Origin of the sequence: Synechococcus sp. MU1651 (genome assembly GCF_023630635.1) — a bacterium.
In the GTDB taxonomy this organism is placed as follows: Bacteria; Cyanobacteriota; Cyanobacteriia; order PCC-6307; family Cyanobiaceae; genus Parasynechococcus.
On the sequence record NZ_JAKUHJ010000002.1, the window covers coordinates 1 to 53,945 of the forward strand.

59 protein-coding genes, 1 tRNA gene and 1 pseudogene (1 of these 61 running past the window's edge) are annotated in these 53,945 nt (G+C 63.2%); 27 read left to right on the top strand and 34 right to left on the bottom strand.

Annotation, left to right across the window (positions count from 1 at the left end; all coding sequences use genetic code 11):
- Positions 1-149 (top strand): annotated as a pseudogene (locus tag NCN05_RS02890) (RNA recognition motif domain-containing protein); the annotation flags it as partial.
- Positions 150-162: 13 nt separating this feature from the next.
- Here NCN05_RS02890 and dusA read toward each other — a convergent pair.
- Positions 163-1,158, bottom strand: a complete 996-nt coding sequence (gene dusA / locus NCN05_RS02895) for a tRNA dihydrouridine(20/20a) synthase DusA (RefSeq protein ID WP_250396915.1) — start codon at positions 1,156-1,158, stop codon at positions 163-165.
- A 40-nt stretch (positions 1,159-1,198) separates the two neighbouring features.
- Here dusA and msrB point away from each other — a divergent pair, with 40 nt between their 5' ends.
- Positions 1,199-1,702, top strand: coding sequence for a peptide-methionine (R)-S-oxide reductase MsrB (gene msrB / locus NCN05_RS02900; RefSeq protein ID WP_115131434.1), 504 nt, complete (start codon positions 1,199-1,201; stop codon positions 1,700-1,702).
- Complete coding sequence (locus NCN05_RS02905; protein ID WP_250396916.1) at positions 1,674-2,942, top strand: BaiN/RdsA family NAD(P)/FAD-dependent oxidoreductase; 1,269 nt, start codon at positions 1,674-1,676, stop codon at positions 2,940-2,942. Before msrB ends, NCN05_RS02905 begins: the two co-directional genes overlap by 29 nt.
- On the opposite strand, the gene NCN05_RS02910 is transcribed toward NCN05_RS02905, so the two are convergent.
- Genes NCN05_RS02910 through NCN05_RS02920 form a run of 3 tightly spaced genes read right to left on the bottom strand, consistent with a single transcriptional unit; the run spans position 2,917 to position 7,129 of the window.
- Positions 2,917-4,176 carry a type II secretion system F family protein gene (locus tag NCN05_RS02910; protein ID WP_250396917.1) on the bottom strand — a complete coding sequence of 420 codons (1,260 nt, stop codon included), beginning with the start codon at positions 4,174-4,176 and terminating at the stop codon, positions 2,917-2,919. The genes NCN05_RS02905 and NCN05_RS02910 overlap by 26 nt on opposite strands.
- A gap of 18 nt (positions 4,177-4,194) precedes the next feature.
- A complete protein-coding gene (locus NCN05_RS02915; protein ID WP_250396918.1) occupies positions 4,195-5,271 on the bottom strand; it encodes a type IV pilus twitching motility protein PilT in 1,077 nt (358 codons plus the stop codon).
- A gap of 10 nt (positions 5,272-5,281) precedes the next feature.
- The gene (locus NCN05_RS02920; protein WP_250396919.1) at positions 5,282-7,129 is read right to left on the bottom strand and encodes a GspE/PulE family protein; all 1,848 of its coding nucleotides are present in this window, start codon (positions 7,127-7,129) and stop codon (positions 5,282-5,284) included.
- A gap of 90 nt (positions 7,130-7,219) precedes the next feature.
- On the opposite strand from NCN05_RS02920, the gene grpE reads away from it, so the two are divergent.
- From grpE to rsgA, 4 genes are read left to right on the top strand one after another with little or no spacing between them, the layout of a single operon-like run.
- Positions 7,220-7,897 (top strand): nucleotide exchange factor GrpE, encoded by a 678-nt coding sequence (grpE, locus tag NCN05_RS02925; protein ID WP_250396920.1) that lies wholly within the window; start codon positions 7,220-7,222, stop codon positions 7,895-7,897.
- A complete protein-coding gene (dnaJ, locus tag NCN05_RS02930) occupies positions 7,897-9,033 on the top strand; it encodes a molecular chaperone DnaJ (RefSeq protein WP_250396921.1) in 1,137 nt (378 codons plus the stop codon). Before grpE ends, dnaJ begins: the two co-directional genes overlap by 1 nt.
- The gene (locus tag NCN05_RS02935; RefSeq protein WP_115131438.1) at positions 9,030-9,257 is read left to right on the top strand and encodes a sulfurtransferase TusA family protein; all 228 of its coding nucleotides are present in this window, start codon (positions 9,030-9,032) and stop codon (positions 9,255-9,257) included. Before dnaJ ends, NCN05_RS02935 begins: the two co-directional genes overlap by 4 nt.
- Positions 9,258-9,282: 25 nt before the next feature.
- Positions 9,283-10,164 (top strand): ribosome small subunit-dependent GTPase A, encoded by an 882-nt coding sequence (gene rsgA, locus NCN05_RS02940; protein WP_250397097.1) that lies wholly within the window; start codon positions 9,283-9,285, stop codon positions 10,162-10,164.
- Here rsgA and NCN05_RS02945 read toward each other — a convergent pair.
- Genes NCN05_RS02945 through NCN05_RS02960 form a run of 4 tightly spaced genes read right to left on the bottom strand, consistent with a single transcriptional unit; the run spans position 10,139 to position 12,975 of the window.
- Positions 10,139-10,480, bottom strand: coding sequence for a YbaB/EbfC family nucleoid-associated protein (locus NCN05_RS02945; protein WP_250396922.1), 342 nt, complete (start codon positions 10,478-10,480; stop codon positions 10,139-10,141). The two genes, rsgA and NCN05_RS02945, sit on opposite strands and share 26 nt — an antisense overlap.
- A gap of 24 nt (positions 10,481-10,504) precedes the next feature.
- A complete protein-coding gene (murB, locus tag NCN05_RS02950; protein WP_250396923.1) occupies positions 10,505-11,407 on the bottom strand; it encodes a UDP-N-acetylmuramate dehydrogenase in 903 nt (300 codons plus the stop codon).
- A complete protein-coding gene (gene murC / locus NCN05_RS02955; RefSeq protein WP_250396924.1) occupies positions 11,404-12,813 on the bottom strand; it encodes a UDP-N-acetylmuramate--L-alanine ligase in 1,410 nt (469 codons plus the stop codon). The genes murB and murC overlap by 4 nt, the downstream gene beginning before the upstream one ends.
- A gap of 9 nt (positions 12,814-12,822) precedes the next feature.
- A complete protein-coding gene (locus tag NCN05_RS02960) occupies positions 12,823-12,975 on the bottom strand; it encodes a hypothetical protein (protein WP_250396925.1) in 153 nt (50 codons plus the stop codon).
- Here NCN05_RS02960 and gap point away from each other — a divergent pair.
- Complete coding sequence (gap, locus tag NCN05_RS02965) at positions 12,974-13,999, top strand: type I glyceraldehyde-3-phosphate dehydrogenase (RefSeq protein ID WP_038556735.1); 1,026 nt, start codon at positions 12,974-12,976, stop codon at positions 13,997-13,999. The two genes, NCN05_RS02960 and gap, sit on opposite strands and share 2 nt — an antisense overlap.
- A 90-nt stretch (positions 14,000-14,089) precedes the next feature.
- Here gap and thiL read toward each other — a convergent pair whose 3' ends face one another.
- Together thiL and NCN05_RS02975 are read right to left on the bottom strand one after the other, a co-directional pair.
- On the bottom strand, positions 14,090-15,076 hold the full coding sequence (gene thiL / locus NCN05_RS02970) for a thiamine-phosphate kinase (protein WP_250396926.1): 987 nt from the start codon (positions 15,074-15,076) through the stop codon (positions 14,090-14,092).
- On the bottom strand, positions 15,073-16,149 hold the full coding sequence (locus NCN05_RS02975) for a peptidylprolyl isomerase (RefSeq protein ID WP_250396927.1): 1,077 nt from the start codon (positions 16,147-16,149) through the stop codon (positions 15,073-15,075). Before NCN05_RS02975 ends, thiL begins: the two co-directional genes overlap by 4 nt.
- Before the next feature lie 65 nt (positions 16,150-16,214).
- On the opposite strand from NCN05_RS02975, the gene efp reads away from it, so the two are divergent.
- Both efp and accB read left to right on the top strand, forming a co-directional pair.
- Positions 16,215-16,778: an elongation factor P gene (efp, locus tag NCN05_RS02980; RefSeq protein WP_011363074.1), complete on the top strand. Its 564-nt coding sequence runs from the start codon at positions 16,215-16,217 to the stop codon at positions 16,776-16,778.
- Positions 16,775-17,251, top strand: a complete 477-nt coding sequence (gene accB, locus NCN05_RS02985) for an acetyl-CoA carboxylase biotin carboxyl carrier protein (protein WP_250396928.1) — start codon at positions 16,775-16,777, stop codon at positions 17,249-17,251. Before efp ends, accB begins: the two co-directional genes overlap by 4 nt.
- A gap of 1 nt (position 17,252) precedes the next feature.
- Here the strand turns inward: accB and pdxA are convergent, their stop codons facing one another.
- The gene (pdxA, locus tag NCN05_RS02990; RefSeq protein ID WP_250396929.1) at positions 17,253-18,269 is read right to left on the bottom strand and encodes a 4-hydroxythreonine-4-phosphate dehydrogenase PdxA; all 1,017 of its coding nucleotides are present in this window, start codon (positions 18,267-18,269) and stop codon (positions 17,253-17,255) included.
- Here pdxA and NCN05_RS02995 point away from each other — a divergent pair.
- On the top strand, positions 18,250-18,459 hold the full coding sequence (locus NCN05_RS02995) for a hypothetical protein (protein WP_250396930.1): 210 nt from the start codon (positions 18,250-18,252) through the stop codon (positions 18,457-18,459). The genes pdxA and NCN05_RS02995 overlap by 20 nt on opposite strands.
- Here the strand turns inward: NCN05_RS02995 and NCN05_RS03000 are convergent.
- Positions 18,413-19,366: an SDR family oxidoreductase gene (locus NCN05_RS03000; RefSeq protein WP_250396931.1), complete on the bottom strand. Its 954-nt coding sequence runs from the start codon at positions 19,364-19,366 to the stop codon at positions 18,413-18,415. The two genes, NCN05_RS02995 and NCN05_RS03000, sit on opposite strands and share 47 nt — an antisense overlap.
- 32 nt (positions 19,367-19,398) lie before the next feature.
- On the opposite strand from NCN05_RS03000, the gene NCN05_RS03005 reads away from it, so the two are divergent.
- On the top strand, positions 19,399-19,566 hold the full coding sequence (locus tag NCN05_RS03005) for a serine protease inhibitor (RefSeq protein ID WP_250396932.1): 168 nt from the start codon (positions 19,399-19,401) through the stop codon (positions 19,564-19,566).
- Positions 19,567-19,569: 3 nt separating this feature from the next.
- Here NCN05_RS03005 and NCN05_RS03010 read toward each other — a convergent pair whose 3' ends face one another.
- Complete coding sequence (locus NCN05_RS03010) at positions 19,570-19,965, bottom strand: HNH endonuclease (protein ID WP_115081405.1); 396 nt, start codon at positions 19,963-19,965, stop codon at positions 19,570-19,572.
- A 215-nt stretch (positions 19,966-20,180) separates the two neighbouring features.
- Between NCN05_RS03010 and NCN05_RS03015 the strand changes: the two genes are divergently transcribed.
- Positions 20,181-21,731 (top strand): SNF2-related protein, encoded by a 1,551-nt coding sequence (locus NCN05_RS03015; RefSeq protein ID WP_250397098.1) that lies wholly within the window; start codon positions 20,181-20,183, stop codon positions 21,729-21,731.
- Here NCN05_RS03015 and NCN05_RS03020 read toward each other — a convergent pair.
- From NCN05_RS03020 to NCN05_RS03030, 3 genes are read right to left on the bottom strand one after another with little or no spacing between them, the layout of a single operon-like run.
- The gene (locus tag NCN05_RS03020; RefSeq protein WP_250396933.1) at positions 21,686-22,024 is read right to left on the bottom strand and encodes a hypothetical protein; all 339 of its coding nucleotides are present in this window, start codon (positions 22,022-22,024) and stop codon (positions 21,686-21,688) included. The genes NCN05_RS03015 and NCN05_RS03020 overlap by 46 nt on opposite strands.
- 43 nt (positions 22,025-22,067) lie before the next feature.
- Complete coding sequence (locus tag NCN05_RS03025; RefSeq protein ID WP_250396934.1) at positions 22,068-22,478, bottom strand: DUF6554 family protein; 411 nt, start codon at positions 22,476-22,478, stop codon at positions 22,068-22,070.
- A gap of 33 nt (positions 22,479-22,511) precedes the next feature.
- Positions 22,512-23,024: an AbrB family transcriptional regulator gene (locus NCN05_RS03030; protein ID WP_114988843.1), complete on the bottom strand. Its 513-nt coding sequence runs from the start codon at positions 23,022-23,024 to the stop codon at positions 22,512-22,514.
- A gap of 83 nt (positions 23,025-23,107) precedes the next feature.
- Between NCN05_RS03030 and NCN05_RS03035 the strand changes: the two genes are divergently transcribed.
- Together NCN05_RS03035 and NCN05_RS03040 are read left to right on the top strand one after the other, a co-directional pair.
- Positions 23,108-23,431 (top strand): chemotaxis protein, encoded by a 324-nt coding sequence (locus NCN05_RS03035; protein WP_250396935.1) that lies wholly within the window; start codon positions 23,108-23,110, stop codon positions 23,429-23,431.
- 38 nt (positions 23,432-23,469) lie between these two features.
- Entirely contained in the window at positions 23,470-23,688 is a 219-nt protein-coding gene (locus tag NCN05_RS03040) for a DUF8683 family protein (protein ID WP_038551887.1), read from the top strand.
- A gap of 351 nt (positions 23,689-24,039) precedes the next feature.
- On the opposite strand, the gene NCN05_RS03050 is transcribed toward NCN05_RS03040, so the two are convergent.
- Together NCN05_RS03050 and NCN05_RS03055 are read right to left on the bottom strand one after the other, a co-directional pair.
- A tRNA-Gly gene (locus NCN05_RS03050) sits at positions 24,040-24,111 on the bottom strand.
- A gap of 32 nt (positions 24,112-24,143) precedes the next feature.
- Positions 24,144-25,292: a pyridoxal-phosphate-dependent aminotransferase family protein gene (locus tag NCN05_RS03055; protein ID WP_250396936.1), complete on the bottom strand. Its 1,149-nt coding sequence runs from the start codon at positions 25,290-25,292 to the stop codon at positions 24,144-24,146.
- 38 nt (positions 25,293-25,330) lie between these two features.
- Here NCN05_RS03055 and cbiD point away from each other — a divergent pair, with 38 nt between their 5' ends.
- From cbiD to mrdA, 5 genes are all read left to right on the top strand, one after another.
- Positions 25,331-26,437: a cobalt-precorrin-5B (C(1))-methyltransferase CbiD gene (gene cbiD / locus NCN05_RS03060; RefSeq protein WP_250396937.1), complete on the top strand. Its 1,107-nt coding sequence runs from the start codon at positions 25,331-25,333 to the stop codon at positions 26,435-26,437.
- A 32-nt stretch (positions 26,438-26,469) separates the two neighbouring features.
- The gene (guaA, locus tag NCN05_RS03065) at positions 26,470-28,056 is read left to right on the top strand and encodes a glutamine-hydrolyzing GMP synthase (RefSeq protein ID WP_115009697.1); all 1,587 of its coding nucleotides are present in this window, start codon (positions 26,470-26,472) and stop codon (positions 28,054-28,056) included.
- Between the two features lie 78 nt (positions 28,057-28,134).
- Positions 28,135-28,746 carry a DUF8672 family protein gene (locus NCN05_RS03070; RefSeq protein WP_250396938.1) on the top strand — a complete coding sequence of 204 codons (612 nt, stop codon included), beginning with the start codon at positions 28,135-28,137 and terminating at the stop codon, positions 28,744-28,746.
- Between the two features lie 9 nt (positions 28,747-28,755).
- Positions 28,756-29,139: a hypothetical protein gene (locus NCN05_RS03075; protein ID WP_250396939.1), complete on the top strand. Its 384-nt coding sequence runs from the start codon at positions 28,756-28,758 to the stop codon at positions 29,137-29,139.
- Positions 29,136-30,923, top strand: a complete 1,788-nt coding sequence (gene mrdA / locus NCN05_RS03080) for a penicillin-binding protein 2 (RefSeq protein WP_250396940.1) — start codon at positions 29,136-29,138, stop codon at positions 30,921-30,923. The genes NCN05_RS03075 and mrdA overlap by 4 nt, the downstream gene beginning before the upstream one ends.
- On the opposite strand, the gene NCN05_RS03085 is transcribed toward mrdA, so the two are convergent.
- From NCN05_RS03085 to NCN05_RS03100, 4 genes are all read right to left on the bottom strand, one after another.
- Positions 30,920-32,065, bottom strand: coding sequence for a glycosyltransferase family 4 protein (locus NCN05_RS03085; protein ID WP_250396941.1), 1,146 nt, complete (start codon positions 32,063-32,065; stop codon positions 30,920-30,922). The two genes, mrdA and NCN05_RS03085, sit on opposite strands and share 4 nt — an antisense overlap.
- 13 nt (positions 32,066-32,078) lie before the next feature.
- Positions 32,079-33,275 (bottom strand): NAD-dependent epimerase/dehydratase family protein, encoded by a 1,197-nt coding sequence (locus tag NCN05_RS03090; protein WP_250396942.1) that lies wholly within the window; start codon positions 33,273-33,275, stop codon positions 32,079-32,081.
- Between the two features lie 74 nt (positions 33,276-33,349).
- Complete coding sequence (psb34, locus tag NCN05_RS03095) at positions 33,350-33,523, bottom strand: photosystem II assembly protein Psb34 (RefSeq protein ID WP_250396943.1); 174 nt, start codon at positions 33,521-33,523, stop codon at positions 33,350-33,352.
- Positions 33,524-33,615: 92 nt separating this feature from the next.
- On the bottom strand, positions 33,616-34,434 hold the full coding sequence (locus NCN05_RS03100) for a thiazole synthase (protein WP_250396944.1): 819 nt from the start codon (positions 34,432-34,434) through the stop codon (positions 33,616-33,618).
- 51 nt (positions 34,435-34,485) lie between these two features.
- Between NCN05_RS03100 and NCN05_RS03105 the strand changes: the two genes are divergently transcribed.
- Positions 34,486-35,031 carry a hypothetical protein gene (locus NCN05_RS03105; protein WP_250396945.1) on the top strand — a complete coding sequence of 182 codons (546 nt, stop codon included), beginning with the start codon at positions 34,486-34,488 and terminating at the stop codon, positions 35,029-35,031.
- Positions 35,032-35,069: 38 nt separating this feature from the next.
- On the opposite strand, the gene NCN05_RS03110 is transcribed toward NCN05_RS03105, so the two are convergent.
- From NCN05_RS03110 to rpmI, 3 genes are read right to left on the bottom strand one after another with little or no spacing between them, the layout of a single operon-like run.
- Positions 35,070-35,588 (bottom strand): hypothetical protein, encoded by a 519-nt coding sequence (locus tag NCN05_RS03110; protein ID WP_250396946.1) that lies wholly within the window; start codon positions 35,586-35,588, stop codon positions 35,070-35,072.
- Positions 35,589-35,599: 11 nt separating this feature from the next.
- Positions 35,600-35,947, bottom strand: coding sequence for a 50S ribosomal protein L20 (gene rplT, locus NCN05_RS03115; protein ID WP_011363098.1), 348 nt, complete (start codon positions 35,945-35,947; stop codon positions 35,600-35,602).
- Between the two features lie 56 nt (positions 35,948-36,003).
- A complete protein-coding gene (rpmI, locus tag NCN05_RS03120) occupies positions 36,004-36,201 on the bottom strand; it encodes a 50S ribosomal protein L35 (RefSeq protein WP_250396947.1) in 198 nt (65 codons plus the stop codon).
- Between the two features lie 58 nt (positions 36,202-36,259).
- Between rpmI and NCN05_RS03125 the strand changes: the two genes are divergently transcribed.
- Both NCN05_RS03125 and NCN05_RS03130 read left to right on the top strand, forming a co-directional pair.
- A complete protein-coding gene (locus tag NCN05_RS03125; protein WP_250396948.1) occupies positions 36,260-37,819 on the top strand; it encodes a SpoIID/LytB domain-containing protein in 1,560 nt (519 codons plus the stop codon).
- A 24-nt stretch (positions 37,820-37,843) separates the two neighbouring features.
- Complete coding sequence (locus NCN05_RS03130) at positions 37,844-39,163, top strand: glycosyltransferase family 2 protein (protein ID WP_250396949.1); 1,320 nt, start codon at positions 37,844-37,846, stop codon at positions 39,161-39,163.
- A 56-nt stretch (positions 39,164-39,219) separates the two neighbouring features.
- Here NCN05_RS03130 and NCN05_RS03135 read toward each other — a convergent pair whose 3' ends face one another.
- From NCN05_RS03135 to tig, 5 genes are all read right to left on the bottom strand, one after another.
- The gene (locus tag NCN05_RS03135) at positions 39,220-41,145 is read right to left on the bottom strand and encodes a DNA polymerase III subunit gamma/tau (protein ID WP_250396950.1); all 1,926 of its coding nucleotides are present in this window, start codon (positions 41,143-41,145) and stop codon (positions 39,220-39,222) included.
- A 23-nt stretch (positions 41,146-41,168) separates the two neighbouring features.
- On the bottom strand, positions 41,169-41,807 hold the full coding sequence (locus NCN05_RS03140) for a lecithin retinol acyltransferase family protein (RefSeq protein WP_250396951.1): 639 nt from the start codon (positions 41,805-41,807) through the stop codon (positions 41,169-41,171).
- 4 nt (positions 41,808-41,811) lie between these two features.
- Entirely contained in the window at positions 41,812-43,161 is a 1,350-nt protein-coding gene (gene clpX / locus NCN05_RS03145) for an ATP-dependent protease ATP-binding subunit ClpX (protein WP_114988861.1), read from the bottom strand.
- A gap of 90 nt (positions 43,162-43,251) precedes the next feature.
- Positions 43,252-43,926 carry an ATP-dependent Clp endopeptidase proteolytic subunit ClpP gene (gene clpP / locus NCN05_RS03150; RefSeq protein WP_186494226.1) on the bottom strand — a complete coding sequence of 225 codons (675 nt, stop codon included), beginning with the start codon at positions 43,924-43,926 and terminating at the stop codon, positions 43,252-43,254.
- A gap of 43 nt (positions 43,927-43,969) precedes the next feature.
- A complete protein-coding gene (tig, locus tag NCN05_RS03155) occupies positions 43,970-45,379 on the bottom strand; it encodes a trigger factor (RefSeq protein WP_250396952.1) in 1,410 nt (469 codons plus the stop codon).
- Between the two features lie 157 nt (positions 45,380-45,536).
- On the opposite strand from tig, the gene NCN05_RS03160 reads away from it, so the two are divergent.
- Genes NCN05_RS03160 through NCN05_RS03170 form a run of 3 tightly spaced genes read left to right on the top strand, consistent with a single transcriptional unit; the run spans position 45,537 to position 49,561 of the window.
- Entirely contained in the window at positions 45,537-46,559 is a 1,023-nt protein-coding gene (locus tag NCN05_RS03160) for an aspartate-semialdehyde dehydrogenase (RefSeq protein WP_250396953.1), read from the top strand.
- Positions 46,559-47,467, top strand: coding sequence for a 4-hydroxy-tetrahydrodipicolinate synthase (gene dapA / locus NCN05_RS03165; protein ID WP_250396954.1), 909 nt, complete (start codon positions 46,559-46,561; stop codon positions 47,465-47,467). Before NCN05_RS03160 ends, dapA begins: the two co-directional genes overlap by 1 nt.
- Before the next feature lie 51 nt (positions 47,468-47,518).
- Entirely contained in the window at positions 47,519-49,561 is a 2,043-nt protein-coding gene (locus NCN05_RS03170; RefSeq protein ID WP_250396955.1) for a ribonuclease J, read from the top strand.
- On the opposite strand, the gene NCN05_RS03175 is transcribed toward NCN05_RS03170, so the two are convergent.
- The 3 genes from NCN05_RS03175 to holA are packed head-to-tail and all read right to left on the bottom strand — an operon-like array spanning position 49,547 to position 53,165.
- Positions 49,547-50,332, bottom strand: a complete 786-nt coding sequence (locus NCN05_RS03175; RefSeq protein ID WP_250396956.1) for a hypothetical protein — start codon at positions 50,330-50,332, stop codon at positions 49,547-49,549. The two genes, NCN05_RS03170 and NCN05_RS03175, sit on opposite strands and share 15 nt — an antisense overlap.
- 14 nt (positions 50,333-50,346) lie before the next feature.
- Entirely contained in the window at positions 50,347-52,152 is a 1,806-nt protein-coding gene (locus NCN05_RS03180) for an aspartate kinase (RefSeq protein WP_250396957.1), read from the bottom strand.
- 47 nt (positions 52,153-52,199) lie between these two features.
- Positions 52,200-53,165 (bottom strand): DNA polymerase III subunit delta, encoded by a 966-nt coding sequence (gene holA, locus NCN05_RS03185; RefSeq protein ID WP_250396958.1) that lies wholly within the window; start codon positions 53,163-53,165, stop codon positions 52,200-52,202.
- Between the two features lie 9 nt (positions 53,166-53,174).
- On the opposite strand from holA, the gene NCN05_RS03190 reads away from it, so the two are divergent.
- Entirely contained in the window at positions 53,175-53,822 is a 648-nt protein-coding gene (locus NCN05_RS03190) for a precorrin-8X methylmutase (protein ID WP_250397100.1), read from the top strand.
- Here NCN05_RS03190 and tilS read toward each other — a convergent pair.
- Positions 53,770-53,945: the final stretch of a tRNA lysidine(34) synthetase TilS gene (gene tilS / locus NCN05_RS03195; RefSeq protein WP_250396959.1), read on the bottom strand. The gene runs 829 nt beyond the window's last position; the window shows 176 of its 1,005 coding nt (coding positions 830-1,005); its start codon lies beyond the right edge, outside the window; it ends in the stop codon at positions 53,770-53,772. The genes NCN05_RS03190 and tilS overlap by 53 nt on opposite strands.

Below are 53,945 nucleotides of genomic sequence, written 5' to 3' on the forward strand. Positions count from 1 at the left end.
GTGCACGGGGCTGGGAAGACCGCAGCTATGGCGCCCGCGATAACGCTGGTGAGGGCAATGCCTACGACGAAGGTCGCAGCCGTCGTCGCCGTGGATCGTCCAGTGGCGGTAGCGATGACTATTCCGGTTACGGCGGGGCTGAGGGCTGACCTCAGCCGTTGATCAGAGGCCTGCGTCCTTGAGCTGCTGCCCGGCATTGCGCAGCACATCCAGATCGGCCCCTGGGCGCTGGGCTTTCTCTCCCAGCTCCCGGCGCCAGTGCCGCGCACCACGAACGCCTTCCACCAGTTGCACCAGGTGACGGCAGAGGTCCCAGATTCGTCCTCCTCGCTCCAGATGGGCGGCCGCATGGGGAAGCAGCCCGTTCACAACGTCTGACGCCAGGATCTGGCGTGATTCCTCCCCGAAAATGAGGGCATCGACGCTGGTCCAGCGCAGGGGATGGCTGTAGGCCGCTCGGCCCACCATGGCGCCATCGCACCCTTCCAGTGCCTGAAGGCAGTCTTCAGGGGATTCCAGCCCCCCGTTGATTTCAATCACCAGGTTGGGGCGGCGTTGCTTAAGCGCTACCACGCGCTCATGTTGCAGCGGAGGAATCGTCCGGTTCTGCTTGGGATCGAGGCCCTCCAGCCAGGCCTTACGGGCATGAACAGCGAAGCGGCTGGCCCCCGCCAGCGCCACCCGATCCACGAAGTTCGTCAGCAGCGCATCGCTGTCGAGATCGTCAATGCCGATCCGATGCTTCACGGTCACGGGGATTCCCCCTGCGTCCACCATGGCTTCCACGCAGCGGGCGACCAGATCCGGTTCCGCCATCAGGCAAGCTCCGAAATTTCCTGCCTGCACCTTCTGGCTGGGGCAACCCACATTGAGGTTGATCTCGTCGTAGCCCCAGTCCTGCGCCAGTCGTGCCGCTTCGGCCAGCAGGGCTGGGTCGTCCCCCCCCACCTGCAGGGCGATGGGATGCTCCACAGGATCGAAGTCCAGCAGCTTGTTGCGTCGCTTGCTGTGGTGCAGCGCCTGGGCCACCACCATTTCGCTGTAGAGCAGGGCCCTGCGGCTGATCTGCCGCATCAGCACCCGGAAGTGGCGGTCGGTGCAATCCAGCATCGGGGCCACACTGAAGCGGTAGGCAGCGGTGGATCCGGAGGCAGTCATCAATCCATTAGAACCGCCCGAGATTCCCGCTTCAGCACCGATGAGCTTGAGTGTCGCCGTTCTGTCCCGTCGATCGTTGCTGTTGGCGGCAATGGCAGGGGTGTTTGGCAGTCTCTGGAGACCTCAGCCTGTGCTGGCCGCATCCAAAGCTGGCGATCCCTCGTGGGATCTCAAGGCTGACCAGTGGCGTGAGCGGTTGTCTCCCCAGGCCTACGACGTGTTGCGCAATGAGGGAACGGAGCGCCCTTTCACCAGTCCTCTCAATGGGGAGAAGCGTTCCGGCACGTATCACTGCGCTGGTTGTGATGCAGCTTTGTTTTCGTCGGAGGCCAAATTCGACAGCGGCACCGGCTGGCCCAGCTTCTGGCAGCCCCTGGATGGAGCCATCGCCACGAAAGTAGATTTCAAATTGATCCTGCCGCGCACGGAATACCACTGCAGCCGTTGTGGTGGGCACCAGGGCCACGTGTTCAATGACGGACCGCGACCCACCGGCAAGCGCTACTGCAACAACGGTGTCGCCCTCCGCTTCCAGCCCGCTTGATCTGATCGTTGTTGGCGGTGGTCCTGCCGGGTATATGGCGGCGATCACTGCAGCTGAGCAGGGGGTTCGGCGGGTGCTGGTGCTGGAAGGCACCCCTGAGCCTCTCCAGAAGGTGCGCATCAGCGGTGGCGGTCGCTGCAATGTGACCCATGCCTGCTGGGACCCCCGTGAACTGGCGACCCATTACCCCCGTGGCAGTCGACCCCTGCGGGGGCCCTTCAGTCGCTTCGCCTGCGGCGATGCGATCGCCTGGTTTGACGAGCATGGGCTCACGCTGGTGGAGGAACCCGATGGACGGATGTTTCCGCAGCAGAACCGTTCTGAGGCCGTGATTCAGTGCCTGCAGAAGGCGGCAAGGGCGTCGGGTGTCCAGCTGCGCACGAAGGCGATGGTCCAGCAGGTGCGCGTTCACCCCGAGGGGGGGTTTGTGCTCGAGGGCCGCGGCCTCGAGCCTTTGCGTGGAGGCTGCTTGATGCTGGCCACGGGGGGGCATCCCAGTGGCCGAAACCTGGCTGCAGCCCTCGGCCATCAGGTGGTGCCGCCGGTGCCATCGCTGTTCAGCCTTGCCCTGCAGGCACCGGCCCTGTCGGCCTGCAGTGGTATCGCCATCGACGATGTGGGCCTTGATCTCAAGCTGGGCGATCAGCGCTTCCGCCAGACCGGGCGGGTGTTGATCACCCATCGCGGTCTGAGTGGACCCGCCACGTTGCGCCTCTCAGCCTTTGCCGCCAGGGCCCTTCATCAGAACCGCTACAGGGGTGAGCTGAAGTTGGATTGGAGCGCTGGCTTGGGGCGGTCGGGGCTGACCGAGCGGTTTCAGCAATGGCGACAGGAGCAGGCCCGGCGAACCCTTGCAGCAGCGAAGCCCTTCGACCATCTGCCTCGGCGGTTGTGGCAAGCCTTTTTGACCATGGCTGGGGTGGAGCCAGAGCGCCGTTGGGCGGATCTGCCGATCAAGGCGGAGCGTCGATTGGTGGAGCTGCTCTGTGCGCAGAGTGTGCCGATTCAGGGTCGTGGGCCGTTCGGGGAGGAGTTTGTCACTGCTGGCGGTGTTGCCTTGGGGGAGGTCAACCTGGCCACGATGGAGAGCCGCCGCTGCCCCGGTCTTTACCTGGCGGGTGAACTGCTGGATGTGGATGGGGTGACCGGCGGTTTTAACTTTCAGGCTTGCTGGAGCGGCGGTTGGCTCGCGGGCCTGGCCATCGCTGCAGTGCTCACTGGATCTGATCAAACACGCTGAACATCGGTAGATACATCGCCAGCAGGATGGATCCCACGATTCCGCCCACCACCACGATCATCGCGGGCTCGAGCATCGAGGTGAGCGCCTTGACCATGGCGCCGACTTCGTCTTCGTAGAAGTCAGCCACTTTGCTGAGCATTTTGTCCATCTCACCGGTTTCCTCGCCGATGGCCAGCATGTTCAGGGCCATGTTGGGCAGCACCTTCTGACGGATCAGCGCATTGCTCAAAAGCACGCCTTCCTGAACCATGCCCCGCGAGGCAAGGATGGCATCAGAAATGATGGCGTTTCCGGCGGTTTCGCTCGAGATCTCCATCGACATCAGGATCGGCACACCGGCCCGCGTGAGCGAACTGAAAATCCGGCAGAACTGAGCTGTCGCTGTCATCAGGATCAGTTCTCCGAAGAGTGGCAGCTTCAGCATCAGGCGGTCGATTGTTCGACGACCGTTGTGGGTTGCGTAGAACCGGCCGAGCAGCCAAGTGCAAATCAGAATGGCTACAACCCCATAGAGCGCCACAGGCGATCGCAGTAGTTCACTCAAGTCAACAAGCATTCGACTGAAGGCCGGCAGCTCGGTACCCAGGTCTTCGAAGATCCCCGCGAAAGTCGGAATCAGAAAGATGGTCATTCCCAGGAACACCAGGATGGCGATCACAAGCACGGCGACGGGATAGCCCAAGGCTCCCTTGATCTGGTTCTGAAGTTTGGCGTTGTCTTCCAGCAATTTGGCCAGTCGCTTCAGGGCTTCATCCAGTACACCGCCGGCTTCCCCCGCTTCCACCATGGCGATGCTGAGCTGATCAAACACCTTCGGCCACTGACGCAGGGCTGTTGCCAGGGCAATGCCCTCGTTGACGTCGAGGCTCACTTTGGTGAGCGCACGTTTGAACATCGGCAGCTTCTGCTGCGTCGCCATCAGATCGAGGCTGCGCACGATCGGCACGCCGGCATCGACCAGGGCCGCCAGCTTGCTGGCGAACACGGCTTTCTCTTTGACGCCCGGGGTTTTCTCAAACATGCGGTTGAGATCGATCGACTTGAAACCTGCCGTGTCGGCCCTGTCAGCTTTCCCGTCCTGGGTGCTTCCAGGGCTGACGGGCCGCAGCTCTTCGGCGCGAATGCCCCGACGCCGCAGCAGCTTTTTGGCTTCAGCCAGGTTGGCTGCCTTTATCTTTACTGTCCGCGGCTGTCCGGTGGGACCGGTGTATGAGGCAATAAAGGGGGGCATTAATGCTTATCTCTCCGTTCAGATTTCACCGATCAAGCGCTGCAATTCGCTCGGTTTGCTGGCTTTGCCCATCGCTTCGGCGCGGGACACATCCCCATTGAGCACAAGGTTGGCCAAGGCTTTTTCCAGGGTCTGCATGCCCTGTTCTCCCCCCGTTTGGATTTGGGAATAGAGCTGGGCTGTTTTGCCCTCGCGGATCAGGTTGGCGGTGGCGGGTGTGTTGATCAGGATCTCCTGCGCCATTACCCGACCGAACTGCCCCTCTGCCGGGTTCTGACGTCGGCAAAGGGTCTGGGAAAACACAGCCACCAAGCTGCCTGAGAGCTGCACACGGATCTGCGTCTGTTGTTCCGGTGGGAAGACGTCGACCATGCGGTCCACGGTCTGGGCGGCGGAGCTGGTGTGCAGGGTTCCGAAGACCAGATGTCCGGTTTCGGCAGCACTCACCGCCAGCTGAATGGTTTCCAGATCGCGCATCTCACCCACCAGGATCACGTCCGGGTCCTCCCGAAGGGCGGCGCGCAGGGCATTGGCGAAGCTGCGGGTGTCTTCGTTCAGCTGGCGTTGGTGCACCAGGCTTTTGTCGCTCTGGTAAACGAATTCGATCGGGTCTTCGATCGTGAGGATGTGTTCACTGCGGGTGTGATTGATGTGATCCAGTAGCGCCGCCAGGGTGGTGGTCTTGCCGGATCCGGTCGGACCGGTCACCAGCACAAGCCCTCGGGGCCGCGTGCTGGTCTCCAGCACCACAGGAGGCAGGTTGAGCCGTTCAACGCTGGGAATCGTGCTGCCAAGGGCCCGCAGGCAGGCGGCATAGCTGCCTTTCTGGCGGTAGACGTTCACGCGGAAGCGTGCAACTCCTTTGAGGCCGTAGGCGCAGTCCAGTTCCCAGGTCTGCTCCAGAGTCTTGCGCTGGCTGTTGTTCAACATCGAGAAGATCAGCTTGTTGCAGTCCTCCTCGGCCAGGGGTCGGTCCGTCATCGGACGCAGTTCACCGCTGAAGCGGCCGTAGGGCGGTTGACCTGTAGCGAGGTGCAGATCACTGCCACCGCCCTGCACCAGTTGTTCCATCAGGTCTTCGATCATCAGATCCATGACCGGCTCCTCAGTGGCGTGGTGTCAGGCAATAGGGACACTCGAGCCAGCCTTCCTGCAGACCGGCGCCGCATCCTTCACAGGTCATTGTGCTGAGAGCGCGGGCTCTGCGCTCGGATTCCAGCCCGGAATCTGTCAGCACCATCCGCCCCACCTCTTCCAGCGTGGTCTCGCCCCGTCGCACCAGTTCGAGGCTGTAGCCGAGCAGGGTCACCATTCCTGATTCCAGGGCGAGCTGGCGGATCACATCGGTGCTGGCGCCCTTGGAGATGGCGGTGGCCATGTCCTCCTGGATCCGCAGCACTTCATAAATTCCGACGCGGCCCTTGTAGCCGCTCCCCTGGCAATGGGGGCAAACCTGCTCGTTGGGGCCGTGATGATGCGCCCGGTAAAAGGTGACATCTGCTTCCCTGCTGGCCATCAGCCCGAAGCGGCCCAGCTCCCGTTCCTTCGGTCGGTAGGGCTCTCGGCAGTGGGAGCAGACCCTGCGCAGCAGCCTCTGGGAAATGATCCCGATCAGGGATGCCGACACCATGAAGGGCTCCACGCCCATTTCGTCTAGGCGGGCAATGGTGCTGGGGGCATCGTTGGCGTGCAGGGTGCTGAGCACCAGGTGACCGGTCAGGGCAGCCTCAATCGCTGTTTTGGCGGTTTCGAGATCACGGGTTTCTCCCACCAGCAGAACGTCCGGGTCCTGGCGCATGAAGGCCCGCAGTGCCGTGGCGAAGTCGAAGTCCTTGTCTCGGTTTACCTGGCACTGGGTGATGCCCGGAAGGGTGTATTCGATCGGGTCTTCCACCGTGGAAATGTTGATGCCCGGATCGTTGCGCTCGGCAAGAAGTGAATAGAGGGTGGTCGATTTTCCGGAGCCCGTTGGTCCAGTGACCAGGATCATTCCGAAGGGTTTGGACCCCAGCTCCCGCACCAGTGCCAGTGCGTCTGGATCGCTGATCAGCTTGTCCAGCCCCAGTTGAGTCGCTCCACTGTCCAGCAGGCGCAGACAGACCTTTTCCCCGAAGCGACTGGGCAGGGTGTTGACGCGGAAATCGATTACCCGGTCGCGGTACTTGCGGCGAATGCGGCCGTCCTGGGCCTGGCGCCGTTCGGCGATGTCGAGATCCGCCAGGATCTTGAAGCGGGATGTCACCGCAGGAATCAGGCGACTGGGCAGCGGCTCCACGTACTGCTGGAGCACACCGTCCTGGCGGAAACGCAGACGCAACCCCTTCTGCTGTGGCTCCACGTGAATGTCACTGGCCCCTACTGACATGGCCTGCAGCAGGATTCGGTCCACCAGCGTCACCACGGGTGAGGCTTCTGCATCGTTGAGGCTGGCCTCAAGGTCAATGGCATCCCGGGCCAATTGGCTGTCTTCGTCGTCGTTCTCCGGCACCTCATCGGGGCTGAAGCCGTGGAGAAAGGACTCAGCATTTACATCGAGAGTGCTACCGGTCTCGGCCGTTGCAGGGTTGCTCGACTGTTCTGTGGCTGGCGGTTTTTGTTCTGTTGGTGGTTGGTCCGTTTCTATGGCCAAGGCCCGCTGAAGATCCGCTTCGATGGCGGGGTAAAGGCGGATCGTGCGGTGATGCTCCGGCAGCTGATCGATCAGGTGTTGCCATTCCTGGTCTCGCCACTGGCTGGGGATCGCGATGTCCAGGTGGTCTGCACCGATTGCGATCGGCATGGCCTGCAGGGCCCGCCATTGATTCGGGCTGACGTCCGGGAGGGCGTCGCTGAGCAGCTTGCGGCTTGCCAGCAGTTGCTCTGGGCCCGGAACCGGTTGCTGCAACAGCAATTCAAGGGCGAAACGCTGCCGTGCCGTGTCGCTGGCATCGGGGGTGGGCAGCGTCAGAGTCATCGATGGCGACCGAGGTGCGGGCTTCCGCAGCTTGTGGGAGGTAAGCGTTGCCCTTCAACATGTCTAGACAGAAATCCTTGAGCGGTCAGCATGAGCGGCGACGCCTCCACCCCAGAGCAGGACCAGACCGTTGAGTCCGGTGCTGTTCCAGCCACGCCGGAGTCCGCTCCTGATGCGTCCGAGGTGACGTCTGAACAGGCTCCTGCAGCGGTTGATCCGGCGGATCGGATGCAGCAGCTCGAGCAGGAGTTGAGCGCGTTGAAGCAAGAGCATGAGACGCTCAATAGCCAATACATGCGCATTGCGGCGGATTTCGACAACTTCCGCAAGCGCCAGAGTCGCGACCAGGACGACATGCGTCAGCAGCTGGTCTGCTCGACTCTCACGGAGATTCTCCCCGTCGTCGACAACTTCGAGCGGGCCCGTCAGCAGCTGAACCCTGAAGGTGAGGAGGCCCAGGCGCTGCACCGCAGTTACCAGGGTCTGTACAAGCAACTGGTGGAGGTGCTGAAGCAGCAGGGGGTGGCCCGGATGGAAGTGGTTGGTCAGGAGTTCGATCCCAACCTGCATGAGGCCGTGCTGCGGGAGGAAAGCAGCGAGTTTGCGGAGGACGTGGTCTGCGAGGAGCTCCAGCGCGGCTACCACCGCGATGGGCGTGTGCTGCGCCACGCCATGGTGAAGGTGTCGATGGGTCCAGGACCATCAGATTCGGCGTCAGCGCCTGCTGAGGCCGTAGCGGCACCGGATCAGACGGCGGAGGAGGCCTGATGGCCGACTTCTACGACCTGCTCGGCGTCAGCCGGGATGTGGATCCCGACAGCCTCAAGCGGGCTTATCGGCGCATGGCGCGTCAGTACCACCCCGACATCAACAAGGATCCGGGAGCTGAAGACCGTTTCAAGGAAATCGGCCGCGCCTACGAGGTGCTCAGTGATCCCCAGACCAGAGCCCGTTATGACCAGTTCGGCGAAGCCGGACTTGGTGGTGCGGCCGGTGCCCCCGACATGGGGGACATGGGCGGATTCGCGGATCTGTTCGAGACGTTTTTCCAGGGCTTCGGTGGACCTGGGGCTGCTGGAGCTGGTCGGCCGCGGCGTCAGGGTCCTCAGCAGGGGGATGACCTTCGTTACGACCTGACCATTGATTTCGAGCAGGCGGTGTTCGGTCAGGAGCAGGAGATCAAGATCCCGCATCTGGAGACCTGCGACACCTGCGGCGGCAGCGGTGCCAAAGCGGGCAGTGGACCCACCACCTGCGGCACCTGTGGCGGCGCCGGGCAGGTGCGCCGTGCCACCCGAACTCCCTTTGGCAGTTTCACTCAGGTCGCCGAGTGCCCCAACTGTGGAGGCACGGGCCAGGTGATCTCGGATCCCTGCGGGTCCTGTGGTGGCCAGGGTGTCAAACAGGTGCGCAAGAAGCTGCGGATCAACATCCCTGCCGGGGTGGACACCGGAACACGGCTGCGTGTGACCGGCGAAGGCAACGCCGGACCCCGGGGAGGCCCGTCCGGTGACCTTTACGTGTTCCTCACCGTTCGCAATCACCCGCGTTTGCAGCGGGATGGCCTGAACATCTTCTCGGAGGTCAAGGTCAGCTACCTCCAGGCGATTCTTGGCGACACCATTGAGGTGGAAACCGTGGATGGCAGCAAGGAGCTGGAGATCCCCGCCGGCACCCAGCCCGGCACGGTGCTCACCCTGCCGAATCTGGGCATTCCCAAGCTCGGGAATCCGGTGGCACGGGGCGATCAGCGCGTGACGGTCACCGTGGATCTGCCGAAGCGGATCAGTGATGTGGAGCGGGAGCTCCTCGAGCAGTTGGCGGGTCACCATTCCGCCCGCGGCAAGCAACACCACCATCACAACAGTGGTCTGTTCGCTCGCTTGTTCGGTCAGAAGGGATGAGCAGGCGTTCCCTGGATCTGCGGGGAACGCCCTGTCCGGTGAATTTCATTCGCTGCAAGCTCACCCTCGAGCAGATGAACAGCGGTGACTGTCTCGAGGTCTGTCTTGATCGGGGTGAGCCTGAGGCCATGGTTCTTCCAGGCCTGAGGGATGCAGGCCATCGTGTGGAGTGCATTGACCAAACGCCGGATGCCATCACCATCGAGGTGATCTGCGGTGGTTGACACCGGCCGTTCGGTGGCATCCGGGATGGTGGTGGCGCTCCAGGCCAACTACCTGGAGGTGGAGCTGGATGTCGCACCCGATGGATGCCCAGGGCGGCTGCTCTGCACCCGTCGCACCCGGCTCAGCCATCGGGGTGAAGCCGTTTATGTGGGCGATCGGGTTCGCGTCGAGGCGATTGATCCAGGCCAGGGGCGTGCCGTGGTGGCGGAGGTCGAGCCACGCCACAGTTTTCTCACACGCCCACCGGTGGCCAACGTTTCCTTGGTGGCTGTGGTGTTGGCGGTGGAACAGCCCAGCTTTGACCCTGATCAGGCCAGTCGCTTCCTGTTGACGGCGGAACGGACCGGGCTGGAGGTGATCCTTCTGCTCACCAAAACAGACCTCCTCTCAGCTGCAGCGCTCGAGCGGCTTGTGACCCGGTTGCAGGGGTGGGGCTATGACCCGCTGGCGCTGTCCAGTGCAGCCGGAACCGGCATTGATGCTTTACGGCAGCGTCTGGCTGGTGCGCAGCTTTCGGTGCTGTGTGGGCCTTCTGGGGTGGGAAAGAGCAGCCTGCTGAACCAGTTGCGCCCTGACCTTCAACTGCGCACGGCTGCGGTGTCCGGTCGACTGCAGCGCGGGCGCCACACCACCCGCCACGTGGAGCTGTTTCCCCTGGGGCCGAGCGCGAGGGTGGCTGACACTCCCGGGTTCAACCGCCCCGATCTGCCGGATGACCCCCAGGAACTGGGGATTCTCTTTCCGGAGCTGCGCCAGCAACTTGATCCCTGGCCCTGTCGCTTCCGCGACTGCCTGCATCGCGGTGAGCCCGGCTGCGGCGTGTCCACGGACTGGGAACGCTATGCCCTCTATAAGGCCGCGTTGATCGAGCAGAGCAGCCTCAGCCGCCCATCCCGGGGAGGTTGAGATTCAGGCCACCGGTGAGTTCTTCCATCCGGCCCTTCATCGTGGCGGTGGATTGCTCATAGGCCGCCTGCAGGGCTTCAAGGGTGGCCTTTTCGCTGGCCTGTTGGCCCTCCTGCAGCAGGGCTGGGTCCAGTCGTACCCGCAGGGGTTGCTGGTTGCCCGACAGCCAAACGCTGGCGCGGCCATCGCTGCTCTTGCCTTCGATCTCCATCCCGTCCAGTTCGTCTTGCAGGGCCTGAGCGTTCTGCTGAATCTCCTGGGCCTTCTTGAAGGCTTCGGTGAGCTGGCCGAAATTGGGGAGTCCGAACCCTGCCATGGCGATCCTGTGGGAGCCGGAAGGTTAAGCCGCCGAAGCGAATCCCAGCCGCTTCACTTCGGGGTGCAGACGGATCCCGTGTTCGGCTTCGATGCGGTTCTGCACCAGCTGGATCAACTTGGCGATGTCCTTTGCCTCGGCATCACCGGTGTTGACGATGAAATTGGCATGCACGGTTGATATTTCGGCGCCGCCGATCCGGGTTCCCTTCAGTCCTTGCTCTTCGATCAGCCGTCCGGCCTTGAGCGGTTCGGGATTGCGGAAAACACTGCCGCAGCTGGGTTGTTGGTAGGGCTGCGTGGTGGTGCGGTGACTGAGGTTCGCCGTGGTGAGCCGCTTCAGTTCATCCGGATCGTGACCGGGCTGCAAGCGGAACCGTGCCGACAACACCACGAGGTTGTCGTCTTGAAGACGGCTGTGCCGGTAGGCGAAGTCCAGTTGATCCCGCTGCAGCTCAAAGCAGTTGCCCCCTTCCATGGGCATGACCCGCACCGACTCCAGCCATTCCGCTGTGCAGCCTCCCTGGGCTCCTGCATTCATCACAGCCGCACCGCCAGCGGTTCCCGGGATTCCAACCGACCACTCCAGACCATGCAATCCAGCGCGGGCAGCGCGTCTTGCCAGTGATGGGATCGGTTCGCCGGCGAGCACCTCCACGGTCCCCGTGGTGGCATCAAGCTGCAGCCCCTGAAGTTTGCGCAGACAGAGCGAGAGCCCCGGCAGGCCGTCATCGTGAATCAGCAGGTTCGACCCAGCGCCGATGACGCGGCAGGGCATGCCCTGGTGAGCGGCCCATTCGATCCAGGCCTGGGTTTCCTCAAGGCTGGCGGGTTCGGCCAGCCATTCGGCCGCTCCTCCCACCCGCCAGGTGGTGTAGTCCGCCAGCTTGACTCCAGCCTGCGGTAGGAGGGCATCGCACTGGGTCATGACGTCAGCCTTGACCACAGTCCATTCACGTCGCCAGCACCCATGGCCAGAACAAGATCGTTCTCGCGGCTGTGCTGGATCACCAGCTCGGTGAGTTGATCGAGGTTGTCTGCGACGGCGATTTCAAGATTCGGTTTCAGCTTGCGTACCCGATCCGCCAGGGCGTTGCTGCTGATGCCCTGCAGCGGTTGCTCGCCTGCGGGATAGACGGGAGCCAGCAGCAGCAGATCACAGTTCTGTAGGGCTTTGGCGAAGCCATCGAGGAACTGCCTGGTGCGGCTGTAGCGGTGCGGCTGGAACACCGCCAGGAGCCGTTGTGGTGCTGTGGGGAGCGGACTGCGGCCACTGCGCACCATCAGGCGTGCCATCTCCAGGGTTGCCTGCACCTCACTGGGATGGTGGGCGTAGTCATCAACGATGTGCCGGCCCTTCCAGGTGCCCCGAAGATCAAATCGGCGGCCCGGTGCCTTTAGGCCAGCCAGGCCCTCCACCAATTGGTCAAAGGGGAGACCTTCCATGCGGCAGGCGGCCAAGGCTCCTGTGGCATTGCTCAGGTTGTGCAGCCCGGCCATCGGCAGGGTGAAGTCGCCGACGGGGTGGCCGGCTTCATAGAAACGGGCGACGCAGCGATCGCCTTCAAGGCTCAAGGGCAGGGCGGCGAAGTCAACGGATTCGGCGCTCTGGTTGGACCACCAGGCCGTTGGCTGGAAATGTTCCTGCAGGATCGGGCAGTCGTGATTGGCCAGCACGCGATCGCAACCCCCTGCGAAGCGTTGCAGGGTGGAGATCAGCTCGTCGAGGCTGGAGTAGTGATCGGTGTGATCCAGCTCCAGGTTGGTGATCACCCCCAGGCTGGGGCTGAACTTCACCAGGGATCCGTCGGATTCATCCGCCTCGGCCACGAGCAGCTTCCCCTGGCCGGCGTGAGCATTGCTGCCGAGGCTGGGGACGATGCCTCCAATCACAGCGGTTGGGTCCTGATCGGCCTCCAACAGCAAGGTGGTGATCAACGTGCTGGTGGTGGTTTTGCCGTGGCTGCCGGCGACCGCAATGGAGGGTTGCTGCTCGATCAGAGCCGCCAGTAGATCGGAGCGATGCCAGATCTCCAGCCCCTGCTGACGGGCCCGCTGCAGTTCCGGATTGCTCTCAGGGATGGCTGTGCTGATCACCACCACCGGTGAGCCAGCGGCTGTTGCTTCCGTGACGGCATCAATGCAGGTGGCGTCCTGCTGACGGAAGACCTTCACTCCGAGGGTCTTCAGTTGTTGTGTTGTCGAATTGTCACGCGGATCCGATCCGCTGACCAAGTGACCGCGGTCAACGAGAATCCGGGCCAAAGCCGACATGCCAATTCCGCCGACACCGATGAAGTGGACTGGTGTCTGGCGGTCTAGCAGGCGCGGCAACGGAGGGCTTCAGTCCGAAGAAAGATAAGTCAGTTGGCGCTGCTTGTCTGCCGTGCTGAGGGCCGAATCGAGCTGATTGAAGCGGGGTGGAACAAGGTATTTCTGCTGATTTCTGTATGATCGGCGGCCAAAACCCTTGCGCGGCTTTGCCGCTTCTGCCATGACCCTGCGCGTTGCGATCAATGGATTCGGCCGGATCGGTCGCAATGTTCTGCGGGGATGGATCAGCCGGGGCGCTGACACCGGCCTGGAAATCGTGGGGATGAACTCCACCTCCGACCCCGCCACCAGCGCTCACCTGCTGACCTACGACTCCATCCTTGGACGTCTTGATCCCTCCGTCGACATCAAGACCACGGACAGCTCGATGTTCGTCAACGGTAAGGAGATCAAGTTCTTCGCCGACCGCAATCCCCTCAACTGCCCCTGGAAGGAGTGGGGCGTTGACCTGGTGATCGAGTCCACCGGTGTGTTCAACACCGATGAGAAGGCCAGCATGCACATCCAGGCTGGCGCCAAGAAGGTGATCCTCACCGCCCCTGGTAAGGGTGATCGCGTCGGCACTTTCGTTGTGGGCGTCAACGACGACCAGTACCGCCACGAAGACTGGGACATCCTCAGCAACGCCAGCTGCACCACCAACTGCCTGGCACCGATTGTCAAGGTTCTGGATCAGAACTTCGGCCTCGACTGGGGTCTGATGACCACCATTCACAGCTACACCGGCGACCAGCGGATCCTGGACAACAGCCACCGCGACCTGCGCCGCGCCCGTGCTGCCGCTCTGAACATGGTTCCCACCACCACCGGTGCAGCCAAGGCCGTGGCTCTGGTTTACCCCGAGGTGAAGGGCAAGCTCACCGGCTTCGCCATGCGCGTTCCCACCCCGAACGTCTCCGCTGTTGACCTCACCTTCGGCCCCTCCCGCGCCGCCAGCGTCGACGACATCAAAGCAGCCATCAAGTCGGCTTCCGAGAACGGCATGAAGGGGATCATCAAGTACAGCGATCTGCCCCTGGTGTCCACCGACTACGCCGGCACCAACGAGTCCACCATCTTTGATGCCGACCTCACCTACGCCATGGGTGACAAGGCTGTGAAGATCCTGGCCTGGTACGACAACGAGTGGGGCTACAGCCAGCGTGTTGTTGACCTCGCCGAGGTGGTGGCCAAGAACTGGAAGTGATCGCCAGTTGATCACTTTTTTGATCCCTCCCGATCTGGGGGGGATTTTTTTTGGTCAGCCACTGTCGCTTAGGGGGTCGCTTAGGGCTGCTCAGGGCTGGCCGAAGTGATCAAAACCGTTTGTGTCCACTGGCTCGTGGTTGTGGGCCCAGCGGATGCTGCCCGCTTCAGCATTGATCTGGCCGATGCGCTGGCTTTCGGGGATGCATCGCTGCCAGGCATCGGCCCAGGCTTCGGGAAGGCTCAGCACCAACTCAAAGTCCTCTCCTCCGGCGAGGCACCAATCCGTCCATCGAGCACCCTCAGGCCAGCCTTCGGCCGTTGGAAGCTGATCGTTGTGCAGCACCGCTCCGCAGCCGCTGCTGCTGCAGAGACCTGCGACGGCAGAGAGCAGTCCGTCGCTGCTGTCGGTTCCCCCAGCCCGCCAGGGCAGATGCTCCGGTTTACAGGCCAGCAGCTGCTGGACGTCCTTCAGCCGAGGTGTCGGGCGTTGGTGGCGTGCGATCGCCTGGTCCCGCAGGGTTGAACACAAAGCGATGTCACGCACGTTTGGATCGTTCTGGAGGAGGGCGAGGCCCAGTCGGCTGAGCCCATGGGGCCCACTGGTGACCAGCACATCGCCAGGGCGGGCTGCGTTGCGATGCAGACGCAGGGGTCCGAGACGGCCGAGTGCCGTGATCGAGAGCAGCCTCTGCTCTCCTTTGGAGCAGTCACCCCCCAGCAGAACGCCGCCGTACTGCTCCAAGGCAGCATTGATGCCTTGATACACCCCGTCCACCCAGTCCCAACGGGTGTGGCCTGGGGCGACCAGGGCCACGGTGATTCCATCGATGTCGACGGCACCACTGGCGGCCAAGTCGGACAGGTTGGCGGCAACGGCGCGCCAGCCCACATCCATGGCGGTTGTGGTGGCATCGCTGAAATGGATGCCATCCACCAGAACGTCGGTGTTGATCAGCAGTGGCCGGGCGTCTGCGGCCAGGGCTGCGGTGTCGTCACTGAGCTGATCCGGCGGAGCGAAGCGAGCCAGCCGCCTGAGCAGCTCCGTTTCAGTCAGCTCCGCCAGGGTCGGGCTCATGCGTGGGCTTTGAGCTGCTCCGCTCCCTCCACCACCTTCACGGCGGTGATCTGGTCATCGACGCCCAATTCCTCCACAACATCGAATCCATCCACCACGTAGCCGAAGGCTGCATTGCGGCCATCCACGAGGTTCAGACCAGCCGGGGTGAGCTCTGCCTCGTAGAGAAACATGAAGAACTGAGAGGATCCGTCGTCGAGGGCCTGGTCCGAATGGGCCCAGCCAAGGGTGCCCAGGGTTGCGAACGGGAGGGTTGGTGTGGCCATGAACAGGCCCACGTCTTCAAAGGTTTCGTTGTAGATCGTGTCGTCTTCGCCCGGCACGCGGATCTCCAAAGGCACATGGCGCTCCTGCTTGGTCTTTGGATCCACGTAGCCGATCTCCGGACCTTCCGGATCACCGCTCTGAAGCACGTAGAAGTCTTCGGCCCGGATGAAGGGCAGTCCGTCATAGAAGCCCTTGAGGGCGAGATCCACGAAGGCGCCTGCGGTGAGTGGGGCGTTGTAGCCATCCACCACGGTGGTCAGCTCACCCTGGGTGGTGCTGATGTTGAGGGTGGCTCGTCCCTGCAGCCGTGGCAGGGCATCAAATTCTGCGGGGATCTCCCGTTCAAAGCCGTCGGGCACCAGCAGAGTCTCTACATCACCGATCCAGCGCAGCGTCCGGCGTCGATCGGCGATGAAGCCTGGTTTGTCGGTGGCTTTGACCTTCTCTTTGAGGTCTTCAAGGCCCTGATCCACGCGCTCAAACAGTGTTTCAGCCGTACCGCGCTTGGCTTCGGGGACCGCGTTCAGGATGGTGTCGCGGCGGGTGTTGAGCAGCGATTCAGTGCGTGACACCGTCTTGCCGAGGGCTGTCCAGCGTTTGGCCCGCAGATCGTCACTGGTGAGTTCCAGCCGATGCTGCAGTTCGCGGATGTCGTCCTGATCGAAGGGAAGCGCGTCCCGAAGAATTGCGGCAGGGTCCTTCACAGCATTGCCCTGGGGCAATGCGCCCCAGGCAGGGGCGGCGATTGTGATCAGAGCAAAGCTGATCAGAACAGCAAGGACGGCGTTCAAACGCTGATGGACCAAGGGGGAACCCCAGTGCTGACGGGACTTTGGCACAGCCGTATAGTCCGAGGAACCGTTCGGTGGGAATGATCTCCAGTAACGACTTCCGCACCGGCACCACGATTGAGATCGATGGGGCCGTCTGGCGTGTTGTCGAGTTCTTGCACGTCAAGCCCGGCAAGGGATCTGCCTTCGTGCGCACCAAGCTCAAGGCGGTGAAGTCCGGCAACGTGGTGGAGAAGACCTTCCGCGCTGGGGAAATGCTTCCCCAGGCGATGTTGGAGAAATCCTCGCTTCAGCACACTTACATGGAAGGTGAGGACTATGTCTTCATGGACATGGCCACCTACGAAGAGACCCGCCTCAGCGCCGACCAGATCGGCGAGAGCCGCAAATACCTCAAAGAGGGTATGGAGGTGAACGTGGTGTCCTGGAACGACACCCCTCTCGAGGTTGAACTGCCCAACTCCGTGGTTCTGGAGATCAAAGAAACCGACCCTGGCGTCAAAGGCGACACCGCCACCGGTGGCACCAAGCCAGCCATTCTTGAGACCGGTGCACAAGTGATGGTTCCGCTCTTCCTTTCTGTGGGAGAAAAGATCAAAGTGGATACCCGCAACGACAGTTACCTCGGGCGCGAAAACGGATGACCATGCAGCTGGATCACGAACAACTGCACCGCTTGCTGGAAGCGCTCGGCGAGAGCGACATCCAGGAGTTCCGGTTGGAAGGGGACGACTTCCGTCTGGAAATCCGTCGCAACCTGCCGGCCCAGGCCGTCATGGCTCCGGTCATGCCCGCTCCCGTTGCTGCTGCACCAGCGCCCGTTGCGCCCGCCGAGCCTGCAGCTGCACCGCCTTCATCCACCGCAACCCGCAGTGACCTGCTCGAAGTCACGGCTCCCATGGTGGGCACCTTCTACCGCGCTCCCGCTCCGGGCGAACCTGCCTTTGTTGAGGTGGGCAGTCGCATCAATGTCGGCCAGACCGTCTGCATCCTTGAGGCGATGAAGCTGATGAACGAGCTTGAGTCTGAGGTTGGCGGTGAAGTGGTGGAGATCCTGGTGGACAACGGCACGCCCGTTGAATTCGGTCAGGTTCTGATGCGGGTCAAGCCGGCCTGAGTCAGCTCAGGTCCCAGGCGGCCTGAAGGGCTGCCGTCGTGCTCTCAGGGCTGGCGATCCCTTGGCCTGCAATGTCGAAGGCGGTGCCGTGGTCGGGGGAGGTGCGTAGGAACGGCAGTTCCAAAGTGGTGTTCACCGCTGCGTCGAAGGCCAGCAGCTTCACGGGAATGAGCCCCTGGTCGTGATACAGGGCCAGGATCCCGTCAGGACCAGGCTGGTTTGGCGACTGCCAAGCGCGAGCAGCGCTGATCCAGCAGGTGTCCGGAGGAACGGGACCCACCAGTTGCACCTGAGGATGGTCCTTCCGCCATTGGTCCAGCAGCGGCAGCATCCATTCGGCTTCTTCGTGGCCCAGTTGAGTGGCTTCACCGGCATGGGGATTCAAACCGGCAATGCGCAGATGGGGTGTGCTCGTGAAGCGTCGACAGAACTCCTCCAGCACGTTCAGTTTGTGGTGTACCAAGTCTGGGGTCAGCGCTTCAGGGACCTGGCTGAGGGGGATGTGGGTGGTGGCCAGCAAGGTGTTCAGGCGCCAGCCGCTGGTGGGAGAGACGGCGGTGAACAGCATTGAGGAGCGCTGGCGTCCAGCCAACTCAGCCAGCCGTTCGGTCTGCCCGGGATAGCGGTGGCCGGCCGCATGCCAGAGGTGTTTGGCGATGGGGGCGGTGACCAGGGCGCGGGACCCCCGTTCCTGCAGCAGTTCGACGGCGCGAGTCAGCCAGCGAAACCCCGCATCGGCTCCGCTGGTGGTGGGCTGTCCTGGCTGAACGCTGGCTTTTAGCGGTTGATCGTCGATCCTGAGGGCTGCGGGGTTGGCGAGGGGGTGGCTCGTTTGCCGCTGCAGCCGCGCGTGGGTGCTGATCAGGGTGCGTCGGCAGCCCACCAGCAGGGGTTGGAGCTCTGGGGGGAGCGTCGTTGAGGCGAGGGCTTTGAGCACCACTTCCATGCCGATGCCCGCGGGATCGCCGAGAGCGATCACCAGCTCATGCCTAGGGTTCGTGGAATCGTGGGGGCCCATCGCTGTGCTGCGTTTGCTGCTGCTGGGGTGTTTGTTGGTGGGATTGGCCGCTGGCCTGAGCAATGGCTGGATCGAACTGCATCTCTCCCGTTTCCTTGAGGATGTGGGGCTTTCCCTGCCTGAGGAAGGCGAGGGTTTCGATTTCAACCGTTGGCTGATTGAGGGGGAGAACGCAGGTCAGACGGATTGAGTTTGTCCTGGTTCAGGCAATCCTGCAGCCCAACGCGGTAGTTCGGATGCAGCAACGTGTAACCAAGCTCATGGCAGAGCCTGTGGTTACTGACGCGGCGGTTCTCGCTCCAGAACGACTGCGCCATCGGACTCATGCTGTCCACGATCTGGTCGAACGGCTCCAGCGGCGGCAGGGCACAACCCAACAGGTCTGCCGCATGCCGCATCAGTTCGGCGGTGGGAGCCGGGAGGTCATCCACCACATTCACGATGCTTCCATTGCCCGGGCTTGCTGGAGCGTCCTGCTCGGCGCGATGCATCAGGTGCCAGCAGGCCCCTGCGATGTCTTCCACATGGATGCGGCAGAACACCTGGCCAGGCTTGTCGATCAAGCGGGCCCGCCCTTGCTGCAAGCCGTTGAGCACTGACCGGCCTGGGCCATAAATGCCTGGCAGACGCAGAATCTGGATCGGCAGCCCTGAGCGCAACCAAGCTTGTTCGCAGTTGAGGCGGCGCATGCTGCGGTCCAGCGCTGGCGCCGGGTCGTCCTGTTCCGACACCCAACCGCCCTGACGATCGCCGTAAACCCCTGTGGTGGAGAGATAGCCCGCCCAGCGCAGCGGCAGGCTTCTGAGCGTTGGCACCAGCTTTAACAAGACCGGATCGTTGCCTTCGCGATCCGGGGGGATGGTGGACAGCAGATGGGTCACGCCCTCCAGGGCAGCAGGGTCGAGCTGGTCCTGACCGTTGCTGTCGAAGAGCAGATCCGCCTCGGGAGAGTCGAGGGAACGGCGGGTGCAGAGCACTGGTGTTCCCAGGGCTCGGGCCAGGCTGGCCATACAACGTCCGCTGTATCCGCCGCCCAGCACCAGCAGCTTGGCGTCAGCCGCCAGCGGCTGCGAGCGCTTGACAAGATCGGCAAGCATCAGTACACCTGTATTAGATCAAATGTACTGTCGTGACGTCGTCGTCTCTGCATCGTTCCCGCTCCGGGGCCATCGTGCTCCGGGCCATCCTGACGGCTGCCCTGCTCGCCGGTGCTGTGGTGCTGGCTCCTGAAGACCCAGGCGTTCAGGCCTCCATCTGCCAGCGTCATCACTCCTCGGATGTCTGCCGGGTTTGGTGAGCCTCAGGCTGCCTGAGCTGCGATTGAGATGTCGTCCGGCTCGTTGATGGGGTGATCCGGTTGGGCCCACTGCAGCAAGCGGACGGCGAGTCGCAGGTCGCCATCCATCCAGGCCCGGATCGCCATGGCGCGGCGTGGGTCATAGAAGCGTTGTCGCCGGTACCAGTCGAAAACGTCGGCGTCGGATTTGCGGCCATTGCAGGACAAGCAGGCCGGCACACAGTTTTCAGTAACGCTTGAACCCCCTTTGGCCTGGGGGTGAATGTGATCAATTGATTCGGAAGGTTTGCCGCAATAAATGCAACTTTTGCCGGTAAAAGTATGTAGAGACTGTCGCCATCTTCGAACGCGTAATTTGGGACAGAGTTCGTCGAGAAAAACCGCGTCCCTGCTATGCATCCGAATGCATCGGTTGAGGGGATTCTGCCTTGAACGAAAAGCCTGTCAATGTGTCGAGCGCTGCATTTTCGATAATTTTTCAGCCTGTGATGTGAATCTTGATCTCAATGCCTGTCCGTTGATCTGGGTTCACTAAAGTGATTGTTTGTGGGGGCCTGTTGGTGCCGCCAAAACCCACATTGACCTGTTGCCTAGATCTGTCCCCAGCGGGTCTGATTCGCGTGGTCAGCCCCTTTGATGCGGTGACCCAGTCCCAGTTGCGTCGGATCAAGCCCCGAGGGCGTTGGAACGGTGCTGGCCAGGGGTGGGATTTTCCCTTGGCCGCAGCCGATGCGCTTCAGCAGGCCCTGGGGCGCCGTTTCCCCGTCACCTCTGCACTGCAGCAGTGGCTCGACTGGTGCCAGCAGCCGCTGCCACCGCTGCCACCGCACCGAACCCTTGTGGCTGCAGCGGATCTCGACGAAGTCCTGCAGGATGGTCGTCGGCCTCTGCGCCATCAACGCTCCGGGGTCCGCTGGCTCCTGGCCCGTCGCGGCGCCGTTCTGGCGGATGAGATGGGGTTGGGGAAGACCCTTACAGCTCTGTTGGCGGCCCGTGCCCTGATGCGTTGCGCCGAGCTGCGGTTGCTGGTGGTGGCTCCCGTCGGCCTGCATCCCCACTGGCGCCGGGAATCAGAGGCCCTTGGGGTTGAGCTGGAGCTGGTGAGCTGGGCTCGGCTTCCCGACACCCTGCCACCAGCGGGAACGCTCCTGGTGGTCGATGAAGCGCACTACGCCCAGTCGCTTCAGGCCCAGCGCACGGCTGCCTTGCTGCGTCTGGCCCGTCATCCCCGTTTGCGGGCGATCTGGATGCTCACGGGAACCCCGATGAAGAACGGTCGCCCGTCCCAGCTGTATCCCCTGCTTGCGGCGATGGATCATCCGATTGCTCGGGATCAACGCCAGTTTGAAGAGCGGTATTGCCAGGGGCACTGGCGGGAGGGTCGATCCGGCAAACGTTGGCAGGCGTCCGGCGCCAGTCAGTTGGAGGAGCTGCGGCGCTTAACTCGACCGTTGATCCTGCATCGCCGTAAGCAGCAGGTGGTGGACCTTCCTCCCAAGCAGCGACGTCTTCACCCCGTGGCGCTGTCGGAGGATGAGCTCACGGGTTTCGACCATCGTGTCGAGCTGGTGTTGGATGACTACCGGCGTCGGGCTCAGCTCGGAGAGGTGCGACGGGATGCAGAGCACCTGGCTTTGCTCACCTCCATACGCCAGATCGCTGCGGAATTCAAATTGCCGGCGGCCCAGCAGCTGGTGGAGTCACTGCGCCGGCAAGGCGAGGCTGTAGTGCTGTTCAGTGGCTTCGTGGCCCCATTGCAGCTGTTGCAGCAAACCCTTGGTGGCGAGTTGTTGACCGGTCGTCAGCGCCCTGTTGAACGCCAGGGGAGTGTGGATCGGTTCCAGCAGGGTCAGAACGATTGTCTGTTGGCCACCTTCGGCACCGGTGCCCTTGGCTTCACCCTGCACCGGGCCCGTCATGTGGTGTTGCTGGAACGCCCCTGGACGCCGGGCGATCTCGACCAAGCCGAAGACCGCTGTCACCGTCTGGGAATGGGAGATGGCCTGACCTGCCATTGGCTGCAGCTCGGCGCAGCCGACCAGCTGGTGGATGGCTTGTTGGCGAGCAAGGCGGAACGGATCGAGGTGTTGCTGGGGCCTCGGCGCTTGTCGTTGCAACGTCAATCACTCCCCGCCATGGTGCGGGATTGTTTGCAGCTGCTCTGACGCACCTGGAGTTCGTGCTGCAGCATCGGGTCGACCGGCTGGCTCGACCGCTTCAGCAGCGACACTGCCGTTGCGACGTCGTCGCAGGCTTTGGCTTGATCGCCAAGCAGGGTCAAGACAAGGGCGCGGTCGCGATGCAGATCGGCCTGATCCGGTGACTGTTCGATGGCCTCATCACAGCGTTCCACCATCAGCTCAAGGTCATCCATGCGGAAGCCGCTGAGGCAACTGGAGACGAGCGGCGTCGGTGTGTTGGCAGGCGTCGCGGGTTGCTTGCTCTGGCAGCCAGCCACCAACACGGCAGCCAGAAGTGCCAGCCCCAGAAGCCCAGAGGGCTCAGTAGCTGTAGCGCGTGGTGTCGTAGCTGCTCTCGATGCTGCTTTCGGTGACGGATGAGGAGTTTGCAAAGGCGGCAGCGGTGGCTGGTTGGGTGTTTCCGCCGAACAGATCACCAAGGAACTGGCCACAGTCGGGGAAATTGCCGGGGTCCTGGACGACGGCTTCCGTAATCATCACCGAGGCATGCTCCGGGGATGTTTTGAACACGCCGCTGCGCTGCCGTTTGATCACGGCGTAGGCGGCGTTCCAGCTGACCTTGTGGTCGTTGCCGCTGGACCGCATGAAGCAATAAATCTTGGCGCCCTTCTCATTGCCGGCTTCTGCCGCTTGCAGGGGGGAGGTCATGGGGCTGAGAGCGCCGATCAGGGCCGCGGCGGAGAGAACCAGCGATGACCTGATGGGACCCATGACGTCAGTTGTGGATTGGTCCCAAGGTATCGATCAGCTTCCAGCTGTCGAGGGCACGATCAGCCGCACCACCAGCGGCAGCACGAGCAGCACGGTGATCAGCCGCACGGCATGGAGGGCGGCCACTGCAGCACCGACGCCGAATTCGGCACCGACCAGGCTCATGCCACTGATGCCACCCGGGGCAGCGCCAAGCAAGGCCACGACGGGATCAATACCGAGCAAGCGGCTGGTCCAGAGGCCGACGACCAGTCCTGTCAGCACCAGCGCCAGGGTGATCAGAACCGCTGGTTTCCAGAGAAGTTGCAGTTGCTCTAAGGACGCTCGCGTCAGGCCAGTTCCGATCACCGTGCCGATGCCGATCTCCAGAACTGTGCGCGTTCCCGCTGGCCATGTGGCTGGTTCCAGCTGGCCGCTCATGCTGACGATGCCAGCACCCAGCAAGGCCCCTGCCAGAGGTGCGGCGGGAATGCCGCTGAACAGAGCCAGCAGTCCGATGGCGGTTCCAGCCAGCAGGTACAGCGCCAGCGTTGCCAAGGAAGGCATCGGTCTCGATCGCGTCATGTCAGCTTGATCTTGAGACAGCGGCGCTCCTGTGTTGTCATCAGCGCAACCATCAGCTTTCGGTGATGACGTCCTCCGTGTCCTTTCGGATCACCCGCACTGCGGAAGATCTCGCGCAAACCATCACGGCTCTGTCGCAGCGTTTGGTGAAACTGGAACAGCGTCAGGAAGCGCTTGAGCTGCAACTGCGCCAGCAGCAGCAGAATCTGAATGCTGTTCCAGACGAAGAGATCTCCACGCTCGAGGGCGTTGAAGCTCTGCTGCGGGAAACGCGGGAGCTCTTGGAGAGCACAGCTCCGATCCCAGAGCCAGAAATGCCTGAAGAGTCCTCCCAGAACCATGCCTGGGGTCAGGAGGCCGAAACAGAAGCGAGCCGCGATGTCGCGTAGGGGTGGCGCGCGGTGCCAAAATAAAAAGAAAGGCAACTATGGCGACCACCATCCCTGCCTCCAATGCTTGTGCTTCTCGCACCTTGCATGGCATGACCATCTGGACCCGGTCAGGTTTCCTTGAAGGTGGTCATCAGCTCGAGAAGCTGGAATTCGCGCTCGCCCTCGCTGAAGCAAAAGGCGATCAGCGCCGTTGCTCGCAGTTGCGCGACCGGATTGCCGATCTGGGGGGCAATGCAGAGGAACCGGGTACCTGATCGGAACCCAAGCAATCGACGGGGTTGATCGGCAATCGTGCAGATCGCGTGAGGGATGGCCTAAATATCAATTAGAGCTAATCTTTTGTTGATAAGGAAATTCGAACGTTGACCCTGACGCTTACGAAAACAAAACAATCAGAGACGGCTGCTCAACAACGTCAGGACCATGAATTAGCAGCTCAGGCTTTGTTTATCAAGGCCCGCCACTGTGCAGAAGATGGCCGAATCAATGAGGCGGGCTCGTTGATCTTGCAGGCCTTGGAACACGAGCGCCGTGCTGGGTGCGCTGGGCCTCAGGTTATCCAGCTCGTCAAGTCTCGTTCTTGATGAGCGTTTGAAATTTGTTCAAGCGGGTGACCGGACTCGAACCGGCGACGTTCAGCTTGGGAAGCTGACATTCTACCACTGAATTACACCCGCAAAGGGGCGAGATCGCTCTCGCCACCTGTGTTTTAGCCGAGAGCGGCGGAGGCTGCAGCCACCCCTGCTCCCATGTTGCCTTTGTGTAGACCAAGGGACTGAAGGGTGGATTCAATCGCAGCGACGGCGGTCAGCACATCCCGGTCGCAGACGTAGCCGAGATGGCCGATGCGGAACACCTGACCTTTCAGGTGGTCTTGTCCTCCAGCCAGAAGAATGTCGAACTTCTCCTTCACGGCTTTACGCAACTGTTCGGCATCGATGCCTTCGGGGGCCACTGCGGTGATGGCCGGGCTGCCGCAACCCTCGGCGGCAAACAGGGGCAAGCCCATCGCCTTCATGCCTGCCTGGGCGGCAGCGCGATGGCGGGCGTGGCGGGCAAAGATCGCGTCCAGACCTTCCTTCTGCATCATGTCCAGAGCAGCTTCCAGGCCGAAGTAGAGGTTCACGGCCGGGGTGAAGGGGTTGCTGTCCTTCGCCGCCGTTTTCCGGTAAGGGCCCAGATCCAGATAGAACTTGGGCAGATCGGAGCGCTCATAGGCCTTCCAGGCCCGTGCACTCATGGCCACAAAACTGAGGCCCGGTGGAAGCATGTAGCCCTTCTGCGCGCCTGAGGCCACCACATCCAGTCCCCAGTCATCCATCGGGACGTTGGTGGCACCAAGGCTGGTGACGCAGTCCGCCAGGGTCAAGGCCGTGCCGTGGGCCTTCACGTGACGGGCAATGCTCTCCAGGTCATTGATCACCCCTGTCGAGGTTTCCGAGTGGGTGAGGATCACGGCCTTGATCGCTTTGGCGCTGTCGGCTTCCAACGCTGAGCGGAAGGCTTCGGGATCGAGGGGTTGGCCCCACTCCGCCTTGATCACCTCAACATCCAGTCCGTAGGCGCGGGCCACCTTGACCCAGCGTTCGCCGAACTTGCCGTTGTCACCGCAGAGCACCTTGTCGCCGCGGCTGAGGGTGTTGATGATCCCAGCTTCCATGGCGGCGGTTCCGCTGCCGGTGATCACCAGCACGTCGCTTGTCGTCTGGTGCAGCCACTTGAGCTGTTCGGTGGTGCGCCGCACGATGGCCTGGAACTCCCCGCTGCGGTGGCCGATGGGGTGACGACCCATGGCCTTCAGCACCGTTTCCGGCACCGGGGTGGGGCCCGGAATCATCAGGGTGAGCTTGTCCTGCATGGCGCGGGGGATGCCAATCGGCGACTCTAGAAAACAGCTTGTCTGGTTCCATCGCCCCCTCCAGTTCTGGATTGACCCTGCCGGTGTGGGTGGCGGCGGCGGCCAAGGCGGCCCTGCAGGTGTTGCTTGGTGAGCCGTTTGAGCCTGAGCAGCAGTTGAGTCAGGGCTCAGATCAACCGTCTCTGCAGGTGCCGGTCTACTCGGCGGCTCCTCTGGCCCCAGGGGAGGCCCTGGGCATCAGCCGTTGTGATCCAGGGCCTGGCCTTGATCTGACGCGGGATCTTGAGGTCTGGGTGCGGGTGGCCTGGATCGCTGCATCCCAGCCGGTGCTCGAGCTGCAGGCCGGAGAAGGGGTGGGTCGTTTTGGCGCTGAGGGGGACGTTTGCCTCTCCGGTTTTGCCCGTGAGCTGTTGGAGCGGAATCTGTTGCCCCTGGTGCCGCCGGGTCGGGGCTTGCTGGTGCAGCCGATTCTTCCGAGGGGCCGCGTTCTGGCCGAACGCACCAGCAATGCCGCCTTCGGTGTTGTTGATGGTCTGGCCTTGATCGGTACCCAGGCGGAGGTGCAGCGCAGCGCCGCACCGGATCAACTGCAGCAGGTGTTGGCAGACCTGAGGGCGCTCGCTGCGCATGCGGCGTTTCAGGGACGCCTCGTTCTGGTGATCGGTGAGAACGGCTTGGATCTGGCCCGCCAGCAGGGTCTGGGGCCCGTGCTGAAGGTGGGGAACTGGGTGGGGCCCGTGCTCGTGGCCGCGGCGGAAGCCGGTGTTCGCGATCTGCTGCTGCTGGGTTACCACGGCAAGTTGATCAAGCTGGCCGGCGGCATCTTTCACACCCATCACCACCTGGCCGACGGCCGTCTGGAGGTGCTTGTGGCCTTGGGTCTGGATGCCGGTCTGTCGGTGGCCCAGTTGCTGCAACTGCGGGGTGCTGCATCCGTTGAGGAGGCCTTTCGGGCACTGGAGGCCAATCAAGCCACGGCCCTTGGGCAGCATCTCGCCGCGATCGTGGAGCGGCGCAGCCAGTCTTATGTGGATCGCTACGGCGACTGGTCGATGCGGATTGGTGCTGCCCTGTTCGATCGAAGCCGCACCCTGCGCTGGTTGGGACCGGAGGGGGAGAAGCGCTTCTTTACATTGAGGGATTGACGCTCGTCCGCGAGCGATACCTCCCAGGATCGATGTCCCAGCCCTCGTCCGACGGTCAGCGTCAGCCGGCCATCGTCATCCTTGATTTCGGCTCCCAGTATTCGGAGCTGATCGCCCGGCGCGTGCGCGAGACCGAGGTCTTCTCGGTGGTGCTCGGTTACAGCACGTCGGCCGAGGAGCTGCGACGCATGGCTCCGAAGGGAATCATCCTCAGCGGTGGTCCCAGTTCCGTTTACGCCGAGCATGCGCCGCTCTGCGATCCCGGCATCTGGGATCTGGGCATTCCCGTGCTGGGGGTTTGCTACGGGATGCAGCTGATGGTGCAGCAGCTTGGGGGCGTTGTGGAAGCCGCCACGGGCAAGGCCGAATACGGCAAGGCGCCCCTGGAAGTGGACGACCCCACGGACCTGCTCACCAATGTCGACAACGGTTCGACGATGTGGATGAGCCATGGCGACTCAGTGAAGGCTCTGCCCGATGGGTTTGTGCGCCTGGCCCACACCGCCAACACGCCGGAGGCGGCGGTGGCGCACCTGCAACGCAAGCTCTACGGGGTGCAATTCCACCCCGAGGTGGTGCATTCCACCTGCGGCATGGCCCTGATCCGCAATTTCGTATATCACGTTTGCGGTTGTGATCCGGATTGGACCACCGCGGCGTTCATCGATGAGGCCGTCGGCCTGGTGCGGGAGCAGGTGGGCGACAAGCGCGTTCTGTTGGCCCTCTCCGGTGGGGTGGATTCGTCCACCCTTGCCTTCCTGCTCAAAAAGGCGATTGGTGATCAGCTCACCTGCATGTTCATCGACCAGGGCTTCATGAGGAAGGGTGAGCCCGAGTTCCTCATGGACTTCTTCGATCGGAAGTTCAACATCCATGTGGAGTACATCAATGCCCGTCAGCGGTTCATCGGCAAGCTGAAGGGCATCACCGATCCGGAGGAGAAGCGCAAGATCATCGGCACCGAGTTCATCCGTGTGTTCGAAGAGGAGAGCAAGCGGCTCGGACCCTTCGATTACCTGGCCCAGGGCACGCTTTATCCCGATGTGATCGAAAGCGCCGGCACCAACGTGGACCCCAAGACGGGCGAGCGGGTTGCCGTGAAGATCAAGAGCCACCACAACGTGGGCGGTCTTCCCAAAGACCTTCAGTTCAAGCTGGTGGAGCCCCTGCGCAAGCTGTTCAAGGATGAAGTGCGCAAGGTGGGCCGCAGCCTTGGCCTGCCCGAGGAGATCGTGCGCCGCCATCCCTTCCCGGGCCCTGGTCTGGCCATTCGCATCTTGGGTGAAGTCACCGACGAGAAGCTGGACTGCCTGCGTGATGCCGACCTGATTGTTCGCCAGGAAATCAAGGAAGCAGGGTTGTATCACGACATCTGGCAGGCCTTTGCCGTGCTGCTGCCCGTGCGTTCGGTTGGGGTGATGGGGGACAAACGCACCTATGCCTGGCCGATCGTGCTGCGTTGTGTGTCCAGTGAGGACGGCATGACCGCCGATTGGTCCCGTCTTCCTTACGACCTGATGGAGACCATCTCCAATCGGATCGTGAATGAGGTGAAGGGGGTGAACCGGGTGGTGCTCGATATCACCAGCAAGCCCCCCGGCACGATCGAGTGGGAATGACTTGCGGCTGACGCAGGCTGATCCACGGCTGGCGACGGCCCTGCATCACCGATACCTTGGGCCACCGGCCTTTGGGATATGACGGCGACACAACAGCAGGATGTTCAGCTGCAGCGACGGCTGCAGCAGGACAGCATTCAGCTGAGTGGCCGCACGATCTATCTGAACCCTTTCCTCTATTGGCGGCGGTTCGACAGCAACACCGATCGCTGGCTGCGGGAGCCCGGTCAGCTGACGGAGGATCAGATCACGGCCAACCGCAGCCGTTTTTACCCCGAACTCGACTGGGGCCAGCTGGATGATCACGCCACCGCCGTTCACGATGGCGCTGTGGAGATGTTCCTCAAGAGCCTGGAGCTGATCAGCACCTTCCATCCCGAGCTGGGTTCCGGGCAGATGCTCGAGGTGGAACGCAAGATGACGATCACCAAGAAGCGGGCCTTCGAGCGCTGGGTGGACAAGGCGATCCGGCGGCGTCAGCGCGACGAAAGCCGTGAGCACCGCCGCTTTGAGCGCAGCCGCTTCTGGCGTGCCTGGCGCGAATGGATCCTGCTGGACACCACCCAGAAAGCCCTGGTGCCTGTGGTGATGCTGATGGTGCTGAGTGGGGTGATGGGCTGGTCCCTGGCGGCAGACCGTTCGGCTTGTCCGACATTGGCGCTTCCTTCGGGACAGACTGGGGTTCGTTGATCTGGCCCCATGGCCGCTGATTCCAACTCCGACAACCCGCTCGACCAGTTGCGTCTGTCCTTGATGCAGGACGTGCTCCCTGTGGGGCTGGCCGTGCTGGAGCGGGCCCGGCAGGGGGGGGCCGGCAAGGTGGTGGAGGCGTTCACGGCCGGCTCGGAGGACCCCATCGCTGATTTGCGTCAGGAAGGGGAGCCCGTGGCGCGGGGCGTCCGAGACCAGCTGGATGCCGTGAGCCCCGGGCTGGGCAATCCGGTGATGCCTGTCTCGGTGTCTGTTGATGAACCGGCAACGGTTGAACAGGACGGCCCCGACGATTTGCTGCCGACCTTGCGGCGGATCGAAGAGCGCCTCGAGGAGTTGCGCCGCCGTTTGCCAGAGCCGCAACAGGAATGACCCGTTCCGTCCAGCAGCGTCAGACCGGTCTGCGTCAGCAACCCCTGGTGCTGCTGATGCTGGTGTTGCTGTTCTGCAGCGCCATGGTCAGTCGCCTGGTCTGGATGCAGCTGCTGGAGGGGGCCCGTTTTCGCGAACTGGCGGACGAAAACCGCATCCGTCTTGTGCCTCGCTCGCCCATTCGTGGTCGGTTGCTTGATCGCAAAGGCCGGGTGCTGGCCACCAGCAAACTCACTTACTCCCTGTACCTTGAGCCGCGCCTGGTCAGCGATGACGACTGGCCTGATCTGCGTGATCGCTTGGCAAGGCTTCTGAATTTGAAGCCTGATCTGCTCGACCAGCGCCGGCAGAAGGGTCTGGATCGGGATGGTTACCGCACCACGTTGGCCCTCGATCTCAAGCCGGAACAGGTGCTGCGCTTCCGGGAACAGGCCCTGGGGTTGCGGGGTGCCCAGGTGGATGTCGACATCCTGCGCTCCTATCCCAATGGCACCCTGGCGGCCCATGCCCTCGGCTACACCCAGCCGATCACGGAAAGCGAATTCGAAATCCTGGCGGAGAAGGGATACAAGATTCGCGACCGCATTGGTCGCACCGGTGTTGAAGCGGCTTACGAGCGCCATCTGCGCGGGAAGTGGGGCGGCCAGATGCTCGAGGTGAATGCCATGGGCGAGGTGCAGCGCAACCTGGGCGATCGACCGTCTCAAGCAGGAAAGGATCTTGTGCTCACCCTCGACCTGGATCTGCAGCGGGTGGCGGAGCAGGCGCTGGCCGATAAGCCCGGTGGCGCTGTGGTGGCGCTGGAGGCCGCAACGGGTGCCGTGTTGGCTCTGGCCAGCCGTCCCAGTTTTGATCCGAACTTCTTCTCCAAGCTGATCACCACCCAGAAGGAGTACGACGCCCTCTTTTCCAATCCGAAGAAGCCGTTGTTGTCCCGGGCCATGAATCCCTATGACCCCGGCAGCACCTGGAAGCCGGTGACGGCGATGGCCGGCATGGAGTCGGGCCAATTCCCGCCCGACACCAAGCTCCAGACCACGGCCTGCATCACCTACGGCGGCCATTGCTTCCCGGATCACAACGGGGCTGGCTTCGGCCATATCGGCTATGCGGATGCCCTGCGTTTCTCCAGCAACACCTTCTTCTATCAAGTGGGCGTTGGGGTCGGCTCCAAAGCCCTCAAACAGGCGGCTGATCAGCTTGGCTTCCAGCAGAAAACCGGCATTGAGATCGGCTGGGAAGAGAGTGTCGGGCTGGTGGGAGATGAGCCCTGGGCCGATCGCGGTCGGGGTTGGGCGGAGCCCGGCACGGTGCCCTGGATCCCTGAGGACATGGCCAGCGCCTCTATCGGGCAGTCCGTGGTGCAGATCACTCCCTTGCAGTTGGCCCGCGCCTATGCGGTGTTCGCCAATGGTGGTTGGTTGGTGACGCCGCATCTCGCCGCCGGCGACATCGACTGGCTGAGTCCGGAGCACCGCACCAAGGTGGCCATGAAGCCATCAACGTTGCAGACGATCCAGGAGGGCCTGCGCAAAGTGGTGGAGGCCGGAACCGGTGCCGGCCTCAATGGCCCTGGCATTCCTGCGGCGGCTGGCAAAACCGGAACGGCTGAAGACAGCACGGGAGGGCCTGATCACGCCTGGTTCGGCTGCTATGCCCCCTATCCCGACGGCAAGATCGTGGTGGTGGCCTTTGCCCAGAACACTCCTGGAGGTGGGTCGGTCCACGCTCTGCCCATGGCCAAGAAGGTGCTGGCGGAGTGGGAGCGGACCCGGCAGCGCTAGGCAGCCGTGAGTTGAGGCGCTGACAGCACCGTGCGGTAGTAGGTCCGCAGTTGTTCGGTGGCGCCTGCCCAGCCCCAGCGCTCGGCTTCGGCGCGGGCAGCGCTGCGTAGGGCCTGGCGTTCCAGGTCGTTGCCCAGCAGGCGGCGGGTGGCTTCGATCAGGCTTGCAGCGCCACCATCGGCGCCGTCGGGTTCATAGAGGCAGCCGTTAACCCCGTCGGTGATGATGTCGGGGATGCCGCCACGGTTGGCGCCGACCACGGGACAACCGGCTGCCATGGCTTCCAGCAGCACCAACCCCAGCGTCTCCGTGCTGGAGGGGAAGAGGAAGGCATCGCCGCTGGCGTAGGCCCCTGCCAGGTCGTCCCCGGCGAGATAGCCGACGAAGGTGGTGGCGGTTCCCTCGAAGTGCTTCTCCAGTTGTTGGCGGTGGGGACCATCGCCCACCAGGGCCAGCCGTGCATCGGGAAGGGCCTCCAGCACAGGGCGTATCCGTTCGATCTGCTTCTCCGCGGAGAGGCGGCCGACGTAGAGCAGCAGTGCACCACGGTCGTCATGGCCGCCGAGAAGCCGCTTGCGCAACTCTGCGCTGCGCAGCTCGGGACGGAACAACTCCGTGTCCACACCTCGCTGCCACAGATCAGTGTGCTGAATGCCTTTGTCGCTGAGCTCCTTCACCATGGCAGTGGAGGTGCACAGATTCAGCAGGGCCTGGTTGTGGGCGGCCTTGAGCATCTCCCACAGGAGTGGCTCCAGCATTCCCAGGCCGTAGTGCTCGAGGTACTTGGGAAGGTGGGTGTGATAGCTCGCCACCAGGGGGATGCCTTTGTTCTTCGCGAGCCAGATGCCGCCGAGACCCAGCACCGCTGGGTTCACAACGTGGATCAGATCGGGTTGAAACGCATCGATCGCGTCGGACACTGCCGGGCGAGGCAAGGCCAGTTTGAGCTCGGGATAGAGCGGCAGCGGCATTGCCGGAACGCCGATCAGGCGTGCCCCCATGTACTCCTCTGGACAGCCCTCCGGGCAGAAGACCACCACTTCATCGCCGGCGTCCACCAGATGCTTCACCGTCTTGGTGAGACGGGTGACGATGCCATCGACCTTCGGCAGGAAGGTTTCGGTGAAGAAGGCGACTTTCAAGGATGAAGCTCGATCAGGACGCGGTACCGATGGCCTGGGCCTGGGTTTTGGTCCAGGCGGAGGTGCAGAGGATGCGGTTGCGGTCGCAACGGTTGGCGTAGCGGGTGGCGATTTCCACCACTTCCTTCAGCAGGCCGTCATCGAGGGTGGTGGGGTTGAGGCCCAGTTCGATGAAGCAGCGGTTGTCCACGATCAGATCGTTTTCAACAGCCTCGTTGCGGGGGTTGGGCAGGTTGTTGACCTGAGCACCGGTGAGGGCGGCCACCTTCTTGGCCAGTTCACCCACCTGATGACTCTCGGTCATCTGGTTGAAGATTTTCACCCGCTCCCCTTGTTCCGGAGGGTTCTCCAGCGCCAGCTGGACGCAGCGCACGGAATCGCGGATATGGATGAAGGCGCGGGTCTGGCCCCCGGTTCCATGAACGGTGAGCGGGTAGCCAATGGCGGCTTGCATCAGGAAACGGTTCAGCACCGTGCCGTAATCGCCGTCGTAATCAAAGCGATTGGTGAGCCGCGAGTCACGGTCTGTGGCATCGGTGTTGGTTCCCCAGACGATGCCCTGGTGCAGGTCGGTGATGCGGACCTTGTCGTTCTTGTTGTAGTAGAGGAAGAGCAGCTGGTCGAGCGTCTTTGTCATGTGATAGACGCTGCCGGGGCTTGCCGGGTGGAGGATTTCCTCTTCAAAGCGGCTGCCGTCGGGCTGGGGCACTTCCACCTTGAGGTAACCCTCAGGGATGGTGGCGCCGCGGTGGGAGCCATAGCCGTAGACGCCCATGGTGCCGAGGTGCACCACGTGGATGTCCTGACCGCTTTCAACAATGGCCGCTAGCAGGTTGTGGGTGCCGTTGACGTTGTTATCGACGGTGTAACGCTTGGTGGCGCTGCTCTTCATCGAATAGGGGGCGGCCCGCTGTTCCGCGAAGTGGACCACGGAATCGGGGCGCTCGTCCCGAAGCAGATCCAGCAACCGCTGGTACTCATGGGCGATGTCCATGTGGACAAACCGCATCGGCTTGCCGCCGGTTTCCTCCCAGGCTTTGAGGCGCTCACCGATGCTCACGATTGGCGTCAGCGACTCAACTTCAAGGTCGATGTCGATCTTGCGACGGCTGAGGTTGTCCACGATCAGAACGTCGTGGCCCTGATCCGCCAGGTTCACCGCACAGGGCCAGCCGCAGAAGCCGTCACCGCCGAGAACGAGAACTTTCACCCCAAACTCCTGCTGGAACGAGCATGATGCTCAGTCTTGGCAAGCTACTACAGGGATTTTCAGTGTGAACCGTCTCAGCTGATGGCGACGGTCACCGCCACCATCGCGGCCACGATCAATCCACCGCTCACCAGCATCATCATTGAGCTGCGGTTGCGGCTCTGGCTGGCGGCGACGTCCATCACCTCCATGCGTGGCTCCTTGGCGAAGGCGTTGAGACGACCGCCGTCTTCCGTGGTGACCGACATGGGTCCAATGCGACTGGTCGGACCTTATGAGTCCAAATGCTCATTGCCTGCCTTTGTGAAGCAGGCTTCACCTCACTTCACGTCTCTTCACTTCATTGGGGTGTTTGCACCAGGCCCGTGGTCGGTGAACTGGCAGAGGCCTGATCCCTCCGGGGCAAGCGCCCGGAAAGGTGGGCGGTCCGCCCGGCCATCACCGCATTGCCCATGGCCTCGGCCATGGCGGCGGGGTCGCCCGCAAGGGCGATGGCGCTGTTGACCAGCACGGCATCGGCGCCCATTTCGAGGGCCTGTGCCGCCTCGCTTGGAACACCAATGCCGGCGTCAACCACCACCGGCACCCCGGCGTTTTCGATGATCAAACCGATGTTGGCGGCATTGTTGAGCCCCTGGCCCGAGCCGATCGGAGAGCCCAGAGGCATCACCGTGGCGCATCCCACCTCCTCCAGCCGTTTGGCCAGCAGGGGGTCGGCATTGATGTAGGGCAGTACCGTGAACCCTTCTTTCACCAGGCGTTCGGCGGCGTTCAGGGTGCCGATCGGATCGGGCAAAAGATGCCGGGAGTCAGGAATCACCTCCAGCTTCACGAAGGTGTTGTCCTCCTGTCCCGCCAGCTTGGCCAGCTCCCGTCCAAGCCGTGCCACGCGCACTGCCTCTTCGGCATCGGTGCAGCCCGCCGTGTTGGGCAGCATCCAGATCCGTTGCCAATCAATGGCTTCCATCAGGCCCTCATGGCCTGCCGCCACGGTCTGCACCCGACGCACAGCCACCGTGACCATGTCGCAGCCGGATCGCTCGATGCTCTGCTGCATCGACGTCATGGATGGATATTTGCCGGTGCCCGTGAACAGACGGCTGTTGAACTGACGCCCGCCAATGGTCAGGGGGTCGGAGCTGGGGGAGGGCGAATCCATGACGCGTCTGAGCAAAAGGGCCTACCGTTCCTTCATCATCCATCGTCTTCCATGCCGTTCCTGCTTGCCATGGATCTCCCGGCTGGCAGCCAGGTGCCGTTCCAGACCAATCCCCAGTTGCCTCTGGATCCGATTCAGTTGGCGGTTCCACTGGAGCTCAAGGAACTCGAGGTGGAGAGTTTCGATCCAGTCGCACGCGCTGCAGAGCTGGCGGAATCGCTGCCCCGACAGTGGTGCGGCACCTTTGAGCCTTTTGATGGCAACCCCACCGTCGATGTCACGTTGGACATCACCCAGATGACGGCGATGGGCCAGATGGTGGATCTCCGGGGCACGATGACCCTTGGTTCCGTCACCACGCCGGTTCAAGGCAATGTCCATGCCAAGTCGGATCAGCTAGATCTCATCCCCTTGGCGGATCCCCTGATCGCTGGCGTTGAGCCTGGTGGCGTCTTCCTCGGCCTGCAGATGTTCAGTCCCACCAGTTGGCAGGCGCCTCGATTGATCAACGTGGCCGACCCCAGCACTGGAGTGGGTGGACGCTTGGCGATGACCGCAAGCTGCCAGGAAGAACCTCCGGTTCAGCCGCTCTGGTGACCATATTTTTGTGAGGCAACAAGTAGATCTGAAAGAACTCAGCTGTTCCGCTGTTTGAGTTTCTTCAGCCCTTTCTTCGCAGTGGCGTTGTCGGGTTCCAGTTGAAGTGTCTGCTCATAGAGGGAGATTGCCTCAGCGTCCTTCAGCAGCTTCTCCTGAGCAAAAGCCAGGTTGTTGAGGGCGACGGGGTAGTCCGCTTTTGCCTTCAGAGCAAGCTTGTAGTGCTTGGTGGCACCGGAGTAATCCTTTTGTGCTGCTAAAGCAAAGCCGAGCGCGTTTTCGATCAGCGCACGGGCTTCATCCGGCTCACCACTCAGGCGTTTCAGTGCCTGCTTCAAGGTGGCAGCCGCCTGCGGGTACAACCGCTTTCGCAATTGAACGGATCCGAGTTCGTAGAGGTCAGACGCCTGTCGTGACGAGGCCGAGTCGGATTTTTCGAGCTCAATCAGGCGTGCTTCATCACGACGCACACGAAAAAATTGTCGGCCCACCACCACCGCAACGATGGCAAGCAGGCCGACCAGGCCCAGCAGGTAGGTCTGGGGCAGCAGGTTCACGGTTGGGAAATTCAGCTCTTAGCTGCAGCCACGACGTTGGTGAAGCTGCCGGGGTCAACAACTGCCAGCTGAGCCAGCATCTTGCGGTTCAGGCGCACATCGGCCTTCTTGAGACCGCCCATCAGACGGCTGTAGCTCACACCATTGAGGCGGGCAGCTGCGTTGATGCGGGCAATCCAGAGGCGACGGAAATCGCGCTTGCGACGACGACGATCGCGGTAAGCATTGCAGAGGGCTTTCATCACCCGCTGGTTTGCTGTACGGAACAGGGTTCCGTTGCCACCACGGAAGCCACGGGCCAGCCGCAGGATCTTGTTGCGGCGTTTACGGGCGACGTTGCCTCTCTTGACGCGGGCCATGAGGTTGGAAGGGTTGGATCAGGTCTTGTTGAACGGTCTCGTCTGAGCAGCTGTGCTCAGGCGTAGGGCATCATCAGGGTCACGCGCTCTTCATCGGTGCGGTCCACCACGGCCTTGGTGGCCAGATGACGCTTCTGCTTGGACGTTTTGTGGTCCAGCAGGTGGTTCCGGAAAGCGCGACGACGCAGAAATTTGCCAGTGCCAGTCGCTTTGAACCGCTTCGCGGCAGCTTTGCGGGTCTTCAGCTTGGGCATTGGTCTGCTCGTTCGGACACAAACGACAACAATACGTCCCGACGTGCCCCCCCCTTGAATGATTCGGTTCCTGACGCTCACATTGCTGCTTTGCGTGGGCTTGGGCTGCCGCGCCCGTGAGCCGGGTGATGGCCTGCAATCCGCCGTGTCTGAGCCCCCGGTGGTGGAACCGGTTCGGCGGGCGACGCACCGTTCCGTCGCTGACCCACCGCGGGTTGAAGGTCATGAACCGGTGCTCTGGGTGGCCTTGGAGGATCACCTTGGTGCCAGGGCGACCGCCGCTGCTTTGAACCTGCGTGCCTTTGCCGGATCGCTCACTCTTCGCGACGCCACCGGGGAGCAAGGCATTGGTTCAGGTTTCGTGATCACCTGGCGAAGCGTTGCCTTGGCCCGTTCGCTCAAGTTGGCCCGCCGGATTGCAGGTCCCTACGCCAGCTTTGAGTCGGCGGATCGTGTCGCCTCCCGTTGGCGTGCTCTTGGAGTTGCGGCCGAGGTGGCCCATCCCAAGGAGTGGGAGGTGTGGGCGCCGGAGGGTTCGCCTGTTCCCGATGGTCTGGCCGTGCGCGATTGGCAAGGCACCGTCACCAGCACCGTCGAACCGGTGTTGCAGACGCTGGAGGGTGAGCGCCCCCTGCAAGGACCTCTCTTGATTGAGGCCTCGGATGGGTTGCTCTGGGCGGGTGGACGTTTTGAAGGGCCCTTCCGCTTGCAAAGGGATGCCTATGGCAGCTGGACCCTTGTGGAGCAGGTGCCGGTGGAGCGCTACCTCGAGGGGGTGGTGCCCCATGAGATCGGTGCCGGTTCACCGATGGCGGCGTTGCAGGCCCAGACCGTTCTGGCGCGCACCTGGGCTCTGGCCAACAGCCATCGCTTCAGCGTTGATGGCTATCACCTCTGCAGCGACACCCAGTGTCAGGTCTACAGCGATCCCCGCCATGCGGGAGCTCCTGTGCGCGAGGCGATTGCAGCCACCCAGGGCAAGTTGCTCAGCCTGAACAATCAGCCGATCAGCGCCGTGTATCACGCCACCAATGGCGGGGTGATGGCTGCCGGGCCGGAAGCCTGGGCCATGCAGCCCACCACTTATTTGCGTGCGCAGCCGGATGGGGATGAGGGCTGGAGCAACCGTCATCCCTTGCCCCTGCAGCAGCGCCAGGCGGTGCTGGCGCTGCTGGCGGATCGCAGCGGGGCCTTTGGCCAGCGGCACCCCCGCTTCCGCTGGACCCGAATCCTTTCGGGTCCGACCTTGCGTCAGGCCCTTGGCGCAGCCGCAGACCCGCTGGTTTCGCCTTTGCAATTGAAGGTGCTCGAGCGGGGCGCCAGCGGCAGGGTGCTGGCCTTGCAGATCTCAGGCAGCAGCGACGCCGCTCCGGTCATCCTCAAGTTGGATGCCATTCGCCGGACCCTCCGCACGCTGCCCAGCACCCTGTTCGTCTTGGAGCCTCAGGGGACTGAACGCTGGTTGGTGGTGGGTGGTGGTTTTGGCCATGGGGCTGGTTTGTCGCAGGCTGGGGCCATTGATCTGGCCTGGCGTGGCTGGCCTGTGGAGCGGATCCTGAGCCATTACTACCCAGGGACTGTCTACGGCCCACTCTCAACACTGGTGCAGTCCCCTTAAAGTCCTTCCCACCTGGGCAGCTGGATGAGCTCGAACGCCACATCGGGTGATCACCGTCGGGTGAAATCGGCAGCGTTCCTGTTCGCATGCGGATGTGCTGGTGCTGCTCCCCACTGGCTGGACTCCGCCCGTTCGCTCTGGCCCGCCATCAGTCTTGCCCTGATGCTTGGGGGCTATGGCCTCCGTTCCGTCATGCGCGGGCAGCTGATGCGTGGGTCATCGGTGTCCGTGCCGGAGATTGATCGGACGACGCTTCCCAGCCTGGATGTGGTGGTGGCCGCCCGCGACGAAGAGGCGGTGGTGCCGCGTTTGGTGGAACGGCTTACTTCACTGCGTTATCCGTCCGGGCAGCTCACCACCTGGGTGATCGACGACGGCAGTCTTGATCGAACTTCTGAGCTGCTGGACGATCTGGCCAGCCAGCACCCTGAGCTGAACGTGATCCATCGCCAGCGCAATGCCGGTGGGGGCAAGTCGGGTGCGCTCAACACCGCTTTGGGCTGCCTCAAAGGTGAGTGGCTGCTGGTGCTTGATGCGGATGCTCAGTTGCAGGACGACTTGCTCGAGCGCCTTGTTCCCTACGCCGTGGAGGGTGGCTGGTCGGCGGTGCAGCTGCGCAAGGCCGTGATTGATGCCGATCGCAATTGGTTGACCCGATCCCAGGCGATGGAGATGGCTCTGGATGCGGTGATCCAGTCGGGCCGACTGGCCAATGGAGGCGTGGCCGAACTGCGGGGGAACGGACAGCTGATCAAGCGCTCCGTGCTCGAGTCCAGTGGTGGTTTCAACGAAGACACCGTCACCGATGACCTGGATCTCAGCTTCCGCCTGCTGACCCATGGGGCCTTGGTGGGATTGTTGTGGGACCCTCCGGTCCAGGAAGAGGCGGTTCCTGGTCTCCATGCCTTGTGGAAACAACGGCAGCGCTGGGCGGAAGGCGGATTGCAGCGCTTCTTTGATTACTGGCCGGTGCTGACGTCAGCTCAGCTCAGTTTTCGCCAGCGTTGGGATCTGACGGCCTTTTTTCTGCTCCAGTACGCCCTGCCGGTGGTGTCCTTCGCTGATCTGAGCACGGCTCTGATCACCCGAAGCCTGCCGGTCTACTGGCCCTTGTCTGTTGTGGCCTTCAGCGTTTCGGGTCTGGCTTACTGGCGCGGCTGTCGTGGTGGCAGCGAAGGGCCGGAGATCCCCTCAGCGAGCCTGGCCAATCTCCTTGTGGCGATCGCCTACCTCGGCCACTGGTTTGTGGTGATTCCCTGGGTGACGCTGCGGATGTCACTGCTCCCCAAACGCTTGGTCTGGGCCAAAACCAGCCATGGTCAGGAGCATCCGGTTCAGGCCTGAGGTTGTTGCCTGTTGAACGGCATGACCGGGGCGAGGGTCGTTGAATCGACGTTCACTCAGTTGACGTCGTCAACGTCGAGCACCTGACCGTTGAAGAAGTCCGCCAGGTTGCGGGCCTGACGATCCAGGCCTGAGGGAGGACTGGGTTGAGGGTTGGGTTCTGCTGGTGCAGCTGCCGGGTTGGCGTCCAATGGTTTGGCTTGGGTGTGCGGCAGTTCTGGCGCTGACACCGGAGCTGACGCTGGTGTTGCTGAGGGTGCCGGAGTTGGGGGCTCGACCGCTGCTGGGGCTGTTGCGACCGGGGCTGTCCCGACCGGCATGGTTGCGACCGGCGTGGTTGTGATGTCCGGAGCGATCGGGGGGGGTGTGGTCGGTGGAGTGATTGATGGTGGTGTGACCGGGGCTGTTGCCAGCGGAGGTGGCATGGCGCTGTTGCTGGCCTCCAGCACCAGCTGCCGCGAGCCTCCAAGCGCTTTGGCCACGGCCTGTTCCAGCAGGGATGCTCGGCTCTGCACCATCCCCATCCAGTTGCCTGCCACCTGCACAACGGCACGGTTGGCATCAAGGCGCACCAGTTGGGCCTGCTGCGACAGCAGCATTCGGGTGGAGGGCAATTCGAGGCTGCCCAGGATCTGCTGCCAGAGCTCGGGCAGGTTGGTGCTGGCGGCCGCTGCAGGGGTGGAGACCGCCGGCAGTTCCGGTGATGGCGCAGGGGCAGGTTTTGGGCTGGGGCTGGGCGCCTCGATTGCGGGGGTTGCTGCAGGGGCTGCGGCGGCAGCCGTGGGAGCAGGAGGGGCGACTGGTGTTGTCGGTGGGCTTGCTGCTGCCGGCTGCGTTGTTGCTGGTTGTCTTGGGGCCGGCGCTGCGGCTGCGCTCTGAGCCGCCACCGGTTCCGCCAGCAACCCCAAAAGCAGCACTTCCAGCCACAGGCGCGGCTGCACGCTTTGGCGCAGTTGTTGCTCGGTGCCGCGCAGTTGTGCCTGCCATTGCAGCAAGCGGGCCCTGCCGATGGTCTTGGCGAGGGCGGGCAGCTGCTCGCGGAACTGGGGCGACACGCTGGTGAGTTCCAGTCGCTCCGGAGCGGCGGCCATCAGCACCAGATCGCGCAGCATCCCGGCCAGACCCTGCAGCACGGCCCCGGGATCTCGGCCCCGGTCCAGCAGGTTGCGGGTGGCCTCCAGCAGCTGCACAGGTTCGGCGCTGCTCATGGCCCCCACCAGCTCCAGCAGTTCCTGCTCGGGCACGGCCCCCAGCAGATCCCATACCGCAGCGGCTTCGATCGGTGGCGGCAGCAGGCTCAGCTGATCCAGCAGGCTTTCCGCATCACGCAGGCCTCCCTGGGACCGCTGGGCCACCACATGAATGGCCTCAGGCTTGATCTCGATCGCTTCCTGTGCGGCGATCCAGCTCAGATGCTTGTTGAGGGCATCCAGAGGAATGCGGCGGAAATCAAAGCGTTGACAACGGCTGAGGATCGTTGGCAGCACCCGTTGCGGGTCGGTGGTGGCGAGCACGAACACCACCTGCGGTGGGGGCTCCTCCAGGGTTTTCAGTAGGGCGTTGAAGGCTGCTGTGGAGAGCATGTGGCACTCGTCCACCACGTACACCTTCCAGCGGGCCTGCACCGGTGCGAAGCGGGAGCGTTCGATCAGCTCGCGGATGTTGTCGACGCCGGTGTTGGAGGCGGCATCGATCTCGATCACATCGAGGGCGGTGCCGGCGGCGATCGTGGTGCAGAGCTCACAGGTGCCACAGGGCTCTGGAGTGGGCCCCTCGCTGTTCAGGCAATTGAGCGAGCGGGCCAGGATGCGGGCGCTGGAGGTTTTGCCGGTGCCGCGGGGGCCGCTGAACAGATAGGCCGGGGCAATCCGATTGCTGGTGAGGGCGTGGCCCAGGGTGGCGGCGATCGCCTCCTGCCCCACCAGCTGGTCAAATCGCTGGGGCCGGTATTTGTGATGCAGCGGCTGGTAGGCCGAACTCATGCGCCGCGAGCGTTGAGAGGAGATTACTCAGAGGAATCGGAGCCTGGAAGGGCGGGGTGCTGCTGGAGCAGGGCATCAATCCGTTGTTTCAGGTCTTCGACGGCGGCCAGTTCATCGGCCAGGCTCTGGCCCGTGAGCAACAGCCGGCGATCGGTTCCCTCTCCTGCTCGTTCCAGCAGACCCTCCAACTTGTGCAGCAGCGAGAGGCGCAGGCGTTCCAGCTTCTCCACGCCTCGCCTGGCCATGGCGCGGGCGTCGTCATCGAGCAGGCCCCGTTGCATCAGGAGCTCCAGGCCCCGCATCAGCGCCGAAGGCATCAGCCCGCTCCAGTGGCGGGCCCGTTCCAGCACGGAGTCCACCTGGCCACTGCGATGACGTCCGGTTTTGCACCAGGTGGCGAAGTGCTCGCAGTTGTTGAACAGCAGGTTGTAGTCCTGCTCTCCCAGACGCCCCATGGCCCGGCGCAGGGTCACACCCTGTGGAGACGCCTCGACGTAGTGGATCACCCGCAGCGGTTGGCCCTGGCTGAACTCCTCCAAGGGGCTGCGCAGAATTTCACGCCCTTCCAGATAGTGGGCGACGGTTCCGTCGCCGAGGTCGATGCCGTGGTGGTTGAACAGGCCGTGCTGACGCGGCACCTCCAGGTGGTCAGCGGCAGCCAAGACTTCAGGCGGTCTTCTGTTGTTCCGCGCCAGGCAGGGGCAGCACCTTGCCGCCCGTGTGTTCCTCCACCATCGCCCGGGTGACGGTGAACTCCTTCACCGATGTCTGGGATGGCAGGTCGTACATCAGGTCCAGCATCAGCTCCTCAACGATGCCGCGCAGGGCGCGGGCCCCGGTCTTGCGCCGGTGAGCCTCCTGGGCGATCGCTTCGATGGCGTCATCGGCGAACTGCAGTTGCACGTTGTCCATGCTCAGTAGGGTGCGGAACTGCTTCACCAGAGCATCGCGGGGTTCGGTGAGGATCGATTGCAGGGCGCTTTCGTCCAGGGGCTCCAGCACGGCACTCACCGGCATCCGGCCGATGAATTCGGGGATCAGGCCATAGCGCACCAGATCATCCGGCTCCAGGTGCCGCAGCACCTGGGCGGCCTGAAGGTCGCGGTTGGCGCGGCTGCGTCCACGGCCGTCGCTGGGCATGAAGCCGATGGCATTGCGGCCCATGCGTTTCTGCACCACGTCGTCCAGACCGACGAAGGCACCACCGCAGATGAACAGGATCTGGCTGGTGTCGATCTGGATGCAGTCCTGATAGGGGTGCTTGCGCCCGCCCTGGGGCGGCACGTTGGCCACCGTGCCCTCCAGCATTTTCAGCAGGGCCTGCTGCACACCTTCGCCGGACACATCCCTTGTGATTGAGGGGTTCTCGCTCTTGCGGGCGATCTTGTCGATTTCATCGATGTAGATGATCCCCCGCTGGGCCTGGTCCACATCCATATCGGCCTTCTGCAGCAGCCGCAGCAGGATGTTTTCCACGTCTTCACCCACGTAGCCCGCTTCGGTGAGGGTGGTGGCATCGGCCACGGCGAAGGGCACGTCCAGCATTTCGGCCAGGGTCTGGGCCAACAGCGTCTTGCCGCAGCCGGTGGGTCCGATCAGCAGGATGTTGCTCTTGTGCAGCCGGGTTGCCGTTTCCTCGGTTTCGCCCTGGCCATCCCCCTGCCAGGCCAGACGTTTGTAGTGGTTGTAGACCGCCACAGACATCACCTTCTTGGCCGCGTCCTGGCCGACCACCTGCTGATCCAGGAAGCTCTTGATGTCCTGAGGCCTAGGAATGGAGGCCAGGGTCGGGGCCGGTTTGCTGCTCTTGCGGGCGGCTGGGGTGGCCTTCCGGCTCGGCTCGTGGCTGTGGCGGGGGTTGCCCTGACCATCCACCAGCTCTTCATCCAGGATCTCGTTGCAGAGATCGATGCATTCGTCGCAGATGTAAACGCCAGGTCCGGCGATCAGCTTGCGCACCTGGTCCTGGGATTTCCCACAGAACGAACACTTCAGATGGGCGTCGAACTTGGCCATCGAACGCTGGGCACCACACAGGAGAACAACTCAGGAATCAACCGATGGGGTCTCCCTGAACACACAGGATCGAGAACGGAAGGGCGTCTGTCAGCCCTCCGTAATGATTCCTCCGTCCCCGGAACTGTCCACCACGCGATCAATCAGGCCGTATTCAACCGCTTCTGCCGGAGAAAGGAAGTAGTCGCGGTCGGTATCTTCCGAGATCTTGTCGAGCGGCTGGCCGGTGTGCTCCGCCATCAACCCGTTCAGGGTTTCCTTGAGGTAAAGGATTTCCTTGGCCTGGATCTCGATGTCCACCGCCTGCCCCTGGGCACCACCGAGAGGCTGGTGAATCATGATCCGGGCATTCGGCAAGGCAAGGCGCTTGCCCTTGGTGCCACCGGAGAGCAGGAAGGCACCCATGCTGGCGGCGAGGCCATAGCAGATGGTCACCACGTCAGGGGCGACCTGCTGCATCGTGTCGTAGATCGCCAGACCAGCGGTGACCGAACCGCCTGGTGAGTTGATGTAGATCTGAATGTCTTTTTCGGGATCCTCGGCTTCGAGGAACAGCATCTGTGCCACCAGGGCATCGGCAACGGCGTCATCCACGCCGGTGCCGAGGAAGATGATCCGCTCCCGCAGCAGGCGGGAATAGATGTCGAAGGCGCGGTCGCCGCGACCGGACTGTTCCACAACCGTGGGCAGTGGCCCCGGTGCCGAGACGGGCATGGCGGCCCGCCAGCGGTTCTGGATGGGGTGGTGACTGCGGGCGTCGATCACGCGATCGGTATGCGGTGAAGTTGGGCCAATCTATGGGCGTTGCTCAGTCCTTGGCGTCCGCCTTGGACTTGCTTTTGGCCGCGGTCTTCTTGGCGGCGGGCTTTTTCTTGGCTGCAGCCTTGCTGTCATCCGCAGCCGGTGCCTTTTCGGTGAGGGTGCTGTTCTCCTCGAGCCAGCCCATCAGACGATCCTGCATAAGGTCATCCATCACCGCCTGACGCAGGCGCTCCGGATCGATCTTGGCGTCGGCGGAGAGCTCCTTCTTCACCTCCTTGACCTTGGCGTCCACGTCCTTGTCGTCGAGCTTGATGTCCTCCGCTTCAGCCAGGGCGGTGAGGGCAAAACTGCGGCGCAGACGCTCTTCAGCCTCGGGGCGGGAGTTCTGCATCAGGTTGCGCACCAGGTCGGGAGTGAACAGCGACTTCACATCCATGCCCTGCTGGGCGAACTGGGCTGCGGTCTGCTCCAGCAGGTTGCGGCTTTCCTGTTGGATCAGGGCTTCCGGCAGCTCCACCTCCAGCTGCTCCACCAGGGCGGCGACGAGGGCATCGCGGCGGTTGCTGGTCTGACGGCGTTCGGCGTCGTCCTTGAGCCGCTGCTCCAGGTCTTTGCGCAGGTCCGCCAGGGTTTCCTGTTCGCTGGCCTGCTTGGCGAATTCGTCATCCAGCTCGGGCAGTTCGCGGGTCTTGAGGTCCTTCAGTTCGATCTCGAAGGCGGCCTTACGTCCGCGGGCGTCCTCCTTCGGGTAGTCGTCAGGGAACTGGCAATCCACGGTTTTGGTCTCGCCGACCTTCATGCCGATGACCCCTTCGATGAATCCGGGGATCATCCGGCCGTTTTCCAGGTCCACATCCATCGAATCGGCACTGCCGCCCTCGATCTCGCTGCCGTCATCGCTGTAGATGCCCTTGAAGCCGAGCACAGCGATGTCGCCGTTCTTCGCGGCACGGCCTTCCACAGGAACGACCGTGGCCATCTGCTTGCGGGAGTCCTCAAGCATCGCGTCGACCCGTGAGGCGTCGTAGGCGACGGTTTCAAATTCCGCCTTCAGGCCCTTGGTGGTTTTCAGCTTCGGCGTCGGGGCGACGTCGGCTTCCAGGGTGAAGGTGAGTTCCTTGCCGGGCTCAAAGCTCTCCAGCAGGCCGTCGAAACCACTGCTCAGATCAGGCTGACTGATCGGTTCCAGCGATTCCTGCTGGATGGCGTCACGCCAGGCGTTATCGATCAGCTTTTCCAGAGCCGTGGCTTTGATCCGCACGCCACCCAGCTGCTGCACCAGCACCGTGCGCGGCACCTTGCCCTTGCGGAAGCCCGGCAGGTTGATGCTGCGGCTCAGGTTGGTGATGGCGTCTTCGTAACTGGTCTTGCAGCGCTCCCCAGGAACGGTGACCGTCACCGCCAGGCGGCTGCTGGGGCGGGCTTCAGTGGTCACCTTCAGGGCTGCAGCGCTCATGGGGGAAGGGAAAGGGCAGCCCAGCACTTTATGCAACCGGTGAATTCAGGCTGGATCGGTAAGCTGAGCGCGTCGCTAGGCCGACATCACGTTCTCTACGTAGTGATGTCGGATATGAGAAACGACGGGTTTTCGTTCAGATCGTTCACTCCACCGCTTGTCTTCGACCCTTCCCAATCGCCCTCTCAATGTTGCTGTTCTCGGTGCCAGCGGTGCTGTTGGCCAGGAACTGCTGCTGTTGCTTGAAGAGCGCCGTTTCCCCGTTGGCGAGCTGAAACTGTTGGCGTCGGCCCGTTCTGCCGGCCAGACCCAAATCTGGAACGGCCGCACCCTCACGGTGAAAGAGGTTTCGGCCCATTCTTTTGAAGGGGTCGACCTGGTGCTGGCATCAGCGGGTGGTTCTGTTTCCCGGCAGTGGCGCGAGGCGATCACCGCCGCCGGTGCGGTGATGGTGGATAACTCCAGTGCCTTCCGGATGGAAGAGGGTGTTCCGCTGGTGGTGCCCGAGGTCAATCCCGATGCGGCCTTCGCCCACAAGGGCGTGATCGCCAATCCGAATTGCACCACGATCCTGCTCACCCTCGCTTTGGCTCCTTTGGCGGCCAAGCGGGCGATGCGCCGAGTGGTGGTGAGCACCTACCAATCCGCCAGTGGTGCCGGTGCCAGGGCCATGGAGGAACTGAAAAACCTGTCGCAGACGGTGCTGGATGGCGGCACTCCAAAAGGAGAGGTGCTGCCTTACTCCCTGGCGTTCAACCTCTTTCTGCACAACTCTCCCCTGCAGGCCAACAGCTATTGCGAGGAGGAGATGAAGATGGTGAACGAGACCCGCAAGATCATGGGTCTGCCGGATCTGCGCTTCACCGCCACCTGCGTGCGGGTGCCCGTGCTGCGGGCCCATTCGGAAGCCGTGAACATCGAGTTCGAGTCCCCCTTCCCGGTTGATGAGGCGCGTGAGCTGCTCGCGGCTGCACCTGGTGTGGAGTTGATTGACGACCCGGCGGCGAACCGTTTCCCGATGCCGACGGATGTGACCGGTCGCGACCCGGTGGCGATCGGCCGGATCCGGCAGGACATCAGTGATGCCAATGCTCTGGAACTCTGGCTCTGTGGGGACCAGATCCGCAAGGGAGCGGCGCTGAATGCTGTTCAGATCGCTGAATTGTTGATTCAGAAGTGATGACCCAGGCCGCCACCCTCTCGCCAACGCCCTTTGGCCGTGTGGTCACCGCGATGGTGACCCCCTTTAATGCAAGCGGTGCTGTGGATCTCAGCGTTGCTGCAAACCTGGCCCGCCACCTCGTGGATCAGGGCTCCGATGGATTGCTGGTGTGCGGCACCACTGGTGAATCGCCGACCCTCAGCTGGGATGAGCAGTTGCAGCTGCTGCAAGCAGTGCGCGAGGCCGTGGGCCGTGACGCCAAGGTGTTGGCGGGAACCGGCAGCAACTGCACGGCCGAAGCGGTGGAGGCCACCAAGGAAGCGGCGGCGGCCGGCGCCGATGGCGCTCTTCTTGTGGTGCCCTACTACAACAAGCCACCCCAGGAGGGCCTGGAAGCCCATTTCCGGGCCATCGCTGAAGCGGCTCCTGAGTTGCCGTTGATGCTTTACAACATCCCTGGCCGCACCGGCTGCAGCATCGCTCCGGCCACCGTGGCCCGGCTGATGGACTGCCCCAACGTGGTGAGTTTCAAGGCCGCCAGCGGCAACACGGAAGAGGTCACGGCCTTGCGGCTGGCCTGCGGTCCGCAGTTGGCGATCTACAGCGGTGACGACGGCCTCACCCTGCCGATGCTTGCGGTGGGTGCCGTGGGAGTGGTGAGTGTGGGCAGCCATGTGGCGGGCCCTGAGATCCGCGCCATGATCGAGGCCTATCTGAACGGCGATGGTGCCTCCGCACTCGCCCTGCACGACGCGTTGATTCCTCTGTTCAAGGCCCTGTTCGCCACCACCAATCCGATTCCCGTCAAGGCTGCCCTGGAACTCAATGGCTGGTCTGTCGGTGCGCCTCGTCCGCCCCTCTGTCCCCTCTCTGACGACATGAAACGTTCGCTTTCCAACGCCATGGCCGCCCTCCGTCAGACCTAGCCCGGTCCGGCTTATCGGCTTACGCAACCCGTTCTTTACACATCGTTTTTCATGGCCAACAACGCGCGATCCAGCAAGGGTCAGGAGCCCTGCCTTCGGGTGATTCCCCTGGGTGGTCTGCATGAGATCGGCAAGAACACCTGTGTGTTCGAGTACGGCGATGACCTGATGCTGGTGGATGCCGGTCTGGCCTTTCCCAGCGACGGCATGCACGGGGTGAATGTGGTGCTGCCCGACACCAGCTTCCTGCGCGAGAACCAGAAGCGGATCCGCGGCATGATCGTCACCCATGGTCATGAAGACCACATCGGTGGCATTGCCCACCACCTCAAGCACTTCAACATTCCGGTGATCTACGGGCCGCGGCTGGCCCTCTCGATGCTCACCGGCAAGATGGACGAGGCCGGTGTCCGCGACCGCACCACCCTGCAGACCGTCGGTCCGCGCGACGTGGTGAAGGTGGGTCAGCACTTCTCCGTGGAGTTCATCCGCAACACCCACTCGATGGCCGACAGCTTCTCGCTGGCCATTTCCACACCGGTGGGAACCGTGATTTTCACGGGTGACTTCAAGTTCGACCACACCCCGGTCGACGGCGAAAACTTCGACATGGCCCGCCTTGCCCACCACGGTGACAAGGGCGTCCTCTGTCTGTTCAGCGATTCCACCAACTCCGAGGTTCCTGGCTTCTGCCCGCCGGAGCGCTCGGTGTTCCCCAACCTGGATCGCCACATCGCCAATGCCGAAGGGCGGGTGATCGTCACCACCTTCGCCAGCTCGATTCATCGCGTGTCGATGATTCTGGAGCTGGCCCTGAAGAACGGCCGCAAGGTGGGGCTGCTGGGCCGCTCGATGCTCAACGTGATCGCCAAGGCGCGGGAACTGGGCTACATGCGCGCTCCGGACGAACTGTTTGTGCCGATCAAGCAGATCAATGATGTGCCCGATCGCGAAACGCTGCTGCTGATGACCGGTAGCCAGGGTGAGCCGCTGGCTGCCCTGAGTCGTATCTCCCGCGGGGAGCATCCCCAGGTGAAGGTGAAGACCACCGACACGATCATCTTCTCGGCCAGCCCAATCCCCGGAAACACCATTTCCGTGGTGAACACCATCGACAAGCTGATGATGCTTGGCGCCAAGGTCGTTTACGGAAAGGGCGAAGGCATTCATGTCTCCGGCCATGGCTTCCAGGAAGACCAGAAACTGATGCTGGCCCTCACCCGGCCCAAGTTCTTCGTGCCGGTGCACGGTGAGCACCGGATGCTGGTGCAGCATTCCCGCACCGGCCATGCGATGGGGGTTCCGGTCGATAACACCCTGATCATCGACAACGGTGATGTGGTGGAGCTCACCCCGGATTCGATCCGCAAAGGCAATGCCGTGAAAGCGGGCATCGAGCTGCTGGATCAATCCCGCAACGGCATCGTTGATGCCCGGGTGCTGAAGGAACGCCAGCAGCTGGCGGAAGACGGCGTGGTGACAATCCTCGCTGCCATCAGCACCGATGGCGCCATGGTGGCTCCGCCGCGGGTGAACCTGCGGGGTGTGGTCACCACAGCTGATGCCCGCAAGATGTCGTTGTGGGTGGAGCGCGAAATCAAGTGGGTGCTTGAAAACCGCTGGAAGCAGCTCTGCCGCAACACCGGTGGCAAGGCCCCCGAGGTGGACTGGATGGGTGTGCAGCGTGAAGTGGAGGTGGGCCTTGGCCGCCGGATGCGCCGTGAACTGCAGGTGGAGCCGCTGATCCTCTGTCTGGTGCAGCCCGCTCCTGGTGGCACACCGGTCTACAAGGGACGTGCCGATGCTGAGCCCGATGACCGTCCGGCTCCCCGTGGTCGCGGTGGCCGTGGCGGTGGCTCTCCCTATGGCCGTCGCAACGGCGGTGGTGGCGGTGGAACCCCCGCTCCGGTGCGGAACAACCAGGGCAATGGCCGCTCTGGCTCGGCAACCCCTGCCCCCGTGCGTGCAGCGGCGGCCACCGCAGTGGTGGAGAAAGTGGCTTCTCAACCGGTGGCTGAAAAGGCAGTCCCGGCTTCCCCGGAGCCGGAGATGCCTGCAGGCCGCACCCGTCGTCGTCGTTCAGCGGCCAGCTGATCGGGCGAAGACCCCTTTGATCCTGTTCATCAGCCCCATTGGCTCCACGGAGTCGGTGGGGCTTTTGGTTTCAGGCTGGAGTTGAACGCGGAGCCATGAGTGCTCCAAAAGCTTCGTGGCCGCAGGCTCCTCGGGTTGGGACGCTGGCTCGACGGTGTCGTGGGGTGGTTCTTCTGCAGTGGGTTCTGGTCCCTGCTTCTCCACGTCTGCATTGGCTTCCGGGCTGACCGTTGTCTCTGGGCTTGGCACAGGAGTTGCAGGGGGAGAGGGATCTGGAGTCGGCATGGCCCTGGGCTCCTCATCACTGGATAACCACGGCATTGCGGTGACCACATCAGCCGGTGCTGGCCTGGCTTGATCGGGAACCTTGCCTAGGAATGGATCCTTGAGCAGATCTGGGCTGGCGCCAATGCTTGCGGGTGTCGTACCTGCTTCGCTGGCGATGTTCTCTGCTCGGCAGCGCTCTAGCCCCTGTTCCGCCAGGGCGGTGATGGTGGCGTCCACGTCACCCTGCAGCACCCGTTCGTAGGAGATGGCGGCTTGCTCCGGTTGCTGGAGCCCGTGCAGCTGGATGTGACCCAGGAGCAACGACACCACCGCCCGCCAGGCCAAGACCAGGCTTGGGTCGTGGTCGTTCGATGCGCTTTCGAGTTGAACCCACAACGCTGAGGCGATGGCATGGGCCTCGGCGTACTCCCCGAGGCCATAGGCCCGTTCCGCGGCTTGGTAGTGCTGCTCGAAATCGGCGTCCACGCGTTGGGGGCCAGTCACCCCGTTGTAGACCGTTAGTCGGGGTCGTGCGGTGAAGCGGTGCCTTGGGCGGTGTGACGCTCCTCACCTCCCAGTCCGAATCCGGCGTGCACCACCTGGAGCGCCTGAACGCCGGCTTCTTCGGCCACCACACAGCTGGTTCTGATTTCGCTGGTGGCAATCAGGCCGATGTTGATGCCCGCATCCGCCAGTGCGCGGAACATGCGACCCGCCGTCCCTGGCGTTGCCGGCATCCCAGCGCCGACGGCACTCACCCGGGCAATGGCCTCGCCGTCTTCAAGGGCGGCTCCAGGCCACTGGGCCAGCAGGGGGGCCAGTGCTACATCGGCGCGGGCGCGGTCGTCCTTGCGCAGGATGAAGGTGATGTCGCGCGATCCGTCGCTGTGTTGCCGTTCCGATTGAACGATCGCATCGAGGCTGATGCTGTTGTCCGCTAGGGCTGAACACAGCGCCGCTGCGGTGCCGGGTCGATCGGGCACGTGGCGAACACTCAGTTGCACCTGGTCGCGGTCGAGGGCGACGCCGCGCACTTCCGGTTCGCCGTTGCCGTTGTCGGTGGGATTGATGTGGATTTGCGAGTCCTCCAGGTCGAAGGCCTCCTGCACGGCTTGAACGGCCTTGCTGCCGGTGCCGGAGTCGATCACGCAGCTCACCTTCACCTCACTGGTGGCGATCAGGCGGAGGTTGATGCCTTGCTGACACAGGCAGTTGAACAGGCCGGCGGCAATGCCAGGGCGCCCCATGATTCCGGCCCCGCTGATGCTGAGCTTCGTGAGTCCTGCTTCGGACGCCAGATCGCCGCCCAGTTGATCCAGAACCATCTGGCTTACAGCGCGGGCCAGCTCGAGATCCGCTTCCGCCACCGTGAAGGTGATGTCGTTGCTGCTGCCCTCGTGGGTGGCCTGAATGATCAGGTCCACATTGATTCCCGCCTCGGAGAGGGTTTCGAACAGGCGTGCGGCAATCCCAGGCTGATCGGGAATGCGGGAGAGGGCGACCACGGCCTGTCCGTCCACTTCCTCCATCCCATCCACAGGACTGCCGAGCTCGAGGCCACTGCTGCTGATCGGACGGGCTGAACGGCTGGTGATCCGGGTGCCGGGGGCATCGCTCCAACTGGAGCGCACCACAAGGTTCACGCCGTAGTTGCGGGCGATCTCAACGGCCCTGGGATGCAGCACGGAGGCCCCAAGGCTGGCGAGTTCCAGCATTTCGTCGCAGCTGATCGTCTCCATCAGCTGGGCATCGGACACCTTGCGCGGATCGGTGCTGAGCACACCCGGAACGTCGGTGTAGATCTCACAGGCATCGGCACCCAGGGCCGCCGCCAGGGCGACAGCGGAGGTGTCGGAGCCCCCACGCCCGAGGGTGGTGATTTCGTTGAGGCCATCGCTGCTGGTGCTGGTGCCCTGGAAACCTGCCACCACCACCACCTGGCCAGCCGCGAGGCGGTTGCGGATTCGGTCGGTGCGGATCCCGAGGATCCGGGCCCGGCCATGGGTGGATTCCGTGGCGATGCCCACCTGTGGACCGGTCATCGACGTCGCACTGACCCCCTGGGCGTTCAAGGCCATCGCCAGCAAGGCGATCGACACCTGTTCTCCACTGGCCAGCAGCATGTCCATCTCCCGCTGGGTGGGGGCAGAGGTGATGGCGTTGGCCAGACCCGTCAATTCATCGGTGGTGTGGCCCATGGCGGAGACCACCACAACCACGTCGTGCCCCTCCTCCCGGCCACGTCCGATCCGATCAGCCACCGCTTTGATGCGTTCCACGCTGCCGACGGAGGTGCCCCCGAATTTCTGCACCAGGAGGGCCATGGACCGGGCTTCAGCAACGCTGGATTTTCTCACCTGGCGGGCAGCGATCAGCCCAGCAGGCCATCCCGGAAGGCATCGCCCGGCTGAGCGCCGCGTTTCAGACGGGCCTCCACCTCCAGGAGACGGCCGAGCAGCGAGAGAAAGCGCTTGGGCGGGCGGCCCTGCAGCTGCTTGCGCATCACGTAGATGCGTTTGGGGTTGCCGATTCCAGCGGCCTTGGCGATCACCGCCACATCCCGTTCCCCCTGTTGTTCCAGCAGGCTCACCCAGAGCCAGCCGCGGATCTGACCGGTGAGGGTGGCCACGATGCGCAGGGCTGGTTCCCCGGCTTCGATCAGGGCATCCCAGCGGGCGATCGCTTCGCCTGGGTTGCCCTCCAGCAGGGCATCGCCCACGGCCAGGGCGTTGGTGGAGCGTCCACCCACCAGCTCCTGCACCCGTGCAGCGGAAATGCTGGTGCTCCGCAGGGAGAGCTTGCGCAGTTCCGATTCGAGCCGGGCGCTGTCGGTGCCGATGGCCTCCACCAGGGCGTCGATGGCATCCGGTTCCACCTTGAGGCCCAGGGCTTCGGCGGTGCGTTGCACCAGCTGGCGCTGGCCGTTGCCATCCCAGGCGGCCGGCAGCGGGAAGCTCTGTTCGTGATCGAGCCCGCTTTTGATCCGTTTCTGCAGGGTTTTGGTGGTGCGCAGGCGACCATCGGGTTTGGCCGGGTTCACCAGCACCAGGTGGCTGCTGTCGGGGATGAGCTCAAGGGCGGCCTCAAATCGGTCAGCCAGCTCACTGGGGCAGCTATTGCAGAACGGACTGCGCTGCAGCAGCACCAGCCGTTCGCCCGTGGCGAAGGGAGGGGTGCGGGCCTCCTCGAGGGCCTGCAGGGCTTGACCCGCATCGGCCCCATCCAGGCGGCTGAGGTTGAGGCTGCTCCAGCTGGGATCGACAACCTGGCCGATCAGGCCATCGATGGCCCGATCCCGCGCAGCGGCGTCATCACCCCAGAGCAGATGGATCGGCATGGGTTGATGATGGCGTGGATGGCCCAAAACCACCCGATCTTCATCGAAAGCATCCGGCGGATCCGGGCGGCACTGGGGGACACGGGCCTGCCGCCGCTGCAACAGCAGGTGCTGGAACGGCTGGTGCACAGCAGCGGCGATCTCTCGTTGGGAACACTGCTGCGGTTCAGCGAGGGAGCCTGTGAGCAGGGCTTGGCAGCGCTGAAGCAGGGGGCGCCGATCCTGACGGACACCGCGATGGCGGCGGCGGCGGTGGCCCCGATGGCCCAACGCACCCTCGGCAGTGCGGTGCACACGGTGCTGGAGTGGGCGCCTGAGGCAGCACCGGAGGGTTCAACGCGCACGGCGGCGGGCATGGAGCAGGCCTGGCGCTCACTTGCGGCGGCGTCACCGGCTCCGGTGGTGCTGATCGGCAGTGCGCCAACCGCCCTTGAGGTGCTGTTGCAGCAGGTGGCCGCCGGTGCTCCAGCCCCCAGCTTGGTGATCGGCATGCCGGTGGGTTTTGTGGGGGTGGCGGAAAGCAAGAAGAATCTGGCGGTCAGTGGCCTGGCCCAGATCCGTTTGGAGAGCAGCAGGGGTGGAGCGGGTCTGGTGGCCGCGGCGGTTAACGCTCTGCTGCGCGCTGCTGCAGCGCCAGCTCCGCCCCTTTCCAGCTGAGTTGCCAGCCCCCGGCAAGATCGGCCGCACCGCCGGGGGCACCGCTTTCAAGTCGCCGGCTGAGTTCGTCCAGTTGGCTGGACGGCAGGGCTGGCACCCCCTGCTGCTGCAGCCACTGCGCCA

Excerpts from the sequence above, each read along its gene's own strand:
- clpX (WP_114988861.1), bottom strand. The coding sequence starts at position 43,161 with ATGGCCAAGTTCGACGCCCATCTGAAGTGTTCGTTCTGTGGGAAATCC.
- NCN05_RS03010 (WP_115081405.1), bottom strand. The coding sequence starts at position 19,965 with ATGCATAGCAGGGACGCGGTTTTTCTCGACGAACTCTGTCCCAAATTA.
- mrdA (WP_250396940.1), top strand. The coding sequence starts at position 29,136 with ATGACCCGTTCCGTCCAGCAGCGTCAGACCGGTCTGCGTCAGCAACCC.
- rpmI (WP_250396947.1), bottom strand. The coding sequence starts at position 36,201 with ATGCCCAAGCTGAAGACCCGCAAAGCTGCCGCGAAGCGGTTCAAAGCG.
- NCN05_RS02915 (WP_250396918.1), bottom strand. The coding sequence starts at position 5,271 with ATGGATCTGATGATCGAAGACCTGATGGAACAACTGGTGCAGGGCGGT.
- NCN05_RS03130 (WP_250396949.1), top strand. The coding sequence starts at position 37,844 with ATGAGCTCGAACGCCACATCGGGTGATCACCGTCGGGTGAAATCGGCA.
- NCN05_RS03055 (WP_250396936.1), bottom strand. The coding sequence starts at position 25,292 with ATGCAGGACAAGCTCACCCTGATGATTCCGGGCCCCACCCCGGTGCCG.
- NCN05_RS03100 (WP_250396944.1), bottom strand. The coding sequence starts at position 34,434 with ATGGATTCGCCCTCCCCCAGCTCCGACCCCCTGACCATTGGCGGGCGT.
- NCN05_RS02945 (WP_250396922.1), bottom strand. The coding sequence starts at position 10,480 with ATGGCAGGGTTCGGACTCCCCAATTTCGGCCAGCTCACCGAAGCCTTC.
- dusA (WP_250396915.1), bottom strand. The coding sequence starts at position 1,158 with ATGACTGCCTCCGGATCCACCGCTGCCTACCGCTTCAGTGTGGCCCCG.
- thiL (WP_250396926.1), bottom strand. The coding sequence starts at position 15,076 with ATGAGCCCGACCCTGGCGGAGCTGACTGAAACGGAGCTGCTCAGGCGG.
- NCN05_RS03070 (WP_250396938.1), top strand. The coding sequence starts at position 28,135 with ATGACGGCGACACAACAGCAGGATGTTCAGCTGCAGCGACGGCTGCAG.
- NCN05_RS02910 (WP_250396917.1), bottom strand. The coding sequence starts at position 4,176 with ATGCCCCCCTTTATTGCCTCATACACCGGTCCCACCGGACAGCCGCGG.
- NCN05_RS02960 (WP_250396925.1), bottom strand. The coding sequence starts at position 12,975 with ATGGCAGAAGCGGCAAAGCCGCGCAAGGGTTTTGGCCGCCGATCATAC.
- holA (WP_250396958.1), bottom strand. The coding sequence starts at position 53,165 with ATGCCGATCCATCTGCTCTGGGGTGATGACGCCGCTGCGCGGGATCGG.
- pdxA (WP_250396929.1), bottom strand. The coding sequence starts at position 18,269 with ATGGGCCCCCACGATTCCACGAACCCTAGGCATGAGCTGGTGATCGCT.
- msrB (WP_115131434.1), top strand. The coding sequence starts at position 1,199 with ATGAGCTTGAGTGTCGCCGTTCTGTCCCGTCGATCGTTGCTGTTGGCG.
- NCN05_RS03180 (WP_250396957.1), bottom strand. The coding sequence starts at position 52,152 with ATGGCCCTCCTGGTGCAGAAATTCGGGGGCACCTCCGTCGGCAGCGTG.
- NCN05_RS03190 (WP_250397100.1), top strand. The coding sequence starts at position 53,175 with ATGGCGTGGATGGCCCAAAACCACCCGATCTTCATCGAAAGCATCCGG.
- efp (WP_011363074.1), top strand. The coding sequence starts at position 16,215 with ATGATCTCCAGTAACGACTTCCGCACCGGCACCACGATTGAGATCGAT.
- guaA (WP_115009697.1), top strand. The coding sequence starts at position 26,470 with ATGTCCCAGCCCTCGTCCGACGGTCAGCGTCAGCCGGCCATCGTCATC.
- dnaJ (WP_250396921.1), top strand. The coding sequence starts at position 7,897 with ATGGCCGACTTCTACGACCTGCTCGGCGTCAGCCGGGATGTGGATCCC.
- rsgA (WP_250397097.1), top strand. The coding sequence starts at position 9,283 with ATGGTGGTGGCGCTCCAGGCCAACTACCTGGAGGTGGAGCTGGATGTC.
- gap (WP_038556735.1), top strand. The coding sequence starts at position 12,974 with ATGACCCTGCGCGTTGCGATCAATGGATTCGGCCGGATCGGTCGCAAT.
- NCN05_RS03035 (WP_250396935.1), top strand. The coding sequence starts at position 23,108 with ATGACGTCCTCCGTGTCCTTTCGGATCACCCGCACTGCGGAAGATCTC.
- NCN05_RS03105 (WP_250396945.1), top strand. The coding sequence starts at position 34,486 with ATGCCGTTCCTGCTTGCCATGGATCTCCCGGCTGGCAGCCAGGTGCCG.
- NCN05_RS03040 (WP_038551887.1), top strand. The coding sequence starts at position 23,470 with ATGGCGACCACCATCCCTGCCTCCAATGCTTGTGCTTCTCGCACCTTG.
- NCN05_RS02920 (WP_250396919.1), bottom strand. The coding sequence starts at position 7,129 with ATGACTCTGACGCTGCCCACCCCCGATGCCAGCGACACGGCACGGCAG.
- NCN05_RS03075 (WP_250396939.1), top strand. The coding sequence starts at position 28,756 with ATGGCCGCTGATTCCAACTCCGACAACCCGCTCGACCAGTTGCGTCTG.
- NCN05_RS03135 (WP_250396950.1), bottom strand. The coding sequence starts at position 41,145 with ATGAGTTCGGCCTACCAGCCGCTGCATCACAAATACCGGCCCCAGCGA.
- tig (WP_250396952.1), bottom strand. The coding sequence starts at position 45,379 with ATGAGCGCTGCAGCCCTGAAGGTGACCACTGAAGCCCGCCCCAGCAGC.
- rplT (WP_011363098.1), bottom strand. The coding sequence starts at position 35,947 with ATGGCCCGCGTCAAGAGAGGCAACGTCGCCCGTAAACGCCGCAACAAG.
- grpE (WP_250396920.1), top strand. The coding sequence starts at position 7,220 with ATGAGCGGCGACGCCTCCACCCCAGAGCAGGACCAGACCGTTGAGTCC.
- NCN05_RS03030 (WP_114988843.1), bottom strand. The coding sequence starts at position 23,024 with ATGCCTTCCTTGGCAACGCTGGCGCTGTACCTGCTGGCTGGAACCGCC.
- NCN05_RS02935 (WP_115131438.1), top strand. The coding sequence starts at position 9,030 with ATGAGCAGGCGTTCCCTGGATCTGCGGGGAACGCCCTGTCCGGTGAAT.
- NCN05_RS03025 (WP_250396934.1), bottom strand. The coding sequence starts at position 22,478 with ATGGGTCCCATCAGGTCATCGCTGGTTCTCTCCGCCGCGGCCCTGATC.
- NCN05_RS03125 (WP_250396948.1), top strand. The coding sequence starts at position 36,260 with ATGATTCGGTTCCTGACGCTCACATTGCTGCTTTGCGTGGGCTTGGGC.
- dapA (WP_250396954.1), top strand. The coding sequence starts at position 46,559 with ATGACCCAGGCCGCCACCCTCTCGCCAACGCCCTTTGGCCGTGTGGTC.
- psb34 (WP_250396943.1), bottom strand. The coding sequence starts at position 33,523 with ATGTCGGTCACCACGGAAGACGGCGGTCGTCTCAACGCCTTCGCCAAG.
- NCN05_RS03170 (WP_250396955.1), top strand. The coding sequence starts at position 47,519 with ATGGCCAACAACGCGCGATCCAGCAAGGGTCAGGAGCCCTGCCTTCGG.
- murB (WP_250396923.1), bottom strand. The coding sequence starts at position 11,407 with ATGACCCAGTGCGATGCCCTCCTACCGCAGGCTGGAGTCAAGCTGGCG.
- accB (WP_250396928.1), top strand. The coding sequence starts at position 16,775 with ATGACCATGCAGCTGGATCACGAACAACTGCACCGCTTGCTGGAAGCG.
- NCN05_RS03000 (WP_250396931.1), bottom strand. The coding sequence starts at position 19,366 with ATGCTTGCCGATCTTGTCAAGCGCTCGCAGCCGCTGGCGGCTGACGCC.